Below are 57,671 nucleotides of genomic sequence, written 5' to 3' on the forward strand. Positions count from 1 at the left end.
TGATCTGATGATTGTTGGCCGTTGGGGGCGGTTGGAGCATCTTAGCAATGCCTGGCAGGTTTCGTAAAAATGGCCGAAACCCGCCGAACGGCATGAGCATCAGGGATGCATCTTCGCACCCTTGGTGATTTTATCGACACTGCGCTTATCAGCGTGAATGCCAAGACCGACAAATCGGGCGTTTTCCGGATCGGCCTTGGCAAACACATCGCGATTGGCCTCGTCATGGCCGGTTGAGAACATCTCCTCGATATAGGCCGAGACCCGCACACCACGGTTCAGGGCGCGCTGGTGGATTTTTGCAATCGTGTAGCCGTCTGCTGCCAAAACGATGGCCGGTTGGCGCGATAGCGGGTTATATACATTCTGGTTGGCGTCAATATAAGGCGCACCGATAATGTCGGGCGTCTGGGCGACAATGCCGCTCATCAGAAACGCCGTGACATTCAGGGATTGCCAAGTTTCAAGATCATTGCGCAAAATCAGGGCGACTTTGGTATCAAACATTTCCTTCCTCCAATCGGTCAGATGATCCGGTAATGAAAGAAGCAATAGACCAGCCAGATGATCACGGTATTGAACGTTTGTGCAAAAAGCGCGAACGGTTCGTTGCCGCCCCGACCGCACCGGGGATCGAGCGGATCGAAGCCCTGTTTTACGGCAACATGTTCACCCCGCATCGCCACGACACCTATGCGCTGGGCATCACGATGCAAGGCGTTCAGACCTTTAATTACCGCGGCGAATTTCGCGCCAGCAACCCGGGCAATGTGATCATCCTTCATCCTGACGAGCTGCATGACGGCGGGGCTGGAACCGATGATGGCTTGCAATATCGCATGCTTTATCTTGAACCGGCCTTGTTGCGGTCAGGCCTTGATCACGAAGCTGATCCCCTGCCCTTCGTCGGCGAACCGGTCATTCAGGACCCGGTTCTGTGGTCGATCATGGCCTCTGCCCTGGGCGAGCTTGAACGCGATATGGATCCGCTGTTGCGTGATCAGTTTATCGGCGACATTGCACAGCGCCTGTCACTGCATGCCAAGGCACCATTGAAACGCCCGCGCTTTACCGCCAGCCAAAGTATGGATCAGGTCCGCGCGTTCCTTGAAGATAACTTTGACCGCCCGGTGCAATCTGACGAGCTTGAACAGGTTGCCGATATGGATCGTTTTCGCCTGATCCGGCATTTCCGCGCACGGTTCGGCACGACACCCTATCGCTATTTAATGATGCGCCGTTTGCAAAAGGCACGCGCGCTGATGGCACTTCACCAGCCGCTTGCCGGGATCGCGGCCGAAACCGGCTTTGCCGATCAAAGCCATTTCAACCGGCATTTCCGCCAGACCTATGGCGTATCGCCGGGGCGCTGGATTGAATTGTTTGCTGGCAAAACCCACTGATCACCGGTCCTTAACGGCCAGCCCGGTCATGAATCTCCAGAAAAATGCATTTTTGCTGATAAAGCGGTGCAGATTTTAAAACTCTTTAACCCCCACGCGCGAATATTAAGTCCAGAGACTGGGGGAACTGGACGAGACATCCGTAAATGTCATCAAAAAGAATGGTCAATCGACCACTTGGCTTTGCCAGGGCACTTCTGCTGACGGGTACGTGCATTTTGCCGCTTGCGGGATGCACACCGGCATCCGTTGTACTCGGAGCTGGCGCGACCGCCGGGGTTGCGGCCTTTCAGGAACGCGGGTTTGACGGCGCGGTCAGCGATACGGCCATCACCGCCCAGATCTGGCAGAAGTTTCTGGCACAGGACGAAAAACTGTTTCTCGATATCGAGATTGAAGTGGTCGAAGGCGAAGTTCTTTTGGCCGGACAAGTGCCCACCGTTACCGATCAGCTTGAAGCCGTGCGGCTTAGCTGGCAGGTTGACGGGGTTAAAAGTGTTCATAACGAGATCGAGATCGGTGACAGCATGACGTTCGTCGACAGTGCGAGCGATCTGTTGATCACCACAAAGATCAAAACCGCCTTGATGTTTGATGGCGACGTATTCGCGATCAATTACAGCGTTGAAACCGTCAATGGCACCGTCCACCTGATGGGCATTGCCCAGGACGACCTTGAACGCAGCCGCGTGATTTCACATGCCCGCGACACCAGTTATGTCAAACGGGTTGTCAGTCACATCCGCCTGAAAGACGACGCCATCCGACAAGGAACCTGAGCTATCAGTACCGTAAGCCACATAACAGCACCGAGCGATCCCGATCGCCAATGGCTTGTCGATTATGGCAAGGGTAAAAAACCTGACGCCAGCGTGGCCGAGGCCGCCTTGCATTTTGCGCGTCTCAATCAGTCAAACGGCACGCATAAACGCGACATCGCACCGTTTTTGGCCATCCTTGATGATCTTGCCGATCAGGTTCGGGCTGAACTGGCCGGGCTGACCTTGCAGCCCGATCTTGCCACCGATGGCACGGATCAGCGCACCTTGCCTGTTGATGACAAGGAAGCTGAACCCACCATTGATCAGGTTGTCCGCGCCTTACAGACCGTGATTGCTGAGCGCAACGGTTTTCAGGGGGATGCGGAAAACTATGACGACATGGCCAATGCCGATCTGATGGAAGTGATCGAGCGCAAGCGGGGTCTGCCCGTCGCACTGGGCATGCTTTATATCCATGCGGCTCGACGTTGCGGCATTGCAGTGACCGGTATTGATTTCCCCGGTCATTTCCTGCTGCGCGTGCAGGCCAACGGCAAGCGCAAGATGATCGACCCGTTCCATGGTGCAATCAGCCTGGGACCGGCCGAATTACGTGAATTGCTGAAGTCCTTTAGCGGCCTTGATGCCGAACTGGCACCACAGCATTACCGCCCGTCGTCGGATATCGATATTTTGTTACGACTTCAAAACAACATAAAAGTACGGGCGCTTAGGGCCGGTGAATTGCAGCTTGCAACCCGCGTGGTCGAGCACAGTTTGTTGATCGCGCCAGAGCATGAAGGCCTTTGGCATCAGCTTGGTGCGCTATATGCCCGCCTTGATCAGGACCATATGGCGCTTGGCGCGTTTGAGCAGTTCGTCAAACGCTGCGAAGACCCCCTTCACCGCGCACGGATCGAAGCCGTGATTGAAGAATTGCGCGATCGGCTGAGCCAGGATGCCGTCCACACGGACAGCAAAGGCAAAACCGACGCTGGCACGGCGGACCACATCGATGAGGAGAGCACAGGATCAGAGAAAAGCAACGATCCGATCCCGCTTTTCCCCGATAAGTAGTCCCCGGATTTCGCTGAATCTCCCCCGATCTATCCTGAAATAGCCCGGTTTGGCTGCGTGCCCTTCATGCCGCCCCACTTGGACTCTTGCATACCGAAATGGCCGATTTTGATATATAAAGATAAACAATATTGTTTAATTATCTTTATATAGCATAACTTTGTTTGCCTATTTCAAGACAAACTGGTTTGTTCGGACTTTCACACCCCTGCAAAATTGGCAAATTGACGTTTCAAAATCATGTAAATTTGCTTGTTGTGGCATTTTTGGCCGATTTTCAGGCCACAAACACCGCGCTACCTGCGAAAAGACTAAATAAAGCGCGAACCGTTGATTTCCGGGGGTTTGCGGCTGCGCCCTTTTGCCCGAGCGAGTTCAAAAGCGATTTTCTCCACCCTTGGTTTTGATTTCGGATCGCCATCAGATCGAATTTTGCCGATCATTGCCCGAAAAAACATCTTTTGTAGTTTTTCTGATGGTTAAGGCGGGGTTAAACGACCGGGGACGAAACAGTTGCAAGACTTGCACCGCAAAATCCATTCCCTATACTCCGCAACAGTCCATATTGAAGGCAGTCGGGGGGCGGCCTTGCGCCACCCTTGTACCGCGCGGCTTACCGGGATCATCACGGTGCCGTTCAAACCGAATAACCGCAGGAAACTACTACATGAACGACACCAAATTCGACGTCGTCGGGATCGGCAACGCCATTGTCGATGTCCTTGCCCACTGCAAGGAAGAAGACCTTGAGCGTCTTGAGCTTGTTAAAAACGCCATGACCCTGATTGATGCCGACCGCGCAGACGCACTGTATGAACAGATGGGCCCGGGTCTTGAAATGTCGGGCGGATCGGCCGGCAACACGATGGCCGGCATCGCAGCCCTTGGCGGCAAGGGTGCCTATATCGGCAAGGTGCGCGACGATCAGCTTGGCCAAGTTTTCCGCCACGATATCCGCGCGATTGGTGTCGCATTTGATTCTGCTGCGGCCACCGCAGGTTCGCCGACCGCGCGATGCCTGATCTTTGTCACCCCGGATGGTCACCGCACCATGAACACCTTCCTTGGTGCCTGCGCCGAGCTTGGCCCGGAAGACATTGACGAAGATCTGATCAAATCCGCCAAAGTCACCTACATGGAAGGCTATCTCTGGGATCGCCCGGCAGCCAAAGACGCCTTTGTCAAGGCCGCCACGGTTGCCCATGACGCTGGTCGTCAGGTTTCCATCAGCCTGTCTGATTCCTTCTGCGTTGATCGCCACCGCGAATCCTTCCGCGAACTGGTTGATGATCATATCGACGTCCTGTTCGCCAACGAAGACGAAATCAAGTCGCTTTATGAGGTTGAAACCTTTGAAGAAGCACTGGCCGAAGTCCGCAAGCATTGCCGTGTCGCAGCACTCACCCGCAGCGAAAAGGGTGCGGTGATCGTAAGCCAGGACGAGCTTTATGAAATCAGCGCCGAGCCGGTCGCCAAAGTAATCGACACCACCGGTGCTGGCGATCTGTTTGCATCAGGTTTCCTTTATGGGTACACCCAGGGTCACACCCTTGAGATCTGTGGTCAGCTTGGCGCGATCTGTGCGGCCGAGGTGATTTCGCACATGGGCGCACGCCCGGATGCCGATCTTAAGGAACTGATCGCAAAGGCGATCTGATCACGCCTTTATATCAAGCGTGACCACATCCAAAAGATTTCACGGGACGGCAACAATTCGCTGCCGTCCCGTTTTTTTGCGCCCAAGGGCACGGTTTGCAAAGCGCTGCAGCGCAACACAAGCATTGACTTTGTCCAGAGTTTGGCGCAAACAGCCCGCATTGCAGAATAATCAACCCGACATGGCGCTTACAACGCTGGCCTTTCGCCTTCACATTGGCTATGACAGGGCGGCCTTAGGGCATATCTGCAATTAGACGATCCGGGCCAGTAAACATTCAGCACATGGGTTGATGTCGGGTTCCCGCCGGTAACACCGGCGTGCGGCAACCGAAAACCGTGTTGCTGAATATCTACTGGTCTTGAAACACTTACTTACTGACCGATGCGCATGGGCGTTTCCCGGCGCGCGGCATTTTTATTTCTGGAGTCCGCGCCCATGAGCTTGCGCAATATCGCCATCATCGCCCACGTTGACCACGGCAAAACCACGCTGGTCGATTCCATGTTCCGCCAGTCCGGTGTCTATCGTGACAACCAGCGTGTCGACGAACGCGCCATGGACAGCAACGACCTGGAACGTGAACGTGGCATTACCATCGTCGCAAAACCGACGGCCGTTCAGTGGGGCGACACCCGCGTAAACATCGTTGATACCCCGGGCCACGCCGATTTCGGCGGTGAGGTTGAACGTATCCTTTCCATGGTCGAAGGCGTTGTTCTGCTTGTTGACTCGGCCGAAGGCCCGATGCCGCAGACCAAATTCGTTCTCGGCAAGGCGCTGAAACTGGGTCTGAAGCCGATTGTTGTCATCAACAAAATCGACCGTCCGGACCAGCGCGCCGAAGAAGTCCTCGACGAGATTTTCGATCTGTTCGTATCGCTCGAAGCATCCGAAGAACAGCTCGACTTCCCGGTTCTGTATGCATCCGGTCGTGACGGCTGGGCGGCTGAAAGCCCGGAAGGCCCGAAAGAAAACCTGACCCCGCTGATGGAGCTGGTTCTCAAGCACGTTCCGGCACCGGACGTTGATGAAAACGCACCGTTCGCCATGCTGGCCACCATGCTGCATGCCGATAACTTCCTCGGTCGTATTCTGACCGGCCGTGTTTATCAGGGCCGTGCGAAACTCAACATGCCGGTGAAGGTCCTTCGCGAAGATGGCACCGTTGAAACCGGCCGCCTGTCCAAACTGATGGGCTTCCGCGGTCTGGAACGTGTCCCGCAGGACGAAGCTGTTGCCGGTGACATCATCGCGATTGCCGGTCTGACCGAAGCAACCGTGGCTGATACCATCTGTTCGACCGAAGTCACCAAATCCATCGAAAGCCAGCCGATCGATCCGCCGACTCTGGCAATGACCTTCTCGGTCAACAACTCGCCGCTGGCCGGTCAGGAAGGTGACAAGGTTACCTCGCGCATGATCCGTGCCCGCCTTGAGCGCGAAGCCGAAGGCAACATCGCCATCAAAATCGGCGAAACCGCCGACAAGGATGCGTTCGAAGTTGCCGGTCGTGGCGAACTTCAGCTGGGCGTTCTGGTTGAAACCATGCGCCGCGAAGGTTTCGAGCTTTCGATCTCGCGTCCGCGCGTTCTGTTCCAGGAAATCGACGGCGTCATGTCCGAGCCGTTCGAAGAAGTCCAGGTTGACGTTGACGAAGAATATTCCGGCGTCGTGGTCGAGAAAATGAGCCTGCGCAAGGCTGAAATGACCGACATGCGCTCAAGCGGTGGCGGCAAGACCCGTATCATCTTCATCGCGCCGTCGCGTGGCCTGATCGGTTATCATGGTGAATTCCTGACCGATACCCGCGGTACCGGTGTGATGAACCGCGTGTTCCATTCCTATGGTCCGGTCAAGGGTGCCATCGCGGGCCGTCGTAACGGTGCGCTGATCTCCAACGATCAGGGCGAAGCGGTTGCCTATGCCCTGTTTAACCTTGAAGATCGCGGTATCATGTTCGTTGAACATGGCGAGCGTGTCTATCAGGGCATGATCGTTGGTGAGCATAACCGTGACAACGATCTGGAGATCAACGTTCTCAAGGGCAAAAAGCTGACCAACGTCCGTGCATCGGGCAAAGACGAAGCTGTTACCCTGACCCCGCCGCGCCGTATGTCGCTGGAAGAAGCCCTGTCCTACATTCAGGACGACGAACTGGTCGAAGTCACCCCGCAGAGCGTGCGTATCCGTAAACTGCATCTCGATCCGAACGTTCGTAAGCGCGAAAGCCGCAAGAAAGAAGGCTAAGCCTTCCTTTCACGCCAAATTCAAAAAGGCCGGTCCGATGGATCGGCCTTGCTTTTTTCTTGCCCGCATCCTACCCCGCACCCCGGGCTTTTTTGGTTTCATTAACCAGTTTGGCCTAGCTTCATGCCAGCATATGTCAACGCGGGGGAAATCAATGGACGGCATGGAAAAGCGAAGCTGGGGGGCGGCCTTTGGTGCCTTCATCCATCCACGCGTCATTACGATGCTGTTTCTGGGCCTTTCGGCCGGTATTCCCATCCTTCTGATTTTCTCGACCCTGTCGATCTGGCTGCGCGAAGCAGGGGTTGATCGCTCCACGGTGACCTATTTCAGCTGGGCAGCCCTTGGTTATTCCTTCAAATTCGTATGGGCCCCGCTGATTGACCGGTTGCCCTTCCCGGTCCTGCACAACCTGATGGGCAGAAGGCGCTCCTGGCTGATGATTGCCCAGATCGCGATTATCGCCGCCATCCTGTGGATGGGTCTGACCGATCCCGCCGAGAACCTGACCATGATGGCCTTTGCCGCCGTGGCGCTTGGTTTTGCCTCAGCCACACAGGACATCGTCATTGATGCCTATCGTATCGAGGCGGCCGATGCCGACCTGCAGGCGATGATGAGTTCGGCCTATATCGGCGGCTATCGCATCGGCATGATCATCGCGGGCGCCGGCGCACTGACCATTGCCGGCCTGTTTGAGGCCGAAGGCGTTTATCAGCATTACGCCTGGACTGTTGCCTATGGCTGCATGGCGCTTGCCATGTGTATCGGGGTGATCACGACCCTGCTGGTCAGTGAACCCGATATCCCGCGCATGGAAAGCAAGTTCTTCCACAAGACATCGGACTATGCCCGGTTTCTGGCGATGTTCGCCGTCACCGTCATCGCCTTTGTCGCGGCCATCTACTATGCCGGCAACATCACCGATCCGCTGCGTGCCTCGCTCACCGATGGCGGCATGATCACCGAGCTTTCCGGCTTTATCGCAGGGACGCTCAAGCTTGGCATTGCCATTGCCTTTGCCATCCTTGTTGCCTGGCTGACCACGCGTGTCGGGTTGACCCCGACCGGCATGGTCCAAGAAGCCTATATTTCGCCGGTGAAAGATTTCGTTGATCGCTATGGCAAGGCCGCCATTGTCGTGCTGGTGCTGATTGGGGTTTATCGCATTGCCGACATCGTCATGGGTGTCATGGCCAATGTGTTCTATACCGACCTTGGCTTTTCCAAGGAAGAAATCGCCGCGGTGTCCAAGACCTTCGGCCTGTTCATGACGATTGGCGGTAGCTTCTTGGGCGGATTACTTTCAGTCCGCTATGGCGTGCTCCGGATCCTGTTCCTTGGCGCGTTTCTGGCGGCCATTTCCAACATCCTGTTCGCGTTCCTCGCCCAGATCGGCGCAAACACCACCATGTTTATCATTGTCGTGATGGCCGATAACCTGTGTGGCGGCCTCGCAACGGCGGCCTTCATCGCCTATCTGTCCGGGTTGACCAACATTTCCTTTACCGCCATGCAGTACGCGATCTTCAGTTCGATCATGACCCTATTTCCAAAAATCCTTGCCGGGTTCTCGGGCACGGTGGTCGATAGTGTCGGCTATAGCTGGTTCTTTATCGGCACGGCCGTGATCGGCATTCCAGTTCTGTATCTGGTGGTTCTTGCCGGTCGCCTGACCAACGTCAAGGAAGCCGAAGACGCCGAGAACGCAAAGAAGAACGCCGAGGCCTGATCAGGCTGGCGGGACACCCGGCCACCGGCAGCCAACTAAACAGATACCCAAAACAAAACCGGACGCCTGATGTGGCGTCCGGTTTTTTTAAATCTTGTCTCTGTTACGGGGGTTACCCGCCGCTCACTGACCGTTTCACGCGGCCTGTTCGGCCTCGTCCTGAGTCAGCAATGCGTAGATCGCGTCGGCCGAGCCGGCCCCGCGGAGCTTGTCACACATGCCCTGATTGCGCAGCAGACGGGAAATCCGTGCCAGTGCTTTCAGGTGATCGGCACCTGCTTCTTCGGGTGCAATCAGCATGCAGAAAAGATCGACCGGGTGTTCATCCACGGCATCAAACTCGATCGGGTTGCCTGCGCGGGCAAACACCATATACAGGCGGTCCAGATCATTGAGTTTGCCATGCGGAATCGCGACACCGCCACCAACACCGGTGCTACCAAGCTTTTCACGGTCAAGCAGGACAGAGAAAATCTCGCTCGCAGGGCGACCGGTAACTTCGGCGGCCTTTTCGGCAAGTTCCTCAAGCACTGCTTTCTTTGCGCCGGAACGCAGTGCCGGGATAACTCCGGACGGAGTAAGAATTGATGATATGTCCATTTTTCGCGTTGCGTTGTTTGGCTCGGAATCTGTGTCTGTCACGCGCCACTCGCTTCGCTATCGTTTGGGTCCAACCATCCGATATTGCCGTCCGAGCGACGGTAGACAACGTTCAGTCCGCCATGTTTGCCATTCCGGAACATCAGTGCCGGAATGTCCCCCAAGTCGAGCCGCATGACAGCTTCCCCAACGGAAAGCGTATCGATGCGATCGGGTGTCTCGGCAACAATCACCGGTTCGTAGCCGTTTGTGTGATTATCATCCGAATGATCTTCGTCTTCCTGTTCGATCACATAATGGATCGCTTCCAGGCGAGCCTCTTCAAAATGATCTCGGGTCGCGTGATGATCACGCAGGCGTCGTTTATAACGCCGCAACTGTTTGGCCACTCTGTCACAGGCGGCATCAAAAGCGGGATAAACCTCATCCGCTGATGCCTTGGCCTGAACCATCATGCCTTTGCCGACATGGACCGATATCTGCGCGTTATAGAGATGTGCCTGTTTGGTGAGGGTCACCGTGGCTTCGATCGCGTGATCGAAATACTTCTCTACTGCAGGGTCCAAGGTCTCGACGACGTGTTGGCGAAGTGCATCGCCGACGTCAAGTTGCTTACCGATAACCGTAATTTGCATGGATCGCCTATCCCCGGTTGAGTGACTTACCAGTACATGTGGATGTTTGGTGCCCCTCGCTCAGGTGGGCGCACCATATTCCCTCGTCATTACCAAGTCAAGATATGGGTATGTTCCCTTGAATTACAGCACCTTAAGGTGCATTTTTTCGATAAAATCGTGCTAGGAAGCACGTGATTTTTTCTCGCGCCGACGCTGCACTGACGATGGGATGCGCATCGCTTCGCGGTATTTTGCCACTGTTCGACGCGCAATGTCGATCCCTTCCTTGCCCAGAAGTTCAACCAGTTTGTCATCCGACAAAATCTTCTTGGGTTCTTCGTTGTCGATCAAGGACTTGATCCGGTGGCGCACCGCTTCGGACGAATAGGCATCGCCACCATCAGAAGATGAAATGGCCGTCGTGAAGAAGTATTTCAGCTCGAACATGCCGCGCGGTGTCGACATGAATTTGCCATTGGTGACACGCGAAACCGTACTTTCATGCATGCCGATCGCCTCGGCAATGTCGCGCAGGATCAACGGACGCAGATGCCCGACCCCGTGGGTAAAGAACCCGTCCTGCTGACGCACAATTTCGCTCGCCACCTTCATGATGGTGGTCGCGCGCTGATGCAACGCCTTGACCAGCCAGTTGGCACTTTGAAGCCGCTCGCTCATGAAGCCGCGTTCTTCGCGATCCTTAAGGCCCGATCCGATCTGCGCGACATAGTCTTCATTAACCAGAACACGCGGCAGGGCTTCGGAATTGAGCTCCAGATGCCAGTTGCCATTCCCCGCCGCCCGCATCAGAACGTCCGGGATCACGGGTGTTGCGATTTCGCCATCGGCGGTCTTGCCCGGGCGCGGATCAAGGGTTTTGATCTCCGCGATCATGTCATGAAGATCATCCGAATCGACCCCGCAAACCCGGCGCAGACGATCAAAGTCGCGCTTGGCCAACAGTTCAAGGTTTGCCAGCAATGCGGCCATCGCCGGATCAAACCGGTTGAGTTCACGCAGCTGAAGTTCCAGACATTCCGACAGATCACGGGCAAAAATCCCGACCGGATCAAACCCCTGCAGGGTCTTCAGAACCCGTTCGACGTCTTTGATGTCGCATTCAAGCGCTTCGGAAACTTCATCAAGATCGCCGCTGATATAGCCGTTCTCATCAAGCATATCGATCAGGTAACTGCCGATCATGCGCGACATGGCATCGGCAAAGGCGATGTTGAGCTGATCATCAAGGCTCTGACGCAGGGTTGCTTCATCGGCCAGGGTCTGTTCAAGCCCCGGAAGGTCATCACCACCGGCCGAACCACCGCCAGTACCCCCCGCACCGCCATAGGGCGCGGAATAATCATGGCTGCCCGACACCGGTTCGCCATTGCGGGTGATTTCGCCCTCACCGCCATAAAGCGCGTCACTGGACACATCAAGCGGGCCGTCATCGCTGCCCATGGTTTCACTTGATGTCAGGCGGTCGGTGCCAAACTGGTCATCGCGGTCGGAAAAATTGTCGCTTGATCGGCTATCAAGCCCGTCATCGCCATTGCCCACCGCGCCGTCACCGGCCTCGGCATAGGTCTGACCGGGATCGGCCCGCTCCAGCAGCGGGTTTTCCATCAGTTCACTGTCGATGAAATTGGAAAGCTCAATATTATTGAATTGCAGCAGCTTGATTGCCTGCTGCAGCTGGGGAGTCATGACAAGTGACTGGGACTGGCGTAGATCCAGACGCGCCTTCAGGGCCATTTATGCACTACCCCGTGTCAATCCGAACTCCCCCAAGACTTCAATGACGGTCCGGCGGCCTTATCAGAGGCTGAAACGATCGCCCAGATAAACCCTGCGGACATCGTCGTTACGAACGATTTCCTCAGGACCACCTTCCATCAAAACCCGACCGTCATGCAAGATATATGCCCGGTCAATAATGTCGAGAGTCTCGCGCACATTGTGGTCAGTAATCAAGACCCCAATGCCACGATCTTTCAGATGACGTACAAGATCGCGAATATCACCCACTGCAATCGGGTCAATCCCGGCAAGTGGTTCATCAAGCAGAACAAAGTTCGGATGGGCCGCAAGGGCGCGGGCAATCTCGCAACGGCGGCGTTCCCCGCCCGAAAGGGCAAGGGCCGGTGTGCGGCGCAAATGTTCGATTGCGAATTCTGCCAGAAGGTCTTCAAGAGTCTGTTCACGCTTGAGGCGGTCATCCTCGACCACTTCAAGAACAGCCATGATGTTTTGTTCAACCGTCATGCCGCGGAAAATCGAAGCTTCCTGCGGCAAATAGCCGATTCCCATCCGTGCGCGCTGATACATCGGCATCATGGTAATGTCGCGCCCATCAAGCGAAATCGTGCCACGGTCTGCGGCAATCAGGCCGGTAATGATATAGAAACTGGTAGTCTTGCCTGCCCCGTTCGGGCCCAGAAGGCCAACCGCCTCGCCACGCTGTACTGAAACAGACACGTCTTTGAGCACCGGGCGCTTCTTGAAGCTCTTGCCCAGGTTATGCGCCACAAGACCCTTGTTCGTGGTGATCAGGCGCGGGCCGGATGCCCCGCCGTCAGATGGCTGTGCGCTGCCGGATGCAGCTGTCGCCTTTGCGTTGTCGGATTTTACGCTTTTGCGCGACCAGAACAAATGACCGACCTTTCTCAGTTACCGGTCCCGGCATCAGCCGGGCTGTTGTTTTCGTCTTTTTGCGGGACCAGAAGGCCCCGAACGCGGGTTTTGCCATCGCCATTAGCGTCAGCCATCAGGCGACTGACCCCGGTATTGAGGTCGACCACGGCACGATCCCCGTTCAACTGGTTCTCTCCGCGGGTGATCTTAACCGATCCGATAAGGGTGGCGATACCTGTTTTCGCATCATAAACACCCTGATCCCCGACAACAAACTCAGTTGCTGTGCGAATATTCACATTGCCTTGTCCATCAATGCGGCGCAACTCGTTTGCGCCGGCCTGACCGGCGTCAAAGCGCGCAGTCAGGACATCGCCGCGAAGGGTGCGATCTTCCGACACCGCCACCGCGTCACCGCGCGCCACTGCGACCCGTTCTGTTTCCCAATATTCAAGGCTGTCACGCGCCGTCAACGTTTCGCTGGGCGTGGTGTATTTCAAGTTCTCACCGGTCAGAACGACCACGGCCTCGTCAATGTCATAGACTGCGCGATCACCCACCGCGACATCGGTATCAGACGACAGTTTGACATTGCCGGTCGCAATGATGCGGTAAATCTCGCTATTGCCGTCACGATCGCGATACAGTGCCTGCAGCTCATCGGCATCCACGCGCGATGTGCCGCGCTTGGCGACCGCGTTGCCGCGCGCAATCAGAACCTGTTCATTGCGGCGCCATTCGATGCCGTTATCAGACTCGACCTCGAGCCCACCACTGCCATTTTGCGCCAGTCCCAGCGGATTGGCCGAAGCGGTTTGCGACATACTGGACAGGCCAATCACGGCCGCCCCCAGCATAAGGGTTGTCAGCAGCGTTCCAGTCTTGCGGGCGAGATGCGGCATCGCAATCATGACTTCCCTCTCATTGCTCCGTCGAATTCATTGCACTGTCGAAAATCACCAGACGGGATTTCCCCAAAAAGCGGATCACCGCCCCCTTGTCTTCAAGCTCAAACCCGGAATCGGAGTTGATGGTGCCAAACGGCCCCTGCCCGTCAACCGGCACATCGCCGCTGGCGCTGCCGGAATTCATGGCAATTTCAGCTTCCTCGGTATGAATTTCAAAGCCGTTATCGTGGTACATGTTCACCGTTCCGACCAGATCGAGCATTCCGTCGGTTTCGGTATAGAACCCTTCATTGGCGGTCATCGCAATCCAGGATCCGTCATTGAGCGTAATGTCGGCCTGCGGCCCCGCCAGATACACGTGATCCGGGCGGGTTTCAGTTGCGCCGGTTTCGACGGCTTCACTGGCGGTGACGGTAAAGGGCTGGCGATTGCCATCGACGCCAAAGAAGCGCGGATTGCTCATCGCGACATTTTCCATCAGATCCTCGGGCGAGGTCGAAAAGCCAAGCCGAAAGCCGCTATCCTGCACCTGCTCGATCTGTGGCCACAAAACCACCAGCGCCATGATCGTCATCGCGATCAGCGGCAGCACAAATTTCAGCATATTGACGATGACACGGCGGAACGGATTGATCCGCACATTGCGGCGCGCCGAAGGCATGCGATCACGCGAGAAGCCCCGGGCGTGACGTTCTTCACGTCCTGCTGCCTTCTGGCTTTCTGCGTGGTCTTCGACCTGTGGCGTGCCCTCTGTGCTCATGCGTTAGGCTACTCCGACACGCAACAGATCGTGGATATGCACAAGCCCCACCGGCACGCCGGCGTCATCAAGAACAAACAGCGATGTGATCGAACGATCATTCATGATGGCAAGGGCCTCGACCGCCAGCGCATCGGCACTGGTGACTTTCGGCCCGGCCGTCATGACATCGCCAACCTTGAGTGCGACCAGATTGTCAGCCATGTGACGGCGCAAATCGCCATCGGTCACGATCCCGGCCAGAACGCCAGCATCATCAACCACGCCAACACAGCCAAAGGAATGGCTGGTCATGGTCACAAGGGCTTCCGCCATCAGGGCATCAGGTTTGATCAATGGCAAGGTATCGGCCCCATGCATGACATCATGCACATGCAGCAACCGCTGCCCCAGCTTGCCACCGGGGTGGAAGGTGCGAAAATCTTCTGATGAAAAGCCGCGCCGCTCCATCAAAGTGACGGCAAGCGCATCGGCAAAGGCCAGCATCGCTGTGGTTGATGTCGTCGGCGCCTGCTTGTTCGGGCAGGCTTCCGGGCTTGCTGGCAGAACAAGCGGGCAATCGGACTGCTTGGCAAGCGAGCTTTCCGGTTTGCGGGTCATGCCGATCAGCGGCACGTTAAAGCGCCGGGTAAAGGCAATAATGTCGGACAGTTCCGGGGTTTCACCGGAATTGGACAGGGCCAGAACCGCATCATCCTTGCCAATCATGCCAAGGTCCCCGTGGCTTGCTTCGGCCGGATGCACGAAGAAGGACGGGGTGCCGGTAGACGCAAAGGTCGCGGCAATTTTCTTGGCAATATGGCCGCTTTTGCCCATGCCGGTGACAACCAGACGACCCTTGAGGCCCTCGATCAGGTTGATGGCATCACAAAACTCGTCATTCAGCGACTCTGCAAGTTCACGCAGCGCATTGGCTTCGATATCAAGAACACGGCGCGCAATGGCAAGATCGGCTTCCGTTGCCGGTGCCGGCAGGTTAAGGGACTTCTCGGACACTTCTGGGGTCACTGTCATCTGTTTCTTGTTAGCGTTTTCCGCCCGGAGATAGGCTGTTTGACCCATCTTGCAAGATCATTGGGCCAAAACTATGAACCCGGTTGGCGTGGGGGTCAATTCTATTGCTTCCCCCATACACCTCTATTCTTCACAGGCGGTTAACCGGATTTAGGCCGACCTCAGGAATGGGCGAAAATATCGGTTTCTTCCCAGCCCGCCAGATCCAGCGTCGCGCGCATCGGCAGGAAGTCAAAACAGGCCTGTGCGATCTCGGTGCGTCCTTCACGCGCCAGACGACGATCAAGCTCTTCGCGGGCCTTGTGCAGATACAGTACATCGGATGCGGCGTAATCGATCTGTTCCTTGGAAAGCTCGGCCGCACCCCAGTCGGAGCTCTGCTGCTGCTTGGAAATCTCGACCCCGACGGTTTCGCGCAGCACATCCTTCAGACCATGACGGTCGGTATAGGTGCGCACCAGTTTGGAGGCGATCTTGGTGCAATAGACCGGCGCACAGCGCACGCCGAGATACTTGTCCATCACCGCGATGTCAAAACGCCCGAAATGAAACAGCTTCAGAACCGACGGGTCGGCCAGAAGCTTTTTGAGGTTCGGCGCGCTGTAATCTTCCCCATCAAACTTGACCAGATGGGCGTTGCCATCCCCGCTTGAAAGCTGCACGACACACAAACGGTCGCGGTGCGGGTTAAGGCCCATGGTCTCACTGTCAATGGCCACAACCTTTCCAAGGTCAAGGTCATCAGGCAGATCTCCGAGATGGAGGAAATTGGTCATCGCGGTTCTCCAAATGTCAGAATTTGCCTGTTCTTAACACAGCAAACCGCTCATCGCACCGCAAAAGTCGTACCATTTGTGCCTGAAAAAAAAGGGACCAGGGCCTCAAGCAGGTTTCTGGTTAACAAACCGTAACGCAGCTACAGCAACCGAGATCGACAACCACGCCAGCATCGCCGGCCAATTAGAAAACAGGCTTTGGGTGACAGAGAACGGGAAGAAAGACATCACGAGGACGCCCAAATAAAACCCGCCAAGCAATCGACTCTCACGAGGACCAAAAAGAACTTTCACGCCCATCCAATACAAAATCACCATGAAAATAGTAAATGGAATGGTCCCAATCAGACCGGTGTCGGACAGCCATTCGACATAGAAGTTATGAGGATGTGGGTGACAAGGAACACTAACAAGACCTTGCTGCACATAGTCTTTGCAAAGTATATGGAAGTTCCCCATGCCGGTACCCGTTAGCGGGCGTTCCCCAAAAAAGCGCATTCCCAACAATACAAGTTGACCGTATATTGAGTCGGTATAAGCCGAGAGCACGCTGGTTAGCTGCTCCAACCTTCCCAAAATGCGCTCACTCGTTGAAAGCAACAACCCCAGTGCTGCAGCCCCACATACGAACAACCCGACGGCAACTTTTCGCGCGAGTTTGCCCGAAAGGAGCAAACTAACAATCACGAGAACCAGAGCCAACAACGTCAACAGACTTGCGGAACGTTCACCACTCAGAAAAACAACAGCAATCAGAACCGGTGATAAAACGCACGCAGCAATGAAAAGCCTGTTGGACATCCTCTCTCGGACGTAAAGAACAAACAACAATGCGCTGGTTCCAAGCCCCATCTTGGCAAGATACATGCCAATATTTGGCCGGTCCAAAGGCCCCGTTAGACGTCGAGCCATGCGGTCCATACTTTGGCCGGAAAGTAGAGAAACACCGAATAAGAACTGATAAATCGCGTCAAGTGCGGCTACTGTCATCGTTAAAAGCAACACAACAATAAATTTGCGGATCGTACGCTCATCATACAGGACCCATCGGGTTACTGCCGCATAAAAGATCACAAACCTCAGCCAACTTAGTGAGCGTCCATAACTTTTGCCTACATGTTCCGCAAAGGGAGAAACAAACACATTCATCAAGACAAAGATGACGAGAAGAATCAGGATATCTTTTTCGCAGGCCCACGACCAATCCTTGGAGCTCCAAGACCGAACGAGAAAAAGCAGCCCGATCAGGACAACCGAAATATCAGCGACCGCACGGGAAAATAACAAAAAAGCAGGGAGGCAAAACAACAGAACACTGGCAACCAAGTGCAGTTTTCGATCAAGCGAGGTCATCTTCAGCTATTCACTTCTTTAATGCGACGGATGCGTGGCAAATGCCGAAAAACATCTTCATAAGGTGCCAATGTAATTGGACTAGGGTCAACAACACCGAGTTTTCCCATAATGTACCGGGCAAACAAAGGGATTGACGGAAAAGACGCACCATCCCGTCGTGCCTTTTTTAAAGCCGAAACACATTTGCGATAAACTCTCACGCGGACATCGCGCGGCAATTCAGGATGCGCTTTCAGAAAGTTCAAATAGACCAGAAATCGGTCATGATTGAGTTGCAAGGTATTTTGCGAGATATGGCTCCCGACTTCCGGCGCCACAGTAAGAATCATGTCCGTATCAAGAAGACGCTTTGCATGTATTGAAAGTCGCAGTGGCAGCGACTCATCCTGAACAAAAACCTTCTCATCGCATCCACCTGCGGCGATGAACACATCCCGTTTGACAAGCCAAGTCATGCGCACCATTCCGCGACCAAGTATCCGCTCCAGCGGATTCTCGTGGATGCTGACCTTCAAATCTTGTTCTATCGGATGGGCGACAACATTTTCGATCGGCTCCGACGTCTTACGGCAATGGCCATGCACCATGTCGGCATCATGCTGCTTTGCAAGCGAGAGCAGTATTTCAACTGCATTTGGTGCAAGAATTTCATCACAATCAAAAAGCGCTAGGTATTCACCGCTTGCTGCTTCAGCGCCCTGATTTAGCCGAATAGCTGGACCTTTATTAACCGTATTGCTGATCACGCGAACAAAGTCGTGTTTCGCAGACAATTCATTGATTATTTCCAAAGAATTGTCTGTCGATACGTCATCAACAAACACAACCTCGAACGGAATGTCGCCTGTCTGCGCCAGCAAGGATGCAAAGAAATAAGGAAGTGCATTTCCTTTGTTATAGACCGGCAGCACAAAACTGACTTCAGGTTGCATAATTCTTGCGGCTCTTTTTTATGGCAATTTTTGCTTGTAACCAGTCAGACCGGTCTCGAAAAGATGAAAACCAAAATTCTGCCCAAAACGACAATACCCCAGCACATCAGAAATGTGCTGGGGTATGGTGCCCAGGAGAAGACTCGAACTTCCACGACCTTAAGGCCACTGGCACCTGAAGCCAGCGCGTCTACCAATTCCGCCACCTGGGCATAGGGGCTTAGGTATTGTCCGGGGTTTCCCGCCGGAACGGGGCGGAATATACGCGGTCAGGCTTAAGTGTCAACCAACTTTTTGATGGTTTGGTGAAACTTCCTGCGCCCGATTGCAGGTCCCCGCCAATCGCGCGGTTTTTCTTGGCATTTTGCGGGTTTCGGGCTTACACCACGTGGTCGAACAAATAGGCCAGAACACCGTTCAAACGGTTCCTGCCCTGATCGGTGGCGCGAAGCCCCACCGAATCACAGATCAGATCACCAGACTCGATCAGGGTTTCCAGCCGATCCTGCTCGAGAACATCGCGCGGCCCCATGCCAATGATGCGGTTAAACCGTGCCGTCGGGATGGTTTCATTAAGCCTGAGCCCCATCATCACCATTTCAAGCAGGCGTTCATCCGCCTCAAGGGCTGTTTCTTCCTGCGTGCCATGGCCGTGCTTTTCAACGCGGTCCAGCCAGATATCAGGCGCACGGTGACGGCGGACTGCCATCGGGGTCGTATTGCCATCCTCGCCCACCACCGCTTCGCGGCCATGCGCGCCCGGCCCGATGCCAAGATAATCGCCATAGCGCCAGTAAACCAGGTTATGACGGCTTTCCTGCCCGGGCTTTGCGTGGTTGGACACCTCATAGCAGCGATAGCCGGCGCGCTCGGTTTCTTCCTGGGTGATTTCGTAAAGCTCGGTCGCGAGGTCTTCATCGGGCACCACAAGATCACCGCGCTGATGCAGGGTATAGAACTGTGTGCCCGGCTCGATGGTCAGCTGATAGAGCGAGATATGGCCATTGGCGATGCCAAGCCCTTCGCGCAGTTCCGCCCGCCAGGCCTTGGGATCGTGATCTGGCCGAGCGTAAATCAGATCAAAGGAAAAGCGATCAAACACCGAGGTCGCAACATCCAAAGCCCGCATGGCTTCCGACGCGCTATGCACACGCCCCAAAAACTTCAGGTCGCGGTCATTGAGCGCCTGAATGCCGATCGACACCCGGTTGATGCCATTCGCCGCAAAGGCCGAAAACCGGTCAATCTCGACCGTGCCCGGATTGGCCTCCAGCGTGATTTCAAGATCATCCGTCACCGGCCAGAAGGATTTGATGTCTTCAATCAACGCACCCGCCGTTTCCGGATCCATCAGTGATGGTGTACCCCCACCAAAGAACACCGATCCCACCGTCCGCCCCGGATGGCGGGCCGCCCCATGGACAAGCTCGGCCCGGAGTGCCTTGCGCCAGCGCACATGATCGACACTGTTCGCCACATGGCTGTTGAAATCGCAATAGGGGCATTTCGACAGACAGAACGGCCAGTGGATATAGATGCCAAACGGCACGGTTTCACTTGAGGCTGCGGACACGCGGGACTCTTTTCAAACGCGGGAATGTTGGCCAATAAATTAACACGCACCGCCGATCATGACATCAGCGATGCGTGCATGGGATAGATGCGGGCGTGTTGCCCCAAATCAGTCTTCGAAGCAAGCCTTGACCAACTGGGCAAAGGCATCGGCCCGGTGACTCATTTCATGCTTTTTCGCCGGATCCATTTCGCCAAAGGTTTCATCATAACCCTTGGGCTGGAAAATCGGGTCATAGCCAAAGCCATGCGGGCCGCGCTTGGGCCAGACGATCTCGCCATCGACCTTGCCTTCGAAATTCTCGACATGCCCGTCCGGCCAAGCCAGCGACAGGGCACAGATAAACGACGCACGGCGGTCCGGGTGGCTGCCAATGCCGTTCTGGACCTTTTCCATCGCCATGTCGAAATCCTTGTCCGGCCCGGCCCAGCGCGCGGAATAAATCCCCGGTGCGCCATCAAGGGCAGAAACCGCAAGGCCACTGTCATCTGCAAGGGCCGGCAAATTGGCGCCATTGGCGGCTGCCGTTGATTTCAGCTGCGCATTGCCGATGAAGGTCTTTTCGGTTTCTTCGGGTTCGGGCAGATCAAGTTCACCGGCCGAGAACACCTCGATCCCGAACGGGGCGAGCAGTTCGGCGATTTCCTTGATCTTGCCTTTGTTATGGCTGGCGATGACGAGTTTTTTTTCCGTAAAACGACGGGCCATGGTCTTGCCTGAAATGCGATGTCCAACAGATGCGAAAAGCGGCAGCTGGGATGCCTGCCGCCAAAGACCGGGTCTTAAAGACCCAAAGCCTGCTTTTGTTTTTCAAACAGCTCTTTGCAGCCTTTTTCGGCCAGCGCGAACATCTGATCATAAGACGCGCGATCAAACGGCACGTCTTCAGCCGTCGCCTGGACTTCAACAATGCCGCCATTGCCCGCCAGTACGAAGTTGGCATCGGCCCCGGCATTGCTGTCTTCGGCGTAATCAAGATCAAGCACCGCTTCGCCGTTATAGATCCCGCAGGAAATGGCCGCGACCGGCTGGGTCAGCGGGATTTCCTTGATCAGGCCAAGGCGACGCACACCCTGAAACGCCAGATGGGCGGCAACATACGCGCCCGTGATCGATGCGGTACGCGTGCCGCCATCGGCCTGAATGACATCGCAATCAAGGCGCATCTGCATTTCGCCCATCGCCTTCATGTCGGCAACCGCACGGATCGAACGGCCGATCAGGCGCTGAATTTCCTGGGTGCGGCCCGACTGACCACCGCGGGCGGCTTCACGGTTCATGCGGCTATCCGTTGCGCGCGGCAGCATGCCATATTCTGCCGTGATCCAGCCCTTGCCGGAATTGCGCATCCAGCCCGGCACCTTGTCTTCGACCGTCGCGGTACAGATCACGTGCGTGTCGCCGAATTTGATCAGGCAGGAGCCTTCGGCATATTTGGAAATGCCGGTTTCAATCGTCACATCACGAAGCTGATCGGGGGTACGGCCGGAAGGGCGCATGAGAAGGAACCTCTTGGTTGTCTTGGCGTGTTCACAGATCGGAACAGCGTAATATTGTCCGGTAAAATTTGGCCCAAAGTAAGATGTGACCCACCAAACGTCCAGCAGTTTCCCCGCATGTTTTCATCGGGTTTCGCGCAATCGGGATGCAATGCAGTCAAACCAACAACTTGAAGCAATTTCACAAGCGCCGCGTTGCAATCGGCCCTGCAATTGACGCAATGCGTTTGCCTGACTAAATTCTCATCAGTTTCACGACAACAGGGCCAGACCCGATACCCGATGGCGCATTTTGACGATACATTACTGGGCGACATGAATGCGCGGTCACGTGAAGTGTTCCGCCAGATTGTCGATGCCTATGTCGAAACCGGGGAGCCGATCGGCTCGCGCTCAATCGCGCGGCGCATGTCGGAAAACCTTTCGGCTGCGACCATCCGCAATGTGATGTCCGATCTCGAAGAAATGGGTCTTCTGGTCGCGCCGCACATTTCGGCCGGGCGCCTGCCCAGTGAAAAGGGCCTGCGGCTTTTTGTGAATGCCCTGATGGAAGTCGGCGACCTTCCCAATGCCGAACGTGACCAGCTGACCAAGAACTGTGAACAGGCGGGATATTCGCTTGATCAGATGCTGGGCGAAGCAACCATGATGCTATCGGGCCTGTCGCGTTGTGCGGGGCTTGTGGTGGCGCCTAAGACCGATGGCATTCGCCTCAAACAGATCGAATTCGTCGCCCTGTCGCCGGGCAAGGTTCTGGCGGTGCTGGTTTCCCAAAACGGCAATGTTGAAAACCGAATCCTTGATGTTCCGGCGGATTTGCCCGCCTCGGCATTGACAGAAGCGGCAAATTATCTAAATACCCGGTTGGCTGGAAAGACGCTTGATGATGCGCGCCTTCTGATGACCCAGGAGCGTGATCGCCTCAAGCAGGAGCTTGATGAGCTTTCCGCCAATCTGATTGATGCGGGCCTGGCAACATGGGCCGGCGGGGTCAAGGGATCGTCCCTGATTGTAAAGGGGCAATCCCAGCTGCTCGAAAATATCGATACGATTGAACAGCTTGAGACCGTGCGCCGCCTGTTTAACGTGCTTGAAGCCCGCGATCAGATGATTGAATTGCTCGATGTGACGACGGATGCCCAAGGTGTTCAGATTTTCATCGGGTCGGAGAATAAACTGTTCGGCGGATCGGGTCTTTCGATGGTGATTTCGCCCTATCAGAATGCTGAAGGCAGCATCGTGGGTGCAATCGGGGTTGTCGGACCGACCCGGATCAATTATGCCCGGATCATTCCGCTGGTCGATTACACCGCCAAGCTGGTCGGTCGACTGATTGGATAAATCGCGGCGCTGCGTGTCAGGCCGCATAACGTGAAAGTAGCAAGGTTAGCCATGTCGGAAACCGCAAAGAACACTCCGGAAGATCTGCAGGACGTCAATGCAGAGGACACCGCATCGGAAGAGGTCGCAGCAGAGGCGACTGAAGAAGCCGTTGAAGATGCCGCACCCCAGGACCCGGTCGAGGCCCTTCAAGCCGAAGTCGCGGAACTGAAAGACCGTCTGCTGCGTCAGGCCGCCGAGGTGGAAAACACCCGCCGCCGCGCCAAGAAAGACGTCGAGGATGCCGGCAACTATGCCATTACCAAATTTGCCCGCGACCTTCTCGATGTCAGCGACAACCTGCGTCGCGCCCTTGATGCCGCCGGTGACACGTCCGGTGCCGATCCGGCGATGAAAACCCTGTTTGACGGCGTCGAGATGACCGAACAGGCCCTTCAGAAGGCGCTTGAAAAGAACGGCATCGAAAAGCTTGAGCCGCTTGGCGAAAAGCTTGACCCGAACAAACATCAGGCCGTGTTTGAACTGCCGCATCCGGAATATCCGGATGGTCACGTCGCACAGGTCATGCAGGCCGGTTACGTGCTTAAGGGCCGCCTGCTGCGCCCGGCCATGGTCGGTGTCACCAAAAACCCGGCCGGTGAAAAACCAAGCCAGGATGACACCCCGGGCGGCAATGTTGATACCTCTGCCTGAGGCCATCCGAGAAGATAAACCGGTTTTAGCGGATCGGGTTTAGGGTCAGGACCCATTAATTTGATTTGAATGGCAGACGTTATATTTGTGAAATCCAAGGAAAAGCTCGCGGGGCGGGCTTGCATCCCGGCCAAGGGGTTTGACGAAGGAGTTTGCGAATATAACGTCTGTCCTTCGGATTTACCGGATTTGCGCGGGCTACTTTGTCGTAAAACTTTGAAAGATGTATATCTTCCTGCAGTTTTGCTCCGCGTATCTGCACAAATCTGGTAAACCATTTAAACCAAATTAATGGGTCCTGACCCTAAAAACAGCCTCGCCAGACACACTTGGCGAGGCTGTTTTATTTGCATTAGGCTAGGGTCAGGACCTAGTGACACAGACCACAAGCACAGGACTGCCTTCCCCATGCCGCTTAGCCCCAATCTGATCGACATACTGCGCGATGAAAAATCCCCGATTGTCATCCTGACGGGTGCGGGCATTTCCAAGGAAAGCGGGCTGCATACTTTCCGCGATCCGGACGGCATCTGGGCAAAATACGATATCTCCGAGGTCGCAACACCCGAGGCCTTCATTGCCAATCCCGATCTGGTGCATCATTTCTACAATGACCGCCGGGCGAGCCTGCATGACCCGGATGTGCAGCCCAATGCCGCCCATCTGGCGCTAGCACGGCTTGAGGCCGAATGGCCGGGTGACGTGCTTCTGGTCACCCAGAACATCGATGATCTGCATGGTCGGGCGGGATCAAAAAACCTGATCCACATGCATGGCGAACTTTTGAAAATCCGCTGCAATCACTGTGACCTGCTGACCGAATGGCCGGGTGACCTTGCCAAGGAAACCCCGTGCCCCAGTTGCGGCAAGGCTGGCGGCCTGCGCCCACATGTAGTGTGGTTTGGCGAAATGCCCCTTGAGATGGAACGCATCTATGCAGCCCTTGGCGAGTGCGGGCTTTTTATCTCCATCGGGACATCGGGCAATGTCTATCCGGCCGCCGGGTTTGTGCAGATCGCCCATGAAGAAGCAGGGGCAGAGACGGTCGAGCTCAATCTCGAACCCAGTTCCGGTGCCACCCAGTTTGATCACAGCCGCTATGGCCCCGCCACCGAACTGGTGCCAGCCTTTGTCAGCGCATTGCTTGGCGATTGATAAAAGACTTACGGATTGATCAGATCACGAAATGATTGCTCGCCCGCATCGCTAAAACGCACGATCCGCGACTCCGGCACCCGCCGCGCCCAGCCAAGATCATAAAACCGGTCCAGCAAGGCGGCCCCGAAGGAGCCCGCCAGGTGCGATTGCCGGGCACTCCAATCCAAACATTCGCGACAAAGCGGTCGGCGCTTGGCCCGCAAGCCGTCCAGATCAATGCCAAACCCGTTGGCAAAATCGATCCCGGCCGGGGTCAGGGCAACGCCATTCACGTCGCTTTCAATGAGCTTGCGTTTGGCAAGACCATCAAACAGTGCCACCCCCATGTCACCGGCCAGATGATCATAACACACCCTTGCCTTGCGCAATTCCGGATCCTTGGGGCCGGTGCGCACCCGGTTATGCCCGACGCGGTTGGCAATCCCCATCAGGACTTCCAGGGCTTCAACAATATCAGGTCCGCTTAACGTGAAATAGCGATGCCGCCCCTCTTTGCGCGGTTTGACGATCTGACCGGCTTCAAGCTTCGCCAGGTGCGAGCTTGCAGTTTGCGGCGTCACACCGGCTTCCTGTGCGAGTTCAGTCGCGGTAAGCGCCCGACCACTCATCAGCGCAGTCAGCATATTTGCGCGCGCCGGATCACCAAGCAATGCGGCCACGCGGGCAATATCGGGTCCTTCTTTCATAGTTCGATGCTAATCGAAGCATTGATGCGCAGCAATCGGGATAATGCAGCTGTCACCCAACAAGCCCCCTCTCCTGAAAGGACGCTGTCATGATCACCTGCTTCATCCGCTATGAGATCGACCCCTACAAAAAAGACGCCTTTATTGAATATGCCCGCAACTGGGGGCAGGCCATTCCACGCTGTGGTGCCGACCTTGTCGGCTATTTCGCCCCGCATGAGGGATCCGTTTCGACCGCCTATGGCATCTATCATTTGCCCGATCTGGCATCATATGAAGCCTATCGCGCACGGCTGAAGGATGATCCACTGGGACGGGAAAACTATGAGTTTTCCCAGCGCGAGAAGTTTATCCTGCGCGAAGAACGCCAGTTTCTGAAACTCGCATCCGCACCGCATTCGGAGCTTATCAAACCATGATTGCCGTCATTTTCGAGGTCACACCACGCGAAGGGCGTTATGACGATTACCTGGCAATTGCCGGTGATCTCAAACCCGTGCTGGAAACCATGGATGGCTTTATTTCCATCGAACGGTTTCAAAGCCTGACCCATCCGGGCAAGGTTTTATCGCTGTCTTTCTGGCGCGATGAAGACGCCATTGCCGCTTGGCGCAATCTTGGGGAGCACCGCGCTGCCCAGACCAAGGGTCGCCACAAGATCTTTGAAGATTACCGTTTGCGAGTGGCCGGTGTGATCCGCGATTACGGCCTGAATGACCGCGATCAGGCCCCGGGTGATTCGCGGGTCCAACATGATCACTGATCGGTAACAGTGATTACCGGGGTTCAGGCCTTTGCCCGTTTCGGGGATGCTTCTTCATCCCCGATTTCACTACTCTCGGCGAATTCGGCGAACTCTTCTTCCACAGCATCCTCGACCGCTTTGGCGCCGCCCTTGTAATCAAGCAGCATCACGGCAAGCACCACGATGCCAGCCCCGATAAAGATGACCGGCACGGGCAGCATGTCAAAGAAGATCAGATCCATCGCCACCGAGAACGGAAGTGCCGTATAGGCCGCGGGCGATACCACGCTGGCATCCGCCACCCGAACCGCGCGCAGCACCATGTAATTGGTCAGCATGGCAAAGAAACCGGCCCCGGATGAATAAAGCCAATCGGCCAGTGACGCCGGATGCCAGGTGATCATCGCAATAGGCACCCAGATCACAATCGCGATGATCTGCGGCCAGAACAGCATGGAAAAATTGGTCTCAGTGCGGGTCAGCACCTTGGCAAACAGGGTCTGGGCAGAAAAGCAAAACGCCCCGATCAGGGCGGCGGCCACGCCAAGCGGCACACCAAAGCCATCCATACGCGGGAAACACATCACCCAAACACCGACAAGGCCCAAAAGGGTTGCGATGATTTTGCGCGGGGTCAGTTTCTCGCCCAGAATCACCACCGCCAACATCACGGTCAGCAAGGCTTCGACAAACAGATAGGCATTGACCTCGGCGATGCTCATCTGGCGCAGGGCAAAGAACACAAAGAACAGCGACCCGTACCACAATACGCCGCGCGCAATATGGGCCATGGGCCGGCGCGTGCGGATCTGGCGCGTGCCGATAAACATGACGATGATCAGGAACACCGCAACCGTGGTCAGCGCGCGCATCGCTAAAATCTGCGATGTCGGAACATCGTGGGAAACAAGCTTGGCACAGACATCAACAAAAACGCCCGAAGCCATGGCGGCCGTCATCCACAGGACGCCGCGGAAATTTCCGCTCAGTCGCGTTGCGGTCATGGTCATTCCTGATTCTTAAGGGGTGCAGGGGTTTCCGGCCGTCAGGGAGTGACGGGCTTACGAGGTGGCGCAAGGGGACATCAAAGAAACATGGCCGGAAACCCTGTATGGCGATGATATTGCCTGCTTGTTTGGAAAAATACGAATGAAGCTTTTTCAGCCATTGTTGAGATTTTTTTGGCCCAATTTCGGGTAAGGCCTGATAGAGAATATAAAACAGTAAAATACCGTCCGGATGGAAACCCCGATGCGCAGAAAGCTCCCCCCGTTGCGCGCCCTCGTCGCTTTTGAAGCCACCGCACGCCATCAAAGCGTGAAGGGTGCCGCCGAAGAATTGCATGTCACGCAAAGCGCGATCAGCCACCAGCTCCGCCAGCTTGAGGAAAACCTTGGCGTGGTGCTGTTTACCCGCAAGGGCCGGGGATTGACGCTGACCAAATCGGCCGAGCTTTTGTTGCCCCGTCTGACAGAGGCGCTTGATGGTATTGCCGATATCACCGGTGAAGTCGGCCCGGACAAGGGCAAGGCGATCCGCATTGGCGCCTTGGCCACCCCGGCACTGACGGTATTGCTCTATGAGCTTGATAACCTGCGTGACCGTTTGCCGGCTGATATCCCCGTTCAGTTTCGCAAGATCGAATTTGATGACGGGCTTGATCCGCTCGAGATCGATCTCGCCCTTCAGATCGCGCCAAAGGATCTGCCCGGCCCCGAAGACTGGATTACCGAGCTTCTGACGCCAGAAGTCTATACCGCGTTCGCCGCCCCGGAATGGCTCGCCAAGCGTGGCTATGATGCCAGCAATGTTGACGTCGGCAACCTTGGCCCGCGCGATATCCTGCTGATCGACAGCGACAGCGAACAGTTTTCCCAGATCGAGCAATGGTTTAGCGATGCCAGTTTCTCACTCGCTGATTGCTGGACCTTCAGCCATCATATCTGGGCACTTGAAGCGGCCCGCGCCGGTCAGGGGATTGTCGCCAGCACGGATGTGGTTGCACGCAACTATGTTGAACGCGGCGAGCTGGTGGCACTTAACTTCCCGGAATTCATCTCGCACTGGTGGTACCGCCTGCTGATCCGCCCAGCACGCGAAAAAGACCCGATCGTCATCGAAGCCGCCAACTGGATCCGCGAACTGATCAACCCGAAAACCGCATCCCTTGCGCGTAAAAAGATGATGTAACGCCATTGTCGTTGTTCTTGGCCGCTCGAAAGGTTAGGATTTGGCCATAAAAATCAGCCTTAAGCCAATGAACGGGGTTATGTGGGGAAGATGACATCCTTGGTGTCAGTCGTGGTCACGACTTATAACTGGCCGGAAGCGCTTTCCTTGGTGCTCAAATCGCTTGCCGATCAAAAAGATCGCAATTTCGAGATCATCATCGCTGATGATGGCTCCGGTGATGAAACCGTGCAGGTCATCAAGGACTTTGTCGCAACAAGCCCGATCCCCGTCAAACATTACTGGCACGAAGATAACGGCTTCCGCGTTGCCAAGGCGCGCAATGGCGCGATTGGATTGTGTGAAGGCGACTTGGTGGTCTTTATTGACGGTGACTGCTGTGTGATGCCCGATTTCATCACCCGCCATCGCAAGGCAGCAACCGAGGGCTGTCTGGTATCAGGCAAGCGGGTCTTCCTCAAAGAACGTCTGACCAATACCCTTCTGGCGCGCAAATGGGCCTTTCACAAATGGCCGCGCCCGCTACTGTTCCTGACCGCCCTGTTTGGTTTCGCCAACCGACCGTTTCAATTCATTCGCCTGCCGCATCATGGCCCCTAGCTTTGGGAACATGAAAAATGCTGGCAAAAGGCGCAAACCTGCAATCTTGCCGTCTTTAAATCCGACATCGATCGGGTGAAGGGCTTTGATGAAAGCTATGAAGGTCACGGCTTGGAGGATTCAGATTTTGTCCTCCGTCTGCTGCGATCCGGCCTGAAGCGCAAGAATGTCGAGTATTGTTCGCCGGTCCTGCATCTTTTCCATGACCGAAAGATCGCCCAGCGCCACGAAGGTGCGAACAATAACGGCAAGCTCTTCAACGAAATGCTGCTGGCTGACACCGAGCGTTTTCTGCCCCTGACGGCAACCAAAGACCCGGCACATAAGCCGGAAAAGGTCCTGGAAGCCGGCGAATAGGCAATCACGCAATTTTCGACCAAGGATGCATGCCGACCCCCTTGGAAGCGAGGGCGTTTCGCGATAAAAGGTCGGCGTCATTCTCCTTCGGGTGCATCTACAGCATCTTCGAAGCTCATATCAGCCGCCCTGGTGATCGGGGCATGCGTTCAAAAAGCGAAAGGGATTTTCCCAGATGGATCTCAGCAAGATTGCCGTTGGCAAGGATGTTCCGTGGGACGTAAACGTCGTCATCGAAATTCCGCAGGGCGGACCGGTCAAGTACGAAGTCGATAAAGACTCCGGTGCTGTCTTTGTTGACCGTTTCCTGCACACCTCGATGTATTACCCGGTCAATTATGGCTTCATCCCGAACACGCTGGGCGAAGATGGCGACCCGGTTGATGCTATGGTCATGTTCCGTGAGCCGGTCGTTGCCGGTTCTGTCATCCGCGCACGTCCGATCGGTGTTCTGATCATGGAAGACGAAGCCGGTCAGGACGAAAAACTGATCTGCGTTCCGCATGACAAGATCGACCCGTACTACACCGACATCAAATCCCACGAAGATCTGCCGCAGATCCTGCGTGACCAGATCCAGCACTTCTTCGAGCGTTATAAAGACCTCGAAAAAGGCAAATGGGTTAAGGTCACCGGTTGGGAAGGCGCTGAAAAGGCCGCCAAACTGATCGAAGAAGGTGTGACCCGCCTCGGCAAATAAGCCAACTACACCGCCGTCTTCGGACGGGCATCGATATCAAACGCAACGCTCCGTCACATTGGCGGAGCGTTGTTTTTTTGACTTATTGGTCGCGTAACAATACTTTGGTGCAGGGGCGCCACCCTTACAGGGTGGTATTGAGGGAAAAATTCACGTTACAGGATACCGTTCGTGACCCACAAAACCGCGCCTGAGAAAACCCACACCATCAACATCATTCTTGATGACATCACGAAGCTTGAGGTCGACGCCATCGTCAATGCCGCGAATGAGGCCCTTCTGCCCGGTGGCGGTGTGTGCGGAGCCATTCATCGTGCGGCGGGGCCGGAACTCGAAGCCGCCTGTCGTCCGCTTGCCCCCTGCCCGACGGGAGAAGCCCGCATCACCCCGGGTTTCGGGCTAAAGGCAAAATACGTCATTCACACGGTCGGCCCGGTCTGGCATGGCGGCACGCAGGGTGAAGCAGATCTCTTGGCAAGCTGTTATCGCCAATCGATCTTGCTGGCCGCCAAGAACAAACTGGCATCCGTGGCGTTTCCTGCCATATCCACGGGCATATTTGGCTATCCGGAAGACCAGGCTGCCCAAATTGCCGTATCAACCATACGTGAACTGACTGGCGAATTGCCCGAAATGCCACAAATTTACCTTTGTTGTTTTTCAGCTTCAGCATGTAGCCACATTGAATCCGCCTGCCACCAATATGATCAAAACCGATAAGGTCCCAGAATAGAATGCAAAGCGACGCTGTTGCAGCCCCTCCGTCCCAAACTGTTGAACTGTCTGCCTCGGCCGACGGGATCTTGCGCGTGGGTGATCACGAATTTCGCTGCGCACTCGGAAAGAACGGCATCACCGATGCAGAAACCAAGACCGAAGGCGACGGCAAGTCACCTGCCGGTCGCTGGCAGTTGCGCTATGTGATGTATCGAGCCGATCGCAGGCCCTGCCCGCGGACCAAGCTTCCGGTCACCACCATCTCGTTTTCCGATGGCTGGTGCGATGATCCCAAACACCCCTATTACAACTGCCCGGTCCGCCTGCCCTTTGATGCCAGCCATGAAAAGCTGTATCGCGAGGATGACGTCTATAACATCATCGTTGTGCTCGGCCATAATGATGACCCGCCTGTGCCCGGCAAGGGATCAGCGATCTTCATGCATATCGCCAAACCCGACTATAGCGGCACCGAAGGTTGCGTTGCCCTGGCCGAAAAGGATCTGGAAACGCTCCTTGGGCTGGCGGGCTATGAGACATTCATCACCATCAATGCGTAAAATCATGGACTTGCCGTTTGAATGGCAACAGCCTAGGTTCTAATGCTGATTGCACGTGCCCGATCAATTCACAGGACAGGCCATGATTGAAGACGATTATCTTTACAAAAAAGGCGGCGTTGCAGGATTTGGGTCCCGACTGAAAGCCATTTTCGGATCGGGTAAATTCTGGACACGCAGTCTTGCTGTAATCGTTCTGATTGCCGTGATCTATTATCCGGCAGGCATGGCGCTTGTGCATCGCATCGATGACAATCCCGACTTTGTCGGCAATTACAAGGGCGGCAGCCACGCGGTCAATACGGCCGCCGGCCTGATTGATCGCGAAGTCAATCAGAACCGCTGGACGGCCAATGACCCGTTCTTCCTGCCAAGCAGCGCACTTGATAACATGCCGAACTTCCAGACCGGCATCGTCTATGCCCTGTCGCGCTTTGCCATCGAGCTGTCCGATCAGATCGGCCGTACCCGTGGCTCAAGCCAGGTCGACCCGGATCTTGATGATGCCGCCGGCCTTTTGAAATTCCGTGGTGACAAATGGGTGTTTGATCCCAGTGTCTCGCTTCTGCCCGGTGTCACATCCGAGCAGCAATATCGTCAGGCTATTCGGTCACTTGAAAGCTATAACGCGCGTCTGCTGAATGGCGAGGCCGTGTTTGAACGCCGTGCTGACAACCTGCAGGAAACGCTGAACCGCTTTGCCAATGATCTTGGTTCGGCATCCGCCCTGATTGATGACAAGGTCGAAAACCCGTCGATCTTTGATCGCACGGCCGATGATGTTTTCTATGCCACCAAGGGCCGGCTTTATGCCTATAGCCTGATCCTGCGCGACCTTGGCACCGATTTCGAACAGATCATCAATGAACGCCAGATCGCACCGGCTTGGGCTGAAATGATCGGATCCCTACAAGCCGCCGCCGCCCTTGACCCGATGGTGGTCGTCAACGGATCGGCTGATGGCATCGTTTTCCCCAACCATCTGGCAGGGCTTGGCTTCTATCTGCTGCGTGCCCGCACCCAGATGCGCGAAATCAGCAGCATCCTGCAACGCTAACGCCGCAGCTGACGTCAATGTGATCACAGTTTGCGGCCGATGGAATACCTGAGTTGCGCGCTGCGACTTGATCTTTTGTGTTTTTTGCCCCATTTAGGGCCTAACAAAATGAAATGCCGACTGTTGAGCGGGCAGCATAAGCCCCGACAGTCAGAGTGAGAGGACAAGCCGACTATGTTCATTCAGACCGAACCGACCCCAAATCCGGCGACACTCAAATTCCTTCCGGGTGAGGAAGTCATGGGCCGCCTTGGCACTGCAAACTTCGTCAAGGGTGACGAAGCCATCAAATCGCCGCTTGCACGCAAGCTGTTTGAAGTTGATGGCATTGCCGGTGTGTTCCTGGGCGGTGATTTCATCACCATTACCAAGGATGACTCCAAGGATTGGCAAACCCTGAAACCGCAGATTCTTGGCGGGATCATGGAACATTACACCTCGGGCCAGCCGGTTCTTGATCAGAACTCCGATGCCGCCACCGGTGCCAGCACCGCTGCCGAAGGCGATGACGAGCTGGTCAGCCAGATCAAGGAACTGCTTGATACCCGTGTCCGTCCGGCCGTTGCGCAGGATGGCGGTGATATCGTCTTCCACCGTTTCGAAGACGGCGTGGTTTTCCTTGAAATGCACGGTGCCTGTGCCGGTTGCCCAAGCAGCACCGCGACACTGAAAATGGGCATCGAAAACATGCTGCGTTATTACGTGCCCGAAGTTCAGGCCGTCGAACCGGTCATGGCCGACTAGGTCCGATCAGGTCATCTGATCCGCACCGGGAAATGGCACCAGACCATCCGGTGAACTGACCGCACGCCTTTTTACGAGTCGTTAACAAATAAAGACGCCCGGCGCGAACTTTTGCCCGCGCCGGGCGTTAAAAATTGGCGCCGAACGAAAAGGTTTTCTTGGCGTTTTCAACTCTCGGAGATATTGCCCGTTGCGGTTATGGCCTGCGGCAGGCATAGATAACCTCCACTTGGGATGGACAGTTCGACTGATCCTGGAGATTCAACAATGGCTAGCGTAAAATCAAACAATTACCGGAATACCGCGCTTGCCTCGATTATCGGGGCTGTTTTTTTCCTGTATATTGGTCTTTTCGCCGGAATTGATCTTTCTCCAACTCCGGAAGGTCTACAGACGGAAACCGCCGAAGTCTCCCCGGACGCGGCTGTCGTCAAGAAGAAGAAACCGGTCTATCGCCGCGGCCCGGAAGTCATCGCACTCAGCCAGTATTTCAAAAGCATCGGCTATCACCTCAACGAGGTTGGCGAAGTCCCGCGCGTCTATATCAAGCGCGTGCCCGATGGTCTTGGTGATCTGGCATCGGTCGATGAACGCAAACAGCTTTTCCTGAAAATCATGCTGCCGCTGGCGATGCGAGTGAACGAGGAAATCTCGGCACGCCGTGAACGTCTGATGGCCATTCAGGCCAAAGGCATTTCAGGCACCCCGGTCAGCCAGTCTGACCAGCAGTGGGTCAACCAGCTGATGAAGCGCTATCGCGTGACCGATGGCGGCATCAATGCCCTGCTTGAGCGTATCGACGTTATCCCGACCTCGCTCATCCTGGCCCAGTCGGCCGAGGAAAGCGGTTGGGGCACGTCGCGCTTTGTGCGCAAGGGCAACGCCCTGTTTGGTCAGTGGGCCTGGGGTGATGACGAGGGCATCGTGCCCAAGGATCGCGAAGACGGCAAAAACCACGTCATCAAGGCATTTGGCAGCCTAATGGACAGTGTTCGGGCCTATGCGCGTAACATCAACTCGCACCCGGCCTATCAGGAACTGCGTGAACGCCGTGCGTCCTTGCGTGCCGAAGGACAGCTAATCAGCGGCTGGGAACTGGCCGAAACCCTGACCAAATATTCCGAACGCGGTGCAGAATATGTCGGCAGCCTGCACGCGATCATGAGCGTGAATGGCCTTAATGAACTTGATGGCTTGACCTTTGCGGTTGGAGAGGTACCCCCACCGCCAAAAGTGCTCGCCGCCCTTGAGGAATAATCCTCAAGCGGCACATCAGGATCGAAATCATGAAAAAAAGGGGACCCAACCGGGTCCCTTTTGCTTTGCCACCATCAGGCCATGTTACGCGTTACGAACGCCCGCGATAAATCCAGCCATTCTCGGATTTGAGCAGGCGAATTTCATCTTCGATCACCCGGCGATCACCCACCTTGTAAGCACCTTCCTTGAGTGTGAGCATCTTGGTTTTCACAAGGTCCAGCGCATCGCGCACCGTGCTGCCCACATCATCCATCGATCCGGCCGCCTTGCCCTTTTCGGTCACGTCATCGGCGAAATCTTCGACCGTGCGATCAAAGACAAGCTCATAGCGCACCATGACGGTCACTTCGTTGTCTTCTTCGGCAATGCTGTTGGTCTTGGTGACGTTTTCGACATGGCCGACCTTGGCATAGGGATCATCGCGGAACCGTTCGATCACGGCGGTGGTGATTTCATCGGCCGTCGGCCCACTGGCCTGTTCATCTTCACAGGCGGCAAGCAGCGGGAAAAACATGATAACGGCGAAAAACCGGGTCAACTGGCCCATGAGCGATTCCTGTTTTCTAAACGTTTTGTCTGTTCTGCCTGACTTTTGCCGCTGTGATGTGGCGAAAATCAGGTCAGATGTCACATCCTGCCGACAACAACGTCGGTAAGGGGGCATCTCTGCCATCCAGATTACCATTCATCGCCGACAAAACGGCAGGCTGAATTTATTTGCGGCATCCCGCCATGGACCTGATACACAAACGACCCGATATGGTATGGACAGCAAACCTGTTTTCAGTCCTTGAAAATCAGGGTGCTGCGTTCCGAAAGTCCGAGCAAGACACGTGTTATTCGATCTGATCATTGCCATCGCAACCATCGGCGTTGCGTTTGTGCTCTCCATGCGCCGCGTTTCGCGCTCCACCACCTGGCGTGCCGTCGTCACCCCGCTGGCCTCGATCATCGGCAGCGGCTTTTTGCTTCTGGGTCCGTTGCTGAACCTTGGCTATGGCGGCTATGCACCACTGGTCATGCTGGCCCTATGTCTGGTGGCCTATATGTATGGGGCTGTGATCCGCGCCAATATCGCGGCGGGCGAAGATGCCATCATCAACGGCACCCATGGCAAACTGGCGCGAAATGTCGAAACCCTGTCATCCTGGGCGCTGGCCTTTGCCTATATTGTCTCCGTCACCTATTACCTCAATCTGCTGGGTGCCTTTTCGCTCAGCCTGACCCCGTTTAATTCCGCCCTTGATGCCAAACTGATGACCTCGGCGGTCTTCATCATCATCGTCTTTGTCGGCTGGTCACGCGGTTTCCGAAGCCTTGAGCGGCTTGAATATGTTTCGGTCGGCTTGAAACTGGCCATCATTGCCGGTCTTCTCGTCGGGCTGATTGCCCATTTCGGCGAACAGGCCGCCAAGGATCAGCTGATCTTCAATGCCCAGAACATCACCGGCTGGTCGGCAATCACCATGGCCTTTGGTCTTCTGATCACCGTGCAGGGGTTTGAGACATCGCGCTATCTGGGATCAAGCTATGATGCCCAAACGCGCATCCGATCCATGCGCTTGGCCCAGTGGCTGTCGACCCTGATCTATCTGGTTTACATCCTTCTGATTTCCTATGTCTTCGCACCCGATCAGATGTCGTCATCGGAAACCGGCATCATCGACATGATGGAAATCGTCGCCCCGATCCTGCCCTTCATGCTGGTGGCGGCCGCCATGGCATCCCAATTCAGTGCAGCAATCGCCGATACCAGCGGATCAGGCGGGCTGTTTACCGAACTCTCGCGCAATCGCATTTCCGAACATCAGGCCTATCTTGCACTGGGCATTATCGGCATTGCCCTGACATGGGCGGCCGACATTTTCGCGATTGTGAATTACGCGTCGCGTTGCTTTGCCATCTATTACGGCCTACAGGCCGTCCTTGCCGCCATCATTGCCAGACGGCGCGGCGAAGGCTGGTATCGGGTTGGTTTCTTTGCCCTGCTCGCCACCCTTGGCGCGGCAATTGCCATCTTTGGTCAGGCGGTCGAATAACGCGCAGGCCCGGGCCCGATAAAACCCGAACAGAAAAAAGGCGGAGACTGACTGATCAGCTCCGCCTTTTTTGATGTCTGTTTCTGGCCAGATTAGCCGTGCTCTGCCTCATGGGCAGCAAGCGCTGCCAGGTTGACCAGATCGTTCACGGTCGCCCCCATCTGGGCGATCTGAGCCGGTTTTTCCATGCCGATCATCACCGGACCAACCACCGTGCCACCGCCAAGCTTATCAAGCAGCTTCGATGCCGTGGTTGCCGCATGAAGTGCCGGCATGACCAGAACGTTGGCCGGACCCGACAGGCGGCAGAACGGGTAAAGCTTCAGAAGCTCGGTATCGAGTGCGACATCAACGGCCATATCGCCATCGAACTCGAAATCGACATTGCTCTTTTCCAGAATACCCACCGCTTCGCGGATACGGTCGGTATCCTCGCTGTACGGGTTGCCGAAGGTAGAGTGAGAAACCATCGCCACACGCGGCTCATGACCCATCTGGCGGGCTTTCTCGGCCGCCTGAATGGCGATCTCGGCCAGTTCTTCGGCATTCGGCACATTGTGAACGCGGGTATCGGCGATAAACACTGTCCGGCCCTTGGCGATCGCAATCGAAAGGCCCATCGGAATCTCGCCCTCTTTGGCGTCAATCACGCTGGCGATATCGGCAAAGCTGCGATTGAAGTTCCGGGTAAGCCCCGTGATCAGGCCATCAGCATGACCCTTGGCAACCATAACGGATGCAAAAACGTTACGTTTCTGGTTCACCATGCGCTGGCAATCGCGCCACAAATAGCCTTTGCGCTGCAGGCGTTCATACATGAACTCGGCATATTCGCTATTGTGCTTGGAAAGCGCTGCATTGTTGATCTCGACACCATCCAGGCTGTCGATGCCAAGCTTTTTGGCACTTTCGGCAATGCGGTCTTCACGCCCGATCAGGATCGGCGTGCCATAGCCCGAGTTGCGATACGCCACCGCCGCACGGATGACGGTTTCTTCCTCGCCCTCGGCAAAGGCGATGCGTTTCGGATGTGCACGGACATAATCGGAAATCAGCTGCAGATGTGCCGCGGTCGGATCAAGGCGACCACGCAGCTGGTTTTCGTATTCTTCCATGTCAATGATCGGACGACGTGCGACACCGCTATCCATCGCGGCCTGTGCAACCGCCTTCGGCACTGCCATGATCAGACGCGGGTCAAACGGGGCCGGGATGATATATTCCGGGCCATATTGCAAACGACGCCCGGAATAGGCGGCTGCCACTTCATCGGGCACGTCTTCACGTGCAAGCGATGCCACCGCGTGGGCTGCGGCAATCTTCATTTCCTCGTTGATCGTTGATGCCTGAACATCAAGCGCACCGCGGAAGATATAAGGGAAGCCAAGCACGTTGTTGATCTGGTTCGGATAGTCCGAGCGCCCGGTCGCGCAAATCGCGTCATCACGGATCGATGCAACCTCTTCCGGGGAAATCTCCGGATCCGGGTTGGCCATGGCAAAGATGATCGGCTGTTTGGCCATGCTTTTGACCATCTTGGTCGTCACTGCACCCTTGACCGACAGGCCAAAGAACGCATCCGCACCACTCATCGCATCTTCAAGCGAACGCGCATCGGTATCCGCCGCATGGGCCGATTTCCACTGGTTCATGCCATCTTCACGGCCCTTGTAGATCACACCGCGCGAGTCACACATGATCACGTTGTCATGGGCGACACCCATGCTTTTGACCAGCTCGCAACATGCAATCGCGGCCGCACCGGCCCCATTGATGACAAGCTTGATGTCTTCAAGTTTACGACCCGTCAGGTCGCACGCATTGATCAGGCCAGAAGCCGCAATGATCGCCGTGCCATGCTGGTCATCATGGAACACCGGAATGTCCATGACTTCACGCAGGCGCTGCTCGATGATGAAGCATTCCGGCGCCTTGATGTCTTCAAGGTTGATCCCGCCAAAAGATGCACCCAGGAAGCGCACGCAATTGACGAACTCGTCAACGTCTTCGGTCGAAACTTCAAGATCAAGACCATCAACATCGGCAAAGCGTTTAAACAGAACAGCCTTGCCTTCCATCACCGGCTTGGAGGCCAGCGCACCAAGATTGCCAAGGCCCAGAACGGCAGTACCGTTGGAAATGACCGCAACGATGTTGCCCTTGGAGGTATAGTCATAGGCGGTCGCCGGGTTCTTGGCGATTTCAAGACAAGGCACCGCAACACCCGGCGAATACGCCAGCGAAAGGTCGCGCTGAGTGGTCAGCGGTTTGGATGCGGTGATTTCGATTTTGCCGGGGCGGCCGCTGGAATGAAACAGCAGCGCTTCACGGTCACGAACCTTGATTTCTTTATCTGACATTGTGTTTTTCACTGACGCTTGCGTGGTGAGATGGAAAGCAACCTGTTCGGTCTGTGTTCTTCTTGAGTGTAGTTTATCCTGATCGACAAATTTCCGGTGTGGGACCGTCATGTCGGACCGCCCAATAAATCAGGCTTCTTGCCCCGGGTCAAAGGCGACGTTAACGGCAACCGCAAAATTACGTAGCGTTTTCCGTATGTTGCGTCGCAACATGCCCATCAGATCCGGCCTGTCTCACGGGCCAAAATTCAACCTTGGGCATCCCGGTGCGAGCGGGCATGTCGTCCGGCCCGGCAAGAAGCCGTGATTTTTCAGGGATATAATCGCACGCGCGCAAATGGCCCGGTTAATCGACGTTTCTATTGCGCCGCGCAATCAAGGCCGGGCTTGAGCCCCGAGCATGAACTTTCCATGATACGAAAAACGGGGGATGATGCCCCCGTGATCCTGTTGCCGTGCCAGCGTTGCGCTGTCGCGCTATGCAGAGTCTGCTGCAACGGTGGCCGCTGCTTATTTCGGCATATGCATGTGGATGTTGGTCGCACCATGCTTTTCAAGGATGGCGCGTGCCTTGCCTTCGGCACCGTCATGGTCTGGATCAATCCGCACCCAAAGGATGACCGAGCCGGCGTCCACCGCGCGGGCGAAATCATCGGTATGCGGGGTGGAGGTCACTTCATCGATGAACTCACGCAGGGCCACCGCACCCACACCGGCACCGACCGCAATCGCAGCAGCCGCAGTTGCAGCACCACCAAACAGGGCAATCGCACCGGATGCCACCAGCGGCACTTCATATTTGGTTTCACCGACCAGCGCGGTCAGCACATCCGACCAGGACCGGCCATCCTTGCCAGCCACATCGATGGATTCATGGGAGCTAAGGACCGACAGATCGGTGCGTTCAAACCCGGCATCGCGAAGCGCACGCAGGGCCGCATCGAAACCGTCCTTGGTATCAAACAGTCCGACCAGTTCCGGGGCCTGCGGGATGGTTTGTTCTTCTGCCATTTTGTACGCTCCTTGCTCACTGTTATTCTGTCGCCGAAACCGGCGTTTGGTTGTTGCTCTGTATCTTTATATATTTCGCAGAAATTCAGGCGTTGCAATGGCATAGATCAAGTTTTATCACCGCACCAGTTCGGGTCACTCTCTACGCCTCTCGTCTTTGCCTTCAGGGTTTGCTATCAAGTCATCATGAACCAGATCGCTGATAATTCCGATACCACACCGACCGCCCCTTCCTTCTCTAGGGATGGCGCGACGCCGATGATGATGCAGTTCCTTGAAATCAAGGAACAGTATCAGGACTGCCTGCTGTTTTATCGGATGGGCGATTTCTACGAGCTGTTCTTTGACGACGCGGTCAAGGCCGCCGAAGCCCTTGATATTGCCCTGACAAAACGCGGCAAGCATCAGGGTAACGAAATTCCCATGGCCGGTGTTCCCGTCCATAGCCACGAAACCTATCTGCAGCGCCTGATCCGCAAAGGTTTCCGGGTGGCCGTCTGTGAACAGATGGAAGACCCGGCCGAAGCCAAAAAGCGCGGTGCCAAATCCGTGGTCAAGCGCGGTGTCGTCCGCCTGATTACGCCGGGTACACTGACCGAAGACAGCCTGCTTGATGCACGGCGCCATAACTATCTGGCCGCTGTATCGGAAGTCCGCGGCAAGATCGGACTGGCCTGGCTTGATATGTCGACCGGGGATTTCTTTGTTCAGCCATCCGACATGGCGGGTCTTAGTGCCGCTCTTGCCCGGCTTGATCCGGGTGAAATCCTGTTTTCGGAAAAGATGCTGAACCGATCCGAAGTGTTCGACATCTATGCCGAATATAAAAACATCATCACCCCGCAGCCGACCGCGCGCTTTGATGCCGAAAACGCTCAGCTGCGCCTCAAAAAGCTTTATGAGGTCGAGGCCCTTGATGCCTTTGGCGGCTTTGAAGTGGCCGAGCTGTCGGCTGCCGGTGCGCTGATTGATTATGTCGAGCTGACCCAGAAGGGTCAGATGCCCCGCCTCGCCCCACCGACCCGTGTGGCCGAGGGGGCAGCGATGGAAATCGACGCCGCAACGCGTCGGTCACTCGAACTCATCCAGACCCAGTCGGGTGAACGCAAGGGCTCCCTGCTTTCGGTCATTGACCGCACCCGCACCGGGGCTGGCGCGCGTTTGCTGGCGGCCCGCCTGTCTGCGCCGCTGACCAATGCTGATGAAGTTAACAAGCGCCTTGATCTGGTGGAATATTTCCATGATCGCGATGGTTTGCGATCTGATCTGCGCGCGGCCCTTGGCGAATGCCCCGATATTGAACGTGCGCTGTCGCGCCTGTCGGTTGGCCGTGGCGGTCCGCGTGATATGGCGGCAATGCGCGATGGTCTGTCCTGTGCCTTTGCGATTGGCAATCTTCTGAACAAGCCCGATGGCGGCAATGACGGACTGACCGCACAGCCCGAAGCCCTTTCGGACCATTTGACCATGATGGGTCATCACGGCGATCTGATTGATCTGTTGCGCCGCGCGATTGCCGAAAGCCTGCCGCTTCTGGCGCGCGATGGCGGCTTTATTGCCGGGGGTTATCACCCGCCGCTTGATGAGCTCCGCATGCTTTCAAGCGAAAGCAAAAAGCTGATCGCCAATCTGCAGGCCCGCTATACCGAGCAGACCGGGATTTCCAATCTCAAGGTCAAGCACAACAACGTTCTGGGCTATTTCATCGAAGTGTCGGCCAAGACCGCTGACAAGATGATGGAAATGGATGAGTTCATCCACCGCCAGACCATGGCCAATGCGGTGCGCTTTACCACCGTCGAACTGTCTGAGCTTGAAAGTAAGGTCTCCAAGGCCGGTGATCAGGCCCTCGCCCTTGAGCTGGAGCTGTTTGAAGAACTGGTTTCGGCCGTTCTGGCCAAGGCCGATGACATCGCCAAATGCGCCCAGGCGCTTGCCGGACTTGATGTCTCAGCCGCCCTTTCGGAACTGGCGCGCGATCAGGGCTGCATTCGCCCGAACATTGATAACAGCCTCGCCTTTGACATCACTGCGGGTCGTCATCCGGTGGTCGAAGCCGCCTTGCGCGAAAATGGCGATTCACCGTTTGTCGCCAATGACTGCCGCCTTGAAGATGAACAAAGCCTGTGGCTGATCACCGGTCCGAACATGGCCGGTAAATCGACCTTCCTGCGTCAAAACGCCCTGATTGCCGTTCTGGCCCAGATCGGTGCCTTTGTCCCGGCGGCCAAGGCCCATATCGGCGTGATTGACCGACTGTTTTCGCGCGTAGGTGCTGCCGATGATCTGGCGCGCGGGCGCTCGACCTTCATGGTCGAAATGGTCGAAACGGCATCGATCCTTAATCAGGCAACCGATCGCTCGCTTGTCATTCTGGATGAAATCGGGCGCGGGACGGCGACCTTTGATGGCCTCTCAATCGCTTGGGCCGTGGTTGAAAACCTCCATGAAATCAACAAATGCCGTGGCCTCTTTGCCACCCACTATCACGAACTGACGGCCCTTGCCGCCAAGCTCGAACACCTGTCATGCCACACCATGCTGATCAAGGAATGGCAGGGCGAGGTCGTCTTCCTTCATGAAGTCGGCGCAGGCAGTGCGGATCGATCCTACGGCATTCATGTCGCCCAGCTGGCTGGCCTGCCCAAACCGGTGATCAAGCGCGCCGAGCAGGTTCTCAAAACCCTTGAAAAGGGTGAACAGGGCGGTGCGGTATCCAAGCTTGCCGATGACTTGCCGCTATTTGCTGTCGCCATCGAGCAGGCCGCCAAGGAAGAACGCGCAAGCACCCCTGCCCTGTCAGACGATCAAAAGGCGGTTCTCGATGCGGTTTCCGATCTTGATCCCGACAACATGACCCCGCGCGAAGCCCTTGATGCGCTTTATCGCTTACGCACTTATCAGGAAAAATAAGCAGAAAATATCTATTTCTTTAGGGAACTAAGGTAAAAGTCTGCAGAAGAGCGGATTAACTGTGCAAACTTACGTCTATCCTCAACAGAACTATCCACTTGAGCGATACGACAAGACTCTACTTCAAGTTGCCTTGCCATTTCTAAGACAGTTGTCTGTTTCGATTCTGGATTCGAAACAGATGAAACAGGATATTGATTGGCAGCGTTTGACATAGTCAATCTCCCGAAGTTAATCGCCAGTTTAGCGCGATGGAATGAGTTTGTCGATATCTAGCAGTGGATTTTCGCCAGCTCGCTCGACGAGTATACCAACGACAGCGGCGGCGGCTTCTACCACGAGGCAATTGCTTGAGTCAAACCTACCAACGACATCTGAACTACCTATTAACACACCATATGGTTGTTCAGAATTATGTTTATTCATAATAGGACAAGACACATAGGAAACATATGTTGCTGTGTCGTAGTCTTTCGTGTGCTCGTTGGGCACGCACATTGCGTTTGAAATATCTTGGCTATTCGCATTTTGTGTGATGGTTGCCCCTTCGATCTGGGCTGTAGCCTTTTGGAATGTCATGCCAACATGTCCAAAACCGCTCTTCCATTCCCGACCCATTCCATCGGAAGGGTGATTTTTTGCACAACTCCTCCAAACCGGCCTCAAACAGTCTGATGAGGAATCATATAAATAAACTGAGAACGACCACTTTTCTCCAGCTTCAAACTCAAAAACATCATGTGAATTCCAAATAACGCTAGCTAGTGACTCATCTATCATTCGGTTTAGGCCAATGGAATCATTATACTTTTTCTCTATATATTTATCGATCATCGAAAGTGACGACCTCATCCAGAAAAAAATTAATACATTTCTATCCAGAGAAACCTCTACCTTGTTTTTCTGCTCCAAAAGGAGCTCATATCGTTGGCAAATATCTTCAACATCATAATGGATTAGCGAGCTGACATGACCGTCATTGAACACAAAACTAGAAACTACAACTTGCATCACAAGAATTAATGCAACAATTATCCAAAACATATTGGCATTTAGGGAAATCATGTCGTCCTTAAACGCCAGTATTACGGCAGCGAACAATGGTATAATCACAAGCGCGCAAACTTTAGCTGTGGTTTTAAAGTTCTGAATCGACCTTAATTCTTGCTCTGAGCGTTTTTTATATTTTCTAAGAACTCTCGAAAAATCCCCCACTTTCCCCCCTCCAACCACAAAATATAAACACATCAAAAGCCTAAACTGAACATACTCTACTTTAGATTGATGTAAATTAAAAATATAAACTCTAACGGTTAGCACATGTCGCAGCCCACATTTCAAGCACTTTACCGTCAATCAAATAACCCATAATAGTATTGACTATGTACAAGATCAGAAAGCAGCGCGAAATCATCGACCGCAAAAAGGTCTTTGCCGAGCTTGAGGCCATCGCAAATGATCCCGAACTCAAAAGCTTCAAACAGCGAACCGCTGTTCTCAACAAGCTGAAATCGGTGCTTGAGGCCGGGCGTGCCGTCATCCGCGCGCGCTTCGAAGAAAGCAATTCCGGGCAGGACACGGTTTTCTCAAACAGTTTCCTGATGGATCAGATCGTGCGTCTGATCCACGATTTCGCCACCACGTTTGAATATCCGCTGCACAATCCGACCAATGAACAGCGCATGTCAGTCGTGGCTGTTGGCGGCTATGGCCGGGGTGACATGGCACCGCATTCGGATGTCGATATTCTGTTTCTGTTTCCCTACAAACAGACCGCCAATGGCGAGCAGGTCGTTGAATTCATTCTTTATATGCTGTGGGATCTCGGGCTTAAGGTCGGCCATGCGACGCGCTCGGTCGAAGATTGCCTGCGCATGGGAAAACAGGACATCACCATTCGCACCAACCTGCTGGAAAGCCGGTTCGTCTGGGGGGATGAGGAAACCTACAAGCTGTTTCGCGCCCGCTTCATGGACGAACTGGTCAAGGGCAGCGGCATCGAGTTCATCGAAAAGAAACTCGGCGAGCGCGATGAACGCCATACCCGCATGGGCGATTCGCGCTATGTGGTCGAACCCAACGTCAAGGACGGCAAGGGCGGGCTTCGCGATCTCCATACCCTGTTCTGGATTGGCAAATACCTTTATCGCGTCAATTCACCGATGGAGCTGGTTGATCTCAAGGTCCTGACGCGTAAGGAAGCACTCGGCTTCCTCAAGGCACAGAACTTCCTCTGGGCGGTACGTTGCTGGCTGCATTATCTGTCTGACCGCGAAGAAGACCGCCTGACATTCGACATGCAGCGCGAAATCGCAAACCGCCTTGGCTATACCGATCATGCCGGCGCATCCGGCGTTGAGCGCTTCATGAAGCACTATTACCTGATGGTGAAGCATGTCGGCAGCCTGACGCGCATCTTCTGCGCAGCCCTTGAAGAAAGCCATCAGCGTCGCCCGCTGATCCGCTTCCCGGGCAAGCTGTTTGGCACCAAGGAAATTGACGGGTTTGAACTGCGCAATGAACGCCTGACGGTCGAAAGCCTTGATGTTTTCAAGAACGACCCGATCAAGATTTTGCGCCTGTTTCTGGTCGCCCATCAGAACCGGGTCGGCATTCACCCGGAGACGCTTCGCTGGATCACGCAAAGCCTGAAATATGTTGATCACAAGCTGCAAAATGATCCGGACGCCAACGAGGTCTTCCTTGAAATCCTTACCCAGCGCGACAGCCCGGATGTGACGCTCCGCAAGATGAACGAGGCCGGCGTACTGGGCCGTTTCATCCCCGATTTCGGGCGTGTCGTCGCCCAGATGCAGTATGACATGTACCACACCTACACCGTGGACGAGCATACCATCCGCGCGATCGGCATCCTCAATCAGATCGAAACCGGCGAACTGGCCGAAGACGCACCTGTCGCCACCCGCATCATGGGTCAGGTGATTTCACGCCGTGTGCTCTATGTCGCGGTCCTGCTCCATGACATCGCCAAGGGACGTGGCGGCGATCATTCGGAACTCGGTGCTAAAGTTGCCGAAAAGCTGTGCCCGCGTCTGGGCCTGTCGCCAGCCGATACCGAAACCGTTGCCTGGCTGGTCAAGGCGCATCTGTGGATGAGCCTGACCGCGTTCAAGCGTGATCTTAATGATCCCAGCACCATTCGTTCCTTCGCCGATCTGGTGCAATCACAGGAACGCCTGCGTCTGTTGCTGTGTCTGACAGTTGCCGATATCCGGGCGGTCGGCCCGAACATCTGGAACGGTTGGAAGGCGACGCTTCTGCGTGAACTTTATTACGCCACCGATGACATGCTGTCGGGCGGTCTTAATGCGGATAGCCGCGATTCGCGCGTTGCCAACGCACAAGCAGCCCTTCGCGAAGCGCTCAAGGATTGGCCGGAGAAGGATATCGAGGACTTTATCGAACGCGGCTATCCGTCCTATTGGCTGAGTTTCGATACCGACATCCACGTCCATCACGCCCATCTGACCCATGAGGCCCGGAAATCCGGGGCCGACATCACGGTCGATGTGCGCATTGATGCCGATATTGATGCCACCGAAATCACCGTGCATTGCACCGACCATCCCGGCCTGTTTTCCCAAATCGCCGGGGCCATGGCGCTGTGCGGGGCCAACGTAGTCGATGCAAAGATCCTCACGCTTGCGGACGGTATGGCGCTTGATACCTTCTTTATCCAGGACACCAATGGCGAGGCGTTTAACGACACGGCCAAGCTCGAACGCCTGCGCGAAACCCTGGAAAAGGTCATTTCCGGTCAAATTCGCCCAAGTCAGGAAATCCAGCGGCGCCAGACCAAGGATAACAAGCACCGCACCGCGGTCTTCAAGGTCGAACCGAACGTCATCATCGATAACAAGGCCAGCCGCACCCACACGGTGATTGAAATCACCGCGCGTGACCGTCAGGGCCTGCTGTATGACATCACGCGTGCGCTGCGCGATCTTTCCATGCAGATCGCCTCGGCCCGGATTTCCACCTTTGGCGAGCGCGCGGTTGACGTGTTTTACGTGAAGGATGTGTTCGGGCTCAAGATCGACAGCCGGACCAAGTTCGTGCAGGTCAAGGAAACCCTGACCCAGGCGATTCGCAACGACTAGGGTCGAATCCCAAATTCAAACAAGCCGGATCGATCCAATACCCATGCGCTACCATCGGTAACACCACGGTATGGATCAGATCCGGCTGTTCCCGGCCGTTATGGCCGGTACAGTGCTCGTATTTGCTCATATTCTTTTTTGGAAATTGTGACGGACGAGGAAGGGTAAAACCAAACCCGGCAGCGCGACCTGTTATTCACGGTGCCGAAATCCTCGGAGTGCAGCAGGTTGAGGTGGATCCCTTAATTCCCCGCCCGTCCAATATGAGGCTCGCGTCCCAACGAACCCTCAGCGAGTCAGAATATGGAGCCATCGCAACTGTTTTTCTGTGACGGTTGTCACAGGGCCCCCAAAAAAATCATCTTTTTCAATCAAGTTCATAAAAATGCGATATATCCCGCCACTTCTGGCGGCGAAAATTACGACTATTTTCACCTTCGGCTGTCAGATTTCTGTCCATCAAGCTTGAAAATACCGCAATCGCACGTCATCACCGCCTGATTGATCGACCGGTTTGACGTCGAATCGCGACTTAGGGTCAGGACCTACTAATTTGATTTGAATGGCGGAGTTTATATTTGTGAAATCCAAGGAAAATTCCGCCGAGCGGGTTGGTATCCCGCACAAGGGATTTGACGCAGGAGTTCGCAAATATAAACTCCGTCTTTCGGATCGCTCAGATTTGCACGGGCTACTTTGTCGCAAAACCTTGAAAGATAAAAATCTTCCGGCGGCTTCGCTTCGTGTATCCGCACAAATCTGAGCGACCATTCAAACCAAATTAGTAGGTCCTGACCCTAAATACGGAACGCTTAAAGAATGTCGCTTGTCCGCTCTATTGCCACGGTGAGTGGTTTTACCCTGCTGTCCCGGTTGCTGGGATTTTGCCGCGATATTCTGATTGCCGGGATGCTCGGTGCGGGCGGCATGGCCGATGCGTTCTTTGTCGCGTTCAAGTTTCCCAACCTGTTTCGTCGCCTGTTTGGCGAAGGCGCGTTTTCCGCAGCCTTCATCCCGCTTCTGGCCAGCGACATTGAAAAACGCGGTCTGGATGTCGCGCGCGAATTTGCGGCGCGCGCCATGTCGATGCTGGTTCTGATCACCGGTTTTCTGGTGGCGATCATTGAAATCCTGATGCCCTGGGCGATGTATGTGTTTGCGCCGGGTTTTGCCGAAAACCCTGAAAAGTTCGCACTTGCCGTCGAACTGTCGCGCATCACATTTCCCTATCTGGCGTTTATTTCCGCCGTCGCCCTGATGTCTGGCGTGCTTAACACCCTGCATCGCTATGCCGCTGCAGCCGCCGCCCCGATCATTCTTAATATCTGCCTGATTGCGGCCTTGCTTGGCCTGACACCCGTGACCGAAACCCCCGCCCACGCCCTTGCATGGGGGGTGGCGATTGCCGGTGTTGCACAATTCATTGCCCTGGTGATTGCCTGCAAGCGGGCTGGCTTTGCCATCAAATGGCAGCTGCCGCGCGTTGATGACCGCATCAAGCTTCTCGGTAAACGCATGATCCCGGGCATGATTGGCGCGGGGGTCTATCAGATCAATCTTCTGATCGACACCATGTTGGCCTCCCTTGTGTCCGACGGTGCGGTTTCCTGGCTTTACTATGCCGATCGTGTGCAGCAACTCCCGCTTGGCGTCATTGGCATTGCCATTGGTACGGCCCTTTTGCCAACCCTTTCGCGCCAGTTGCAGGGCGATGATGCCAAAACCGCGATGTATAGCCAGAATCGCGGTATTGAAATCGCCCTTCTCCTTACCCTTCCGGCCGCGGTTGCCCTTGGGGTCATGGGACTTCCGGTGATCAACGTTCTGTTTGAACGCGGGGCCTTTGGCGCGGAAGAAACCCTGATGACCGGCATGGCGCTGACGGTCTTTGCCTTTGGCCTGCCGGCCTCGGTTCTGGTCAAGGTGTTGGCACCGGGCTTCTTTGCCCGCGAAGACACCAAAACACCGATCCGCATCGGCATTTCCTGCATGGTACTCAACATCATTCTGATCGTGGTTTTGATGCCATGGTTCGGACATCTTGGTATTGCGGCAGCGACCTCTGTTTCGGTCTGGGTCAATGCGATGTCGCTTGGCATTATCTTGCACCGGCGCGGCGATCTGACATTTGATAGCCGCCTGACCCGGCGTGTGCCGCGCATTCTTCTGGCATCCACCCTGATGGGATCGGCCCTTTGGTTTGCCATTGACGCCTTCTGGCAAAATGATGCGCTTTCGATCACGCGGATCATCACCATGGCGATCTGTGTTGGTGGCGGCATGGCGGTTTATGCCATCAGCGCCCAACTGCTTGGCGCGACCAGCGTTTCCGAGCTCAAAAGTACTTTGAAACGCGGAAAACCCGCCTGATTACAATTAATCGACCGGTTTCCTGACAAGCAGCTTGACCTTACCCGGCCACGGGGCTTAACTCGCGCGCGAAACTTGCATGCTCGTCCGCCGGCGGGTGTCCAAAACCTGGCGGAGTATGCAAGTCCCGTTACTCAAAATATGAAATGGACGACGACGTTATGGAACGTGTGTTTTCGGGCGCTCAGCCCACCGGTAACCTTCACCTTGGCAACTATCTTGGCGCGATCCGCAACTGGGTCGAATTGCAGAAGAAATATGAATGCATCTTCTGCGTGGTCGACATGCATGCCATCACGGTCTGGCAAGATCCCAAGGAACTGCGTTCCAACATTCGCGAACTGGCCGCCAGCATGATCGCGTCTGGCATCGATCCGGAAAATCAGGTGCTGTTTAACCAAAGCCAGGTTTCCGCTCATGCCGAACTGGCCTGGATCTTTAACTGTGTCGCGCGCATCGGCTGGATGAACCGCATGACCCAGTTCAAGGAAAAGGCGGGCAAGCATCGCGAAAACGCGTCGCTCGGTCTTTATGCGTATCCGAGCCTGATGGCGGCTGACATTCTGGCCTACAAGGCGACCCACGTGCCGGTCGGCGAAGACCAGAAGCAGCATCTTGAACTGGCCCGTGATATCGCGTTGAAATTCAACACCGATTACGGCGTCGAAGGTTTCTTCCCGCAGCCCGAGCCGCTGATCCTTGGTCCGGCAACCCGTGTGATGTCGCTGCGTGACGGTTCGAAAAAGATGTCGAAATCCGATGCGTCAGACATGGCGCGCATCAACATGACCGATGATGCCGATACACTGGCCAAAAAGATCCGCAAGGCAAAGACCGATCCGGAGCCACTGCCAAGTGAAGCCGCCGGTCTTGAAGGCCGCCCGGAAGCCAAGAACCTGATCACCATCTATGCTGCGCTCACCAACAGCACGGTTGCGGATGTTCTGACCGAACATGGCGGCACGCAGTTCTCTGGCTTCAAACAGGCACTGACCGACGTCGTTGTCGAAAACCTGGCACCGATTACCGAGGAAATGGCACGTCTGAATGCAGATCCGGCCTATATCGATTCTGTTTTGGCCAAGGGTGCGGAACGCGCGAATGTCATTGCCCAGCCGATCCTCAAAGAGGTCAAGGAAATCGTCGGTTTCCTCAACAGCTGATCACGCCAGGCAAATCTGAATAACAAAAAGCCCGCCGGTTCAAACCAGGCGGGCTTTTTTGTTTTGATACCGAAACAGGCCTTATCAGATCGAATTTCCGGGCTGTGCCGGGTTCTGCTGCATCGCCTGATATTTCTTGAGGCCATCCATCATTGTTTGGCTGAACCACGCCCCGACCGGCGCATCACCATTCATGTTATTGGATGCCTGCTGCAAAAGCGGATGATTGGCCGGATCATCAGCCACTGGCGCACTGGCCGGTGTGGCTGAGCCGCCCTGATCTGCATTTGCAACATCATATCCGTCATAGGTATTGGCCGGGCCGCTATCAGCAACCGCGTTATTGCTGGCAACCGCATCGGCGGCCATGGTCTGGGCCTTTTCGCGGCCAAGGGCAGCATTAAACCGTGCCGCCATTTCAGCAGCCGAAAGCGGCGCGCCATCGGCGCCTGTGGTCTGGACTTCAGTCGCCTTGCGCGCGGCGGCTTCGGCTTTCACCGCGTTTATCTTGGCGTATTTGGCTTCATGGGCTGCCATTTCGGCTGAAATGGCAAATGTGTTGTTCTGTCGGCTGACCCGGCCACTGCTTGCGGCACGCGCCCAGACAGTATTCGCTTCACCGGTGCTAGTAACCGGGCGACGAACCGGCTCATTTGCCGTGGAGCTTGATGCCACCGTTTTGCTGAATGTCGAAACCGGATTTGCCGTGCCTGCCGATGCCATGGCGACCATCAGCTCTGCAGGATCGGATGTTTGGGCGGTAGCGGCAGATGCCATTTCGGCTGCAGGCTGCGCTGACGGTTGGGATGCGGCAACTGCCGGATTGGCTTGATTATTCGCGGCCGGATTGGCCGGAGTCGGGCTGGCTTGCGCAACCTGCGTTGCCTGCATGCCTTGCGCCCACGGCACATTCAGGTCTGACGCCTGAACACCAACACTGCCCGCACTATTGGCAGAAGCCAGCACGGCCTGATCAACCGGTGTGGTTGGGGCTGATTGCACGATGGTCGCCTGTTCGGCTGCACTGGCGGGTTGGGCCTGATACCCGCTCATCCAGGGCAGAACCAGATCGCCCTGATAGCTACCGTTTTGCGCCACAGTGGCTTGCTGGTTTTGGCTGGCATCAGTCGCATCAGCCACCGCCGTGCCATCATCAATGCCACTGCCGCCAAAGCTGTCTTCGACAAACGCCATGACGTGGCTGCCGGTATCGTCACCGGTGACCGCATCAACCACGGCATCAATGGCCGCACCGGCAAGGCCAAACACCCCGCCAAACAGGCCACCGCCCGCAACGCGCGCGCCATTGCCGATCTCATCACCGGTGAGAGAGCGATAAATCATCCCGACACCGGGAATATGCTGCAGGGGATTGATCACATCGAGGATGTCGGTGAATTCAAAACCGTCCTCGCCAAACATGTATTGCGAAAATGTCCGGCCTTCGCCGTTACCCGACAGGGCATCAGCCGCATTCGACTGGGCAAACTTGTTGTCTGCTGCCCCGCCTGCGCTCCCTGTGCCACCGGTTATGCTACCGGGCGAAATTTGCCGCCAATTTTCACCAATCGACATGTCTGTCCTCCTCTTGCCAGATGATTTGCAAAAGGAGTGCCAGTTTTAGCATTCGCTAAAACATTGAAATACCGAGATTTTATTGGGAAGGCCTTCCGCCAGATCTGCCCGTCGGAATCTTCTGCCGGGTAGCATCGGCACGGTTAAATCAGGCAGAGCTTAAACTGTGTGGGATGTGGCGAAAATGACGGGTTCGGCGAGCACGGGTGCGCAGCGTACTTACGGTACGTGAGCGCCCTGCGCAGAAGAAACCGTTATTTGCAGGCCATCCCACGCAGTTTAGAACAGATGTCCAGCCCGCTCTTTCTTGGTCTGGAGATAGAATTCATTATGACCATTGGACGGGAATTTGTGCGGCACACGTTCGGACACCGTCACACCCCAGCTTTCAAGCCCGGTGAGCTTTTCCGGATTGTTGGTCAGCAGGCGCACGCTTTCAAAGCCCAGCTGACGCAGCATTTCGGCCGCCGGGCGATAAACACGCTCATCGGCGTCAAAGCCAAGTTCCTCGTTGGCATCAAGGGTATCAAACCCGCGATCCTGAAGCGCATAGGCGCGCAGCTTGTTAACAAGCCCGATACCACGCCCTTCCTGACGCAGATAAAGCACAATGCCGCCCTGCCCGCTTTTGGCGATTTCCGAAATGGCACCACGCAGCTGCGGCCCGCAGTCACAGCGCAGCGACCCGATCAGATCACCGGTAAAGCATTCCGAATGCAGGCGGATCAGCACCGGTTTGTCCTTGGCCGGTTCATCAATCACGATCGCCAGATGTTCCTGCCCGCCATCTTCCGGACGAAACGCAATGACGGTGACATTTTCCGCATCTTCAAGCGGTACGCGCGCTTCGCTGACCTGACGCAAGGATGCGGCCGAAGCATTTTCATAGCCATTGATGCTTTCAGACTGCAACACCAGCAAGTTCTGCGACCGTGCAAGGGTTTCAAGTTGATCGGCGCTGACCGGCACCGTCACCACAGCGGGCAACAACCGCGCAAGCTTTGCCAGACGGATGGCGGCATGTTCGGCCATGCTGATCGGGCGCCAGTCCCCATCGGGCAGCGCATCAAGATCAAGCAACGGATTGGCAATTTCCCCCAGTCGATTGGCGTCAACACCGGATGGCGTGGCAGACACAAAAGCCACAAACGGATCATCCTTGGCAGCCTGACCAAGCGATTTGGCCCGCACGCGCGGAAGGACGATTGCCGGCGCGGTCTCGTTTCCAGTGATGTCGCAAAGACGTTCCAGACCATGTTGCGAAAGCGGCTCAGCGGCAATCACGGCAACGCTGTGCGCCTCGCCATTGTCGTGACCCTGGACCAGAACGATCTCGCCACGGCGCAAATCTGCCACAGCACGGGAAACCGTCACCAGATCGGTCGCCGGGATCAGATTGCTGTCATTTTGGGCCGTCACGGCGGAGCTTTGGGTCATCGGCATCTTGTCTTTGTGATCACAACATCGCGATCCGGTGGCTATGGGGCTGGATAAAGACCCGGTTTAATTCATATAAGCGCATCAGGCGGCGCGAACCTGCTTATACGGTGATGCGCAAAATCGCAGGAAGACGCGCATCTTTCAAGATTTTACGACATCACGTTATAGACAAATCGCCCCTACTACCTAATCCGGGTTGGCCGGGAGTTAAAGGACCAAAGCGAAAACAGTTTGTTCTTGAAAATACAACGAAGGGTCAGGACCTGTTAATTTGATTTGAATGGCAGAGTTTATATTTGTGAAATCCTAGGAAAATCCCGCAGGGCGGGTCAGCATCCCGCGCAAGGGGTTTGACACGGGAGTTCGCAAATATAAACTCTGTCCTTTGGATCGTTCAGCTTTGCACGGCCTAATTTGTCGCAAAACGTTGAAAGATAAATATCTTCCTGCGGTTTTGCTCCGCGTATCCGCACAAAGCTGAGCGACCATTCGAACCAAATTAACAGGTCCTGACCCTAAGATGCTGATCCTATGGTTCGGCGCGAAAGACTTGATGCATATATGGCGGGCCCGCAGCGAAAGTGCCACAAAAACAACCCGCTAAATCAACACCAAGCACAGATCCCGGATTTGAGGGTGGGTCTGACAAGCAGCAAGGGATGGTGAATGTCGACAGGTAAACAGGTTCTGGTGGTTGAGGATGATGCAGCCCTTAGCCAGTCTCTGACGGAACAGCTCAGACTTCATGAAGATTTTGAATGCGTGGTTGCCAATAGCGGCAAGGATGCGCTCGATCTGGCCAAGGATTCCTATTTTGACGTGATCCTGCTCGATGTCGGGTTGCCCGATATGGATGGCCGCGATGTCTGCAAGCTGATGCGCCGCGCCAATGTCAAATCACCGATCATCATGCTGACCGGGGCCAATAGTGATTCTGACACCATCCTGGGTCTTGAGTCGGGCGCCAATGACTATGTCACCAAACCGTTTCGCCTTAACGTATTGCTGGCGCGCATTCGCGCCCATATCCGCCAGCATGAACAAAGTGAAGATGCGGTCTTTGTCATCGGCCCGTACAGCTTCCAGCCCAGCGCCAAGATCCTGATTGAAACCGCGACCGAAAAGAAAGTCCGCCTGACGGAAAAGGAAACCTCTATCCTGAAATTCCTGTTCCGCGCCGGCGACAAACCGGTCAGCCGCGAAACCCTTCTCGACGAAGTCTGGGGTTATAACGCCGGTGTCACCACCCATACGCTGGAAACCCACGTCTATCGCCTGCGCCAGAAGATCGAAAAGGACCCGTCAAACGCGGCAATCCTGATCACCGAGCCGGGCGGGTACAAGCTAATCCCCTGACCCAAAGCCGGTTTTAGGGCCTGAAAAAGAAAATCCCGCCGATGCGGGATTTTTTTGTCACAAATTTCCGGTTGCCGCGTCAATGTCTTCGTCCTGATTATCCACAGGGAAGCAACAAGCACCATAACCCGCGTTTTTTGCGTAAATTCAGGCTAAAAAACCCCGATTTTGCATATTTTCGCGTTTAAAATCGATTAAACGCCCAGAATTTAGGCCTGAATAGGTCAGTTAGTATCCTCGTGAGCCAAAAATAGCCGTCCCAACCCGCACATGGGTGGCACCAAACCGAATTGCCGCCTCGTAATCACCGCTCATACCCATGCTTTTGATTTTCAAACCATGGCGATCGGCAATCTTGCTGAGCAAGGTGAAATGCGGGGCGGGTTCCTCATCGACCGGGGGAATGCACATCAGGCCAATGATCGGAAGCTTGAGCTCTTCACGGCACATCGTGATGAAGTCATCGGCATCCTTTGGTGCGATGCCGGCCTTTTGTTCTTCCTCGCCTGTATTGATCTGAATAAACAAATCCGGGCAGGTGCCCGTGTTATCACGATGCTTGGCCAGCGCCTTTGCCAGTTTCGGACGATCCACGGTTTCGATCACGTCAAACAGCGCGACCGCATCCTTCAGTTTGTTGGTCTGAAGCGGCCCGATCAGATGCAGCTCGATATCGGGAAATTCATCGCGCAGTTCCGGCCATTTTCCTGCTGCTTCCTGCACACGGTTCTCGCCAAATACCCGCCTGCCATCAACAAGCGCCTTGCGCACATGATCGGCATCATGGTTCTTGCTGACACAGACCAGCGTCACATCATCCCGATTGCGTTCGGCCGCATCACATGCCGCATTGATATTGTTCTGGATTTCGGCAAGGTTGGCCGCAACATCGGTTTTGTCAGATGACAGATCATGACTGCTCATGGATGATGGTCCTTCATCGGTAAGGCGTTCAGACACGGCATGTATAGCTGCCACATCGGGATAGTATCAATGGATAAGGCCCTGTTAAAGCAGGCACGCAGGCTCAATCTTCGCAATGGCGGCCCAAACTGCCCCATCCCACCAATCGTTTTGATGACCGATGATCAAAGGATGCCCAATCCCGAGGCCGCCATCCCCGCCCTTCCCCGCGACAGCATGGTCATTTTTCGCCATTATGATCATCCAAGGCGGTTCCAGATCGCGGCAAGCCTGCGCACAATCTGCCGCGCCAAAGGCATCCCCTTCCTAGTCGCAAATGACGTGTCACTTGCCCTCCGGCTTGATGCCGACGGCATGCATTTCCCCGAATACCGAGCGCTGACCGATCCCGGCATTTATCAACGAATCCCGGAATATTTCCTCCACACCTCGGCCTGTCACTCACTGCAAACAATCCGACGGCTAGCCCTGTTGCCAAAACAGATCCGCCCCGATAGCGTCCTGATTTCTCCGATCTTCGCTACGCAAAGCCACCCGGGTGCCAAGCCGATGTCGAACAACAAAGCCAACCAGATGATCCGGGCGTGCCAGCAGGCCAACATGGTGCCGATCGGGCTTGGCGGGATCAGTGCACAAACAATCAGAAATCTGCGGACTTCGGCACTTGCCTCCGTCGCCGGGATCGGGTTTTCTGTCGGAAGCCACCTGCCATCCCGTTGACCGGAGTTCTCCCGCAAAATGCCCCGGGCCCCGCACCCATCGCGCAAGACATTTACCCGTTTCGCCTCCCGGCAGCCGTTTCAGTTCGGGTTGCCCAATGTCAGCTCTGCACTAACTCAAACGTCTGACAACAGCCCGATCTATTTCACACGCGTGACGTCGCTTCTGCGCCGTCAGGTTCTCGCAAACGCATCAGGGGTAAAAATCAAATCAGACAGCTACCGGTTTCAGGTTCTGCCACGTGATGGCTGGGGCGAGCAGGATTTCTCAAAAAAATCCGTGCTGTTTCTGATCCCTGATGATGCGCTGGGGGATTGTGTTGGCATGGCGCTGTTTTTTCGCGCCCTCAAGCAGCGTTTTGCCGATATCCGCATCGGTGTCTTCAATAGTGGCAGCGCATCGGACATCTTCGCGCTGATGCCTGATATCGAGATTTTCCAGCTGTTTATCTCGAGCGCACAGCTCAAACGCTTCGATCACGTGATTGATCTCAGTGAAATGGAAGGCTGGCGCGACATCGCCACCATGCCGGTCAACCCGGAAGAAGCGCTCTGCGAGGCGTTCGGCATTCCGCCCGTACCGCTTGAGGAACGACAAGTACCAGCCGGAACCCGACGTAAAGTCGGCATTGTCCCCATGGCATCCTCGCCGCTGCGTACCTTGCCACCCAAGCTTGTCAGTGAAATTACCGCAATGTTGGCCAAACAGGACTGCGAAATCACGCTTGTGCTCAATGCCTATCAGGGCGTGATGAAAGCCTACAAGGCCGCGCTGAGTGATCTTGGCACCAAAAGCCACGGCAATATCCGGATTGTAGATGGCTTCAAAACCATCGGTGAATTGGTCAATTTTGTCGGGCAGCAGGATTACCTCGTCGTCGCCGACAGCGGCCCAGCCCATATCTCCAAACTGTTACAGACACCGGGCTTAGGCATCTATAGCTCCGCCGACGCGAAAACCCTGCAAGGCCGCCACAAAAACCTGCGCACCTGGCAAAGCGATTTCATTGGCCCTCATTGCGCCGCCCCGTGTGGCCTTGCCAAATTGCGCGCCACAGCAGACGGCAAAATCGGCTGTATGGGAAGCCTAGCGCTGCCGATCACCGACCTTCCAAATATCCCGGAGAAACGTGATGCCACACTGGCTCAGGCATTGGTAACATACACGCCCGTACCCTGCGTTGCTCGATTGACAGAGGAAATCCCGGCGATTTGCGATGTGATCGCTAGGGAGCTGCACGCATCCTGATCAGATGGCTATCGATGCAACCCAACGGATAGCCAGACAAAAAGAAAGGGCGGCCGAAGCCACCCTTTCAAAAC

General features: G+C 55.4%; 52 protein-coding genes, 1 tRNA gene and 1 pseudogene (1 of these 54 cut by a window edge). 29 read left to right on the forward strand and 25 right to left on the reverse strand.

Translation table 11 applies throughout. The features are described 5' to 3' along the window. Positions 1-67: the 3' portion of a YraN family protein gene (locus tag UF64_RS17300; protein ID WP_044829838.1), read on the forward strand. It extends 317 nt beyond the left edge of the window; the window shows 67 of its 384 coding nt (coding positions 318-384); the start codon falls outside the window, past its left edge; the stop codon is at positions 65-67. Between the two features lie 32 nt (positions 68-99). On the opposite strand, the gene UF64_RS17305 is transcribed toward UF64_RS17300, so the two are convergent. Further along, complete coding sequence (locus UF64_RS17305; protein WP_044829839.1) at positions 100-507, reverse strand: DUF2000 family protein; 408 nt, start codon at positions 505-507, stop codon at positions 100-102. Positions 508-539: 32 nt separating this feature from the next. Here UF64_RS17305 and UF64_RS17310 point away from each other — a divergent pair, with 32 nt between their 5' ends. The 6 genes from UF64_RS17310 (at position 540) to UF64_RS17335 (ending at position 8,880) form a co-directional block, all read left to right on the forward strand. Continuing rightward, positions 540-1,403, forward strand: a complete 864-nt coding sequence (locus UF64_RS17310; protein WP_044829840.1) for an AraC family transcriptional regulator — start codon at positions 540-542, stop codon at positions 1,401-1,403. A gap of 146 nt (positions 1,404-1,549) precedes the next feature. Further along, positions 1,550-2,182 (forward strand): BON domain-containing protein, encoded by a 633-nt coding sequence (locus tag UF64_RS17315; RefSeq protein WP_235285131.1) that lies wholly within the window; start codon positions 1,550-1,552, stop codon positions 2,180-2,182. Between the two features lie 93 nt (positions 2,183-2,275). Then, positions 2,276-3,241, forward strand: coding sequence for a SirB1 family protein (locus UF64_RS17320; RefSeq protein ID WP_044829842.1), 966 nt, complete (start codon positions 2,276-2,278; stop codon positions 3,239-3,241). A gap of 667 nt (positions 3,242-3,908) precedes the next feature. Next, complete coding sequence (locus UF64_RS17325) at positions 3,909-4,898, forward strand: adenosine kinase (protein ID WP_044829843.1); 990 nt, start codon at positions 3,909-3,911, stop codon at positions 4,896-4,898. A 438-nt stretch (positions 4,899-5,336) separates the two neighbouring features. Next, on the forward strand, positions 5,337-7,148 hold the full coding sequence (gene typA / locus UF64_RS17330; RefSeq protein WP_044829844.1) for a translational GTPase TypA: 1,812 nt from the start codon (positions 5,337-5,339) through the stop codon (positions 7,146-7,148). 163 nt (positions 7,149-7,311) lie between these two features. Further along, positions 7,312-8,880 carry an MFS transporter gene (locus UF64_RS17335; RefSeq protein ID WP_235285132.1) on the forward strand — a complete coding sequence of 523 codons (1,569 nt, stop codon included), beginning with the start codon at positions 7,312-7,314 and terminating at the stop codon, positions 8,878-8,880. A 135-nt stretch (positions 8,881-9,015) separates the two neighbouring features. Here UF64_RS17335 and ptsN read toward each other — a convergent pair whose 3' ends face one another. From ptsN to rph, 14 genes are all read right to left on the reverse strand, one after another. After that, on the reverse strand, positions 9,016-9,480 hold the full coding sequence (gene ptsN, locus UF64_RS17340; RefSeq protein WP_044829846.1) for a PTS IIA-like nitrogen regulatory protein PtsN: 465 nt from the start codon (positions 9,478-9,480) through the stop codon (positions 9,016-9,018). 38 nt (positions 9,481-9,518) lie between these two features. Further along, a complete protein-coding gene (gene hpf / locus UF64_RS17345; protein ID WP_044829847.1) occupies positions 9,519-10,115 on the reverse strand; it encodes a ribosome hibernation-promoting factor, HPF/YfiA family in 597 nt (198 codons plus the stop codon). A gap of 162 nt (positions 10,116-10,277) precedes the next feature. After that, complete coding sequence (rpoN, locus tag UF64_RS17350; protein WP_044829848.1) at positions 10,278-11,852, reverse strand: RNA polymerase factor sigma-54; 1,575 nt, start codon at positions 11,850-11,852, stop codon at positions 10,278-10,280. Between the two features lie 63 nt (positions 11,853-11,915). Next, positions 11,916-12,749: an LPS export ABC transporter ATP-binding protein gene (gene lptB, locus UF64_RS17355; protein WP_044829849.1), complete on the reverse strand. Its 834-nt coding sequence runs from the start codon at positions 12,747-12,749 to the stop codon at positions 11,916-11,918. Positions 12,750-12,763: 14 nt separating this feature from the next. Beyond that, positions 12,764-13,642 (reverse strand): LptA/OstA family protein, encoded by an 879-nt coding sequence (locus UF64_RS17360; protein ID WP_044829850.1) that lies wholly within the window; start codon positions 13,640-13,642, stop codon positions 12,764-12,766. Positions 13,643-13,652: 10 nt separating this feature from the next. After that, entirely contained in the window at positions 13,653-14,399 is a 747-nt protein-coding gene (lptC, locus tag UF64_RS17365) for an LPS export ABC transporter periplasmic protein LptC (protein ID WP_044829851.1), read from the reverse strand. A 3-nt stretch (positions 14,400-14,402) separates the two neighbouring features. Beyond that, positions 14,403-15,413: an SIS domain-containing protein gene (locus tag UF64_RS17370; RefSeq protein ID WP_235285133.1), complete on the reverse strand. Its 1,011-nt coding sequence runs from the start codon at positions 15,411-15,413 to the stop codon at positions 14,403-14,405. 161 nt (positions 15,414-15,574) lie between these two features. Then, positions 15,575-16,189, reverse strand: a complete 615-nt coding sequence (locus UF64_RS17375; protein WP_044829852.1) for a ribonuclease D — start codon at positions 16,187-16,189, stop codon at positions 15,575-15,577. 105 nt (positions 16,190-16,294) lie between these two features. After that, positions 16,295-17,542, reverse strand: a complete 1,248-nt coding sequence (locus tag UF64_RS17380; RefSeq protein WP_044829853.1) for an O-antigen ligase — start codon at positions 17,540-17,542, stop codon at positions 16,295-16,297. Positions 17,543-17,544: 2 nt separating this feature from the next. Then, complete coding sequence (locus UF64_RS17385) at positions 17,545-18,477, reverse strand: glycosyltransferase family 2 protein (protein ID WP_044829854.1); 933 nt, start codon at positions 18,475-18,477, stop codon at positions 17,545-17,547. Between the two features lie 125 nt (positions 18,478-18,602). Next, positions 18,603-18,689: transfer RNA gene (locus UF64_RS17390), tRNA-Leu, on the reverse strand. 167 nt (positions 18,690-18,856) lie between these two features. Continuing rightward, on the reverse strand, positions 18,857-20,050 hold the full coding sequence (hemW, locus tag UF64_RS17395; protein ID WP_044829855.1) for a radical SAM family heme chaperone HemW: 1,194 nt from the start codon (positions 20,048-20,050) through the stop codon (positions 18,857-18,859). 108 nt (positions 20,051-20,158) lie between these two features. Further along, positions 20,159-20,758: an RdgB/HAM1 family non-canonical purine NTP pyrophosphatase gene (rdgB, locus tag UF64_RS17400; protein WP_044829856.1), complete on the reverse strand. Its 600-nt coding sequence runs from the start codon at positions 20,756-20,758 to the stop codon at positions 20,159-20,161. 74 nt (positions 20,759-20,832) lie between these two features. Next, on the reverse strand, positions 20,833-21,549 hold the full coding sequence (gene rph / locus UF64_RS17405; protein WP_044829857.1) for a ribonuclease PH: 717 nt from the start codon (positions 21,547-21,549) through the stop codon (positions 20,833-20,835). A 282-nt stretch (positions 21,550-21,831) separates the two neighbouring features. Here rph and hrcA point away from each other — a divergent pair, with 282 nt between their 5' ends. The 3 genes from hrcA to cobB all read left to right on the forward strand — a co-directional run bounded on the left by hrcA (position 21,832) and on the right by cobB (position 24,738). Next, positions 21,832-22,890 carry a heat-inducible transcriptional repressor HrcA gene (hrcA, locus tag UF64_RS17410; RefSeq protein ID WP_044829858.1) on the forward strand — a complete coding sequence of 353 codons (1,059 nt, stop codon included), beginning with the start codon at positions 21,832-21,834 and terminating at the stop codon, positions 22,888-22,890. A gap of 51 nt (positions 22,891-22,941) precedes the next feature. Continuing rightward, the gene (gene grpE / locus UF64_RS17415; RefSeq protein ID WP_044829859.1) at positions 22,942-23,583 is read left to right on the forward strand and encodes a nucleotide exchange factor GrpE; all 642 of its coding nucleotides are present in this window, start codon (positions 22,942-22,944) and stop codon (positions 23,581-23,583) included. A 408-nt stretch (positions 23,584-23,991) separates the two neighbouring features. After that, entirely contained in the window at positions 23,992-24,738 is a 747-nt protein-coding gene (cobB, locus tag UF64_RS17420) for a Sir2 family NAD+-dependent deacetylase (RefSeq protein ID WP_044829860.1), read from the forward strand. An 8-nt stretch (positions 24,739-24,746) separates the two neighbouring features. Here the strand turns inward: cobB and UF64_RS17425 are convergent, their stop codons facing one another. After that, positions 24,747-25,427 carry a helix-turn-helix transcriptional regulator gene (locus UF64_RS17425; RefSeq protein ID WP_044829861.1) on the reverse strand — a complete coding sequence of 227 codons (681 nt, stop codon included), beginning with the start codon at positions 25,425-25,427 and terminating at the stop codon, positions 24,747-24,749. Positions 25,428-25,516: 89 nt separating this feature from the next. Between UF64_RS17425 and UF64_RS17430 the strand changes: the two genes are divergently transcribed. Together UF64_RS17430 and UF64_RS17435 are read left to right on the forward strand one after the other, a co-directional pair. Beyond that, positions 25,517-25,846 (forward strand): NIPSNAP family protein, encoded by a 330-nt coding sequence (locus UF64_RS17430; RefSeq protein ID WP_044829862.1) that lies wholly within the window; start codon positions 25,517-25,519, stop codon positions 25,844-25,846. Next, on the forward strand, positions 25,843-26,190 hold the full coding sequence (locus UF64_RS17435; RefSeq protein WP_044829863.1) for an antibiotic biosynthesis monooxygenase: 348 nt from the start codon (positions 25,843-25,845) through the stop codon (positions 26,188-26,190). The genes UF64_RS17430 and UF64_RS17435 overlap by 4 nt, the downstream gene beginning before the upstream one ends. 23 nt (positions 26,191-26,213) lie before the next feature. Here the strand turns inward: UF64_RS17435 and UF64_RS17440 are convergent, their stop codons facing one another. Beyond that, the gene (locus UF64_RS17440; protein ID WP_044829958.1) at positions 26,214-27,176 is read right to left on the reverse strand and encodes a DMT family transporter; all 963 of its coding nucleotides are present in this window, start codon (positions 27,174-27,176) and stop codon (positions 26,214-26,216) included. 247 nt (positions 27,177-27,423) lie between these two features. On the opposite strand from UF64_RS17440, the gene UF64_RS17445 reads away from it, so the two are divergent. The 9 genes and pseudogenes from UF64_RS17445 to UF64_RS17480 all read left to right on the forward strand — a co-directional run bounded on the left by UF64_RS17445 (position 27,424) and on the right by UF64_RS17480 (position 34,354). After that, complete coding sequence (locus UF64_RS17445) at positions 27,424-28,362, forward strand: LysR family transcriptional regulator (RefSeq protein ID WP_044829959.1); 939 nt, start codon at positions 27,424-27,426, stop codon at positions 28,360-28,362. Positions 28,363-28,452: 90 nt separating this feature from the next. Next, a complete protein-coding gene (locus UF64_RS21025) occupies positions 28,453-28,962 on the forward strand; it encodes a glycosyltransferase (RefSeq protein ID WP_235285134.1) in 510 nt (169 codons plus the stop codon). Between the two features lie 33 nt (positions 28,963-28,995). Further along, positions 28,996-29,319 (forward strand): annotated as a pseudogene (locus UF64_RS21030) (galactosyltransferase-related protein); the annotation flags it as partial. A 175-nt stretch (positions 29,320-29,494) separates the two neighbouring features. Then, positions 29,495-30,019, forward strand: coding sequence for an inorganic diphosphatase (ppa, locus tag UF64_RS17455; protein WP_008888719.1), 525 nt, complete (start codon positions 29,495-29,497; stop codon positions 30,017-30,019). A gap of 171 nt (positions 30,020-30,190) precedes the next feature. Further along, positions 30,191-30,739 carry an O-acetyl-ADP-ribose deacetylase gene (locus tag UF64_RS17460; protein ID WP_082049855.1) on the forward strand — a complete coding sequence of 183 codons (549 nt, stop codon included), beginning with the start codon at positions 30,191-30,193 and terminating at the stop codon, positions 30,737-30,739. Positions 30,740-30,753: 14 nt separating this feature from the next. Further along, a complete protein-coding gene (locus UF64_RS17465; RefSeq protein WP_044829864.1) occupies positions 30,754-31,296 on the forward strand; it encodes a L,D-transpeptidase in 543 nt (180 codons plus the stop codon). An 82-nt stretch (positions 31,297-31,378) separates the two neighbouring features. Further along, positions 31,379-32,353, forward strand: coding sequence for a DUF2333 family protein (locus tag UF64_RS17470; RefSeq protein ID WP_044829865.1), 975 nt, complete (start codon positions 31,379-31,381; stop codon positions 32,351-32,353). Positions 32,354-32,527: 174 nt separating this feature from the next. After that, positions 32,528-33,097, forward strand: a complete 570-nt coding sequence (locus tag UF64_RS17475; RefSeq protein ID WP_044829866.1) for a NifU family protein — start codon at positions 32,528-32,530, stop codon at positions 33,095-33,097. A 267-nt stretch (positions 33,098-33,364) separates the two neighbouring features. Beyond that, positions 33,365-34,354, forward strand: a complete 990-nt coding sequence (locus UF64_RS17480; RefSeq protein ID WP_044829867.1) for a glucosaminidase domain-containing protein — start codon at positions 33,365-33,367, stop codon at positions 34,352-34,354. 91 nt (positions 34,355-34,445) lie between these two features. On the opposite strand, the gene UF64_RS17485 is transcribed toward UF64_RS17480, so the two are convergent. Beyond that, complete coding sequence (locus tag UF64_RS17485; RefSeq protein ID WP_044829868.1) at positions 34,446-34,904, reverse strand: hypothetical protein; 459 nt, start codon at positions 34,902-34,904, stop codon at positions 34,446-34,448. 286 nt (positions 34,905-35,190) lie between these two features. Between UF64_RS17485 and UF64_RS17490 the strand changes: the two genes are divergently transcribed. Further along, positions 35,191-36,396: a hypothetical protein gene (locus UF64_RS17490; protein WP_200892693.1), complete on the forward strand. Its 1,206-nt coding sequence runs from the start codon at positions 35,191-35,193 to the stop codon at positions 36,394-36,396. 92 nt (positions 36,397-36,488) lie between these two features. Here UF64_RS17490 and UF64_RS17495 read toward each other — a convergent pair whose 3' ends face one another. After that, positions 36,489-38,756 carry an NADP-dependent malic enzyme gene (locus UF64_RS17495; protein ID WP_044829869.1) on the reverse strand — a complete coding sequence of 756 codons (2,268 nt, stop codon included), beginning with the start codon at positions 38,754-38,756 and terminating at the stop codon, positions 36,489-36,491. Between the two features lie 510 nt (positions 38,757-39,266). After that, a complete protein-coding gene (locus tag UF64_RS17500; RefSeq protein ID WP_044829870.1) occupies positions 39,267-39,767 on the reverse strand; it encodes a hypothetical protein in 501 nt (166 codons plus the stop codon). 186 nt (positions 39,768-39,953) lie between these two features. Between UF64_RS17500 and mutS the strand changes: the two genes are divergently transcribed. Beyond that, on the forward strand, positions 39,954-42,680 hold the full coding sequence (mutS, locus tag UF64_RS17505; protein ID WP_044829871.1) for a DNA mismatch repair protein MutS: 2,727 nt from the start codon (positions 39,954-39,956) through the stop codon (positions 42,678-42,680). A gap of 11 nt (positions 42,681-42,691) precedes the next feature. On the opposite strand, the gene UF64_RS20460 is transcribed toward mutS, so the two are convergent. Continuing rightward, the gene (locus UF64_RS20460) at positions 42,692-42,895 is read right to left on the reverse strand and encodes a hypothetical protein (protein ID WP_152630724.1); all 204 of its coding nucleotides are present in this window, start codon (positions 42,893-42,895) and stop codon (positions 42,692-42,694) included. A 28-nt stretch (positions 42,896-42,923) separates the two neighbouring features. Beyond that, the gene (locus UF64_RS17510) at positions 42,924-44,000 is read right to left on the reverse strand and encodes a hypothetical protein (RefSeq protein WP_235285136.1); all 1,077 of its coding nucleotides are present in this window, start codon (positions 43,998-44,000) and stop codon (positions 42,924-42,926) included. A gap of 62 nt (positions 44,001-44,062) precedes the next feature. On the opposite strand from UF64_RS17510, the gene UF64_RS17515 reads away from it, so the two are divergent. The 3 genes from UF64_RS17515 to trpS all read left to right on the forward strand — a co-directional run bounded on the left by UF64_RS17515 (position 44,063) and on the right by trpS (position 50,334). Beyond that, a complete protein-coding gene (locus UF64_RS17515) occupies positions 44,063-46,801 on the forward strand; it encodes a [protein-PII] uridylyltransferase (protein ID WP_044829873.1) in 2,739 nt (912 codons plus the stop codon). Positions 46,802-47,620: 819 nt separating this feature from the next. Further along, complete coding sequence (murJ, locus tag UF64_RS17525; protein WP_044829875.1) at positions 47,621-49,171, forward strand: murein biosynthesis integral membrane protein MurJ; 1,551 nt, start codon at positions 47,621-47,623, stop codon at positions 49,169-49,171. Between the two features lie 161 nt (positions 49,172-49,332). Continuing rightward, the gene (gene trpS / locus UF64_RS17530; protein WP_044829962.1) at positions 49,333-50,334 is read left to right on the forward strand and encodes a tryptophan--tRNA ligase; all 1,002 of its coding nucleotides are present in this window, start codon (positions 49,333-49,335) and stop codon (positions 50,332-50,334) included. A gap of 84 nt (positions 50,335-50,418) precedes the next feature. Here the strand turns inward: trpS and UF64_RS19795 are convergent, their stop codons facing one another. Together UF64_RS19795 and ribA are read right to left on the reverse strand one after the other, a co-directional pair. Continuing rightward, positions 50,419-51,909 carry a hypothetical protein gene (locus UF64_RS19795; protein ID WP_052657690.1) on the reverse strand — a complete coding sequence of 497 codons (1,491 nt, stop codon included), beginning with the start codon at positions 51,907-51,909 and terminating at the stop codon, positions 50,419-50,421. Between the two features lie 279 nt (positions 51,910-52,188). After that, positions 52,189-53,346 carry a GTP cyclohydrolase II gene (gene ribA / locus UF64_RS17540; protein WP_044829964.1) on the reverse strand — a complete coding sequence of 386 codons (1,158 nt, stop codon included), beginning with the start codon at positions 53,344-53,346 and terminating at the stop codon, positions 52,189-52,191. A gap of 669 nt (positions 53,347-54,015) precedes the next feature. On the opposite strand from ribA, the gene UF64_RS17545 reads away from it, so the two are divergent. Continuing rightward, positions 54,016-54,705, forward strand: a complete 690-nt coding sequence (locus UF64_RS17545) for a response regulator transcription factor (protein WP_044829876.1) — start codon at positions 54,016-54,018, stop codon at positions 54,703-54,705. Between the two features lie 228 nt (positions 54,706-54,933). On the opposite strand, the gene UF64_RS17550 is transcribed toward UF64_RS17545, so the two are convergent. Next, on the reverse strand, positions 54,934-55,629 hold the full coding sequence (locus tag UF64_RS17550; RefSeq protein ID WP_044829877.1) for a YggS family pyridoxal phosphate-dependent enzyme: 696 nt from the start codon (positions 55,627-55,629) through the stop codon (positions 54,934-54,936). Positions 55,630-55,782: 153 nt separating this feature from the next. Here UF64_RS17550 and UF64_RS17555 point away from each other — a divergent pair, with 153 nt between their 5' ends. Further along, positions 55,783-56,349: a thiamine phosphate synthase gene (locus UF64_RS17555; protein ID WP_235285137.1), complete on the forward strand. Its 567-nt coding sequence runs from the start codon at positions 55,783-55,785 to the stop codon at positions 56,347-56,349. Positions 56,350-56,367: 18 nt separating this feature from the next. Further along, positions 56,368-57,597, forward strand: a complete 1,230-nt coding sequence (locus UF64_RS17560) for a glycosyltransferase family 9 protein (protein WP_044829879.1) — start codon at positions 56,368-56,370, stop codon at positions 57,595-57,597. Positions 57,598-57,671 lie beyond the last annotated feature (74 nt).

Source organism: Thalassospira sp. HJ (assembly GCF_000948415.1).
GTDB lineage: Bacteria > Pseudomonadota > Alphaproteobacteria > Rhodospirillales > Thalassospiraceae > Thalassospira.

Excerpts from the sequence above, each read along its gene's own strand:
- UF64_RS17470 (WP_044829865.1), top strand. The coding sequence starts at position 31,379 with ATGATTGAAGACGATTATCTTTACAAAAAAGGCGGCGTTGCAGGATTT.
- trpS (WP_044829962.1), top strand. The coding sequence starts at position 49,333 with ATGGAACGTGTGTTTTCGGGCGCTCAGCCCACCGGTAACCTTCACCTT.
- ribA (WP_044829964.1), bottom strand. The coding sequence starts at position 53,346 with ATGACCCAAAGCTCCGCCGTGACGGCCCAAAATGACAGCAATCTGATC.
- UF64_RS17555 (WP_235285137.1), top strand. The coding sequence starts at position 55,783 with ATGACCGATGATCAAAGGATGCCCAATCCCGAGGCCGCCATCCCCGCC.
- UF64_RS17305 (WP_044829839.1), bottom strand. The coding sequence starts at position 507 with ATGTTTGATACCAAAGTCGCCCTGATTTTGCGCAATGATCTTGAAACT.
- UF64_RS20460 (WP_152630724.1), bottom strand. The coding sequence starts at position 42,895 with ATGTCAAACGCTGCCAATCAATATCCTGTTTCATCTGTTTCGAATCCA.
- UF64_RS17465 (WP_044829864.1), top strand. The coding sequence starts at position 30,754 with ATGCAAAGCGACGCTGTTGCAGCCCCTCCGTCCCAAACTGTTGAACTG.
- UF64_RS17310 (WP_044829840.1), top strand. The coding sequence starts at position 540 with ATGAAAGAAGCAATAGACCAGCCAGATGATCACGGTATTGAACGTTTG.
- UF64_RS17435 (WP_044829863.1), top strand. The coding sequence starts at position 25,843 with ATGATTGCCGTCATTTTCGAGGTCACACCACGCGAAGGGCGTTATGAC.
- UF64_RS17500 (WP_044829870.1), bottom strand. The coding sequence starts at position 39,767 with ATGGCAGAAGAACAAACCATCCCGCAGGCCCCGGAACTGGTCGGACTG.
- UF64_RS21025 (WP_235285134.1), top strand. The coding sequence starts at position 28,453 with ATGACATCCTTGGTGTCAGTCGTGGTCACGACTTATAACTGGCCGGAA.
- UF64_RS17315 (WP_235285131.1), top strand. The coding sequence starts at position 1,550 with ATGTCATCAAAAAGAATGGTCAATCGACCACTTGGCTTTGCCAGGGCA.
- UF64_RS17445 (WP_044829959.1), top strand. The coding sequence starts at position 27,424 with ATGCGCAGAAAGCTCCCCCCGTTGCGCGCCCTCGTCGCTTTTGAAGCC.
- UF64_RS17495 (WP_044829869.1), bottom strand. The coding sequence starts at position 38,756 with ATGTCAGATAAAGAAATCAAGGTTCGTGACCGTGAAGCGCTGCTGTTT.
- UF64_RS17335 (WP_235285132.1), top strand. The coding sequence starts at position 7,312 with ATGGAAAAGCGAAGCTGGGGGGCGGCCTTTGGTGCCTTCATCCATCCA.
- UF64_RS17425 (WP_044829861.1), bottom strand. The coding sequence starts at position 25,427 with ATGAAAGAAGGACCCGATATTGCCCGCGTGGCCGCATTGCTTGGTGAT.
- hrcA (WP_044829858.1), top strand. The coding sequence starts at position 21,832 with ATGGCGCATTTTGACGATACATTACTGGGCGACATGAATGCGCGGTCA.
- lptC (WP_044829851.1), bottom strand. The coding sequence starts at position 14,399 with ATGAGCACAGAGGGCACGCCACAGGTCGAAGACCACGCAGAAAGCCAG.
- UF64_RS17560 (WP_044829879.1), top strand. The coding sequence starts at position 56,368 with ATGCCCCGGGCCCCGCACCCATCGCGCAAGACATTTACCCGTTTCGCC.
- UF64_RS17375 (WP_044829852.1), bottom strand. The coding sequence starts at position 16,189 with ATGACCAATTTCCTCCATCTCGGAGATCTGCCTGATGACCTTGACCTT.
- UF64_RS17325 (WP_044829843.1), top strand. The coding sequence starts at position 3,909 with ATGAACGACACCAAATTCGACGTCGTCGGGATCGGCAACGCCATTGTC.
- UF64_RS17370 (WP_235285133.1), bottom strand. The coding sequence starts at position 15,413 with ATGACAGTGACCCCAGAAGTGTCCGAGAAGTCCCTTAACCTGCCGGCA.
- UF64_RS17360 (WP_044829850.1), bottom strand. The coding sequence starts at position 13,642 with ATGATTGCGATGCCGCATCTCGCCCGCAAGACTGGAACGCTGCTGACA.
- UF64_RS17385 (WP_044829854.1), bottom strand. The coding sequence starts at position 18,477 with ATGCAACCTGAAGTCAGTTTTGTGCTGCCGGTCTATAACAAAGGAAAT.
- rph (WP_044829857.1), bottom strand. The coding sequence starts at position 21,549 with ATGCGCCCTTCCGGCCGTACCCCCGATCAGCTTCGTGATGTGACGATT.
- typA (WP_044829844.1), top strand. The coding sequence starts at position 5,337 with ATGAGCTTGCGCAATATCGCCATCATCGCCCACGTTGACCACGGCAAA.
- hpf (WP_044829847.1), bottom strand. The coding sequence starts at position 10,115 with ATGCAAATTACGGTTATCGGTAAGCAACTTGACGTCGGCGATGCACTT.
- UF64_RS17480 (WP_044829867.1), top strand. The coding sequence starts at position 33,365 with ATGGCTAGCGTAAAATCAAACAATTACCGGAATACCGCGCTTGCCTCG.
- UF64_RS17475 (WP_044829866.1), top strand. The coding sequence starts at position 32,528 with ATGTTCATTCAGACCGAACCGACCCCAAATCCGGCGACACTCAAATTC.
- UF64_RS17550 (WP_044829877.1), bottom strand. The coding sequence starts at position 55,629 with ATGAGCAGTCATGATCTGTCATCTGACAAAACCGATGTTGCGGCCAAC.
- rdgB (WP_044829856.1), bottom strand. The coding sequence starts at position 20,758 with ATGGCCCGTCGTTTTACGGAAAAAAAACTCGTCATCGCCAGCCATAAC.
- UF64_RS19795 (WP_052657690.1), bottom strand. The coding sequence starts at position 51,909 with ATGTCGATTGGTGAAAATTGGCGGCAAATTTCGCCCGGTAGCATAACC.
- ptsN (WP_044829846.1), bottom strand. The coding sequence starts at position 9,480 with ATGGACATATCATCAATTCTTACTCCGTCCGGAGTTATCCCGGCACTG.
- UF64_RS17440 (WP_044829958.1), bottom strand. The coding sequence starts at position 27,176 with ATGACCGCAACGCGACTGAGCGGAAATTTCCGCGGCGTCCTGTGGATG.
- rpoN (WP_044829848.1), bottom strand. The coding sequence starts at position 11,852 with ATGGCCCTGAAGGCGCGTCTGGATCTACGCCAGTCCCAGTCACTTGTC.
- murJ (WP_044829875.1), top strand. The coding sequence starts at position 47,621 with ATGTCGCTTGTCCGCTCTATTGCCACGGTGAGTGGTTTTACCCTGCTG.
- UF64_RS17485 (WP_044829868.1), bottom strand. The coding sequence starts at position 34,904 with ATGGGCCAGTTGACCCGGTTTTTCGCCGTTATCATGTTTTTCCCGCTG.
- UF64_RS17430 (WP_044829862.1), top strand. The coding sequence starts at position 25,517 with ATGATCACCTGCTTCATCCGCTATGAGATCGACCCCTACAAAAAAGAC.
- UF64_RS17515 (WP_044829873.1), top strand. The coding sequence starts at position 44,063 with ATGTACAAGATCAGAAAGCAGCGCGAAATCATCGACCGCAAAAAGGTC.
- cobB (WP_044829860.1), top strand. The coding sequence starts at position 23,992 with ATGCCGCTTAGCCCCAATCTGATCGACATACTGCGCGATGAAAAATCC.
- mutS (WP_044829871.1), top strand. The coding sequence starts at position 39,954 with ATGAACCAGATCGCTGATAATTCCGATACCACACCGACCGCCCCTTCC.
- ppa (WP_008888719.1), top strand. The coding sequence starts at position 29,495 with ATGGATCTCAGCAAGATTGCCGTTGGCAAGGATGTTCCGTGGGACGTA.
- UF64_RS17380 (WP_044829853.1), bottom strand. The coding sequence starts at position 17,542 with ATGACCTCGCTTGATCGAAAACTGCACTTGGTTGCCAGTGTTCTGTTG.
- grpE (WP_044829859.1), top strand. The coding sequence starts at position 22,942 with ATGTCGGAAACCGCAAAGAACACTCCGGAAGATCTGCAGGACGTCAAT.
- UF64_RS17545 (WP_044829876.1), top strand. The coding sequence starts at position 54,016 with ATGTCGACAGGTAAACAGGTTCTGGTGGTTGAGGATGATGCAGCCCTT.